49 protein-coding genes (2 of these 49 only partly in view) are annotated in these 57,671 nt (G+C 39.1%); 13 read left to right on the top strand and 36 right to left on the bottom strand.

Annotated elements, in window-relative coordinates; translation table 11 throughout:
- Window positions 1-310, top strand: partial view of a glycosyltransferase family 2 protein gene (locus AC2TFD_RS10655; protein WP_484675609.1) — the end only. The gene continues 392 nt to the left of window position 1, outside the view; only the last 310 of its 702 coding nucleotides appear in the window; its start codon lies beyond the left edge, outside the window; it ends in the stop codon at window positions 308-310.
- A gap of 101 nt (window positions 311-411) precedes the next feature.
- Here AC2TFD_RS10655 and AC2TFD_RS10650 read toward each other — a convergent pair whose 3' ends face one another.
- The 7 genes from AC2TFD_RS10650 to AC2TFD_RS10620 all read right to left on the bottom strand — a co-directional run bounded on the left by AC2TFD_RS10650 (window position 412) and on the right by AC2TFD_RS10620 (window position 8,582).
- Window positions 412-1,956 (bottom strand): acyl-CoA carboxylase subunit beta, encoded by a 1,545-nt coding sequence (locus tag AC2TFD_RS10650; protein ID WP_335515084.1) that lies wholly within the window; start codon window positions 1,954-1,956, stop codon window positions 412-414.
- Window positions 1,957-1,980: 24 nt separating this feature from the next.
- A complete protein-coding gene (locus AC2TFD_RS10645; RefSeq protein ID WP_335515086.1) occupies window positions 1,981-2,763 on the bottom strand; it encodes an enoyl-CoA hydratase in 783 nt (260 codons plus the stop codon).
- A gap of 13 nt (window positions 2,764-2,776) precedes the next feature.
- On the bottom strand, window positions 2,777-3,691 hold the full coding sequence (locus AC2TFD_RS10640; protein ID WP_335515089.1) for a hydroxymethylglutaryl-CoA lyase: 915 nt from the start codon (window positions 3,689-3,691) through the stop codon (window positions 2,777-2,779).
- A gap of 31 nt (window positions 3,692-3,722) precedes the next feature.
- Window positions 3,723-3,938 carry an acetyl-CoA carboxylase biotin carboxyl carrier protein subunit gene (locus tag AC2TFD_RS10635; RefSeq protein ID WP_335568332.1) on the bottom strand — a complete coding sequence of 72 codons (216 nt, stop codon included), beginning with the start codon at window positions 3,936-3,938 and terminating at the stop codon, window positions 3,723-3,725.
- Window positions 3,939-3,956: 18 nt separating this feature from the next.
- Complete coding sequence (locus AC2TFD_RS10630) at window positions 3,957-5,306, bottom strand: acetyl-CoA carboxylase biotin carboxylase subunit (RefSeq protein WP_335518113.1); 1,350 nt, start codon at window positions 5,304-5,306, stop codon at window positions 3,957-3,959.
- Window positions 5,307-5,431: 125 nt separating this feature from the next.
- Window positions 5,432-7,399, bottom strand: a complete 1,968-nt coding sequence (locus tag AC2TFD_RS10625) for an acetate--CoA ligase (RefSeq protein ID WP_335518110.1) — start codon at window positions 7,397-7,399, stop codon at window positions 5,432-5,434.
- 43 nt (window positions 7,400-7,442) lie between these two features.
- Window positions 7,443-8,582 (bottom strand): acyl-CoA dehydrogenase, encoded by a 1,140-nt coding sequence (locus tag AC2TFD_RS10620; protein ID WP_335518107.1) that lies wholly within the window; start codon window positions 8,580-8,582, stop codon window positions 7,443-7,445.
- Window positions 8,583-8,863: 281 nt separating this feature from the next.
- Here AC2TFD_RS10620 and AC2TFD_RS10615 point away from each other — a divergent pair, with 281 nt between their 5' ends.
- Window positions 8,864-10,681, top strand: a complete 1,818-nt coding sequence (locus AC2TFD_RS10615) for a helix-turn-helix domain-containing protein (protein WP_484675608.1) — start codon at window positions 8,864-8,866, stop codon at window positions 10,679-10,681.
- Window positions 10,682-10,800: 119 nt separating this feature from the next.
- Here the strand turns inward: AC2TFD_RS10615 and AC2TFD_RS10610 are convergent, their stop codons facing one another.
- Both AC2TFD_RS10610 and AC2TFD_RS10605 read right to left on the bottom strand, forming a co-directional pair.
- The gene (locus AC2TFD_RS10610) at window positions 10,801-11,619 is read right to left on the bottom strand and encodes a CPBP family glutamic-type intramembrane protease (RefSeq protein ID WP_484675607.1); all 819 of its coding nucleotides are present in this window, start codon (window positions 11,617-11,619) and stop codon (window positions 10,801-10,803) included.
- A 57-nt stretch (window positions 11,620-11,676) separates the two neighbouring features.
- A complete protein-coding gene (locus AC2TFD_RS10605) occupies window positions 11,677-12,072 on the bottom strand; it encodes a hypothetical protein (RefSeq protein WP_484675606.1) in 396 nt (131 codons plus the stop codon).
- A gap of 167 nt (window positions 12,073-12,239) precedes the next feature.
- Between AC2TFD_RS10605 and AC2TFD_RS10600 the strand changes: the two genes are divergently transcribed.
- From AC2TFD_RS10600 to AC2TFD_RS10585, 4 genes are all read left to right on the top strand, one after another.
- On the top strand, window positions 12,240-14,288 hold the full coding sequence (locus AC2TFD_RS10600) for an AAA family ATPase (protein ID WP_484675605.1): 2,049 nt from the start codon (window positions 12,240-12,242) through the stop codon (window positions 14,286-14,288).
- A 103-nt stretch (window positions 14,289-14,391) separates the two neighbouring features.
- Window positions 14,392-14,892 (top strand): redoxin domain-containing protein, encoded by a 501-nt coding sequence (locus tag AC2TFD_RS10595; RefSeq protein ID WP_335568335.1) that lies wholly within the window; start codon window positions 14,392-14,394, stop codon window positions 14,890-14,892.
- A 37-nt stretch (window positions 14,893-14,929) separates the two neighbouring features.
- Window positions 14,930-15,364, top strand: coding sequence for a glycine/sarcosine/betaine reductase selenoprotein B family protein (locus tag AC2TFD_RS10590; RefSeq protein ID WP_335518086.1), 435 nt, complete (start codon window positions 14,930-14,932; stop codon window positions 15,362-15,364).
- 27 nt (window positions 15,365-15,391) lie between these two features.
- Window positions 15,392-15,631: a hypothetical protein gene (locus AC2TFD_RS10585; protein WP_335518083.1), complete on the top strand. Its 240-nt coding sequence runs from the start codon at window positions 15,392-15,394 to the stop codon at window positions 15,629-15,631.
- Window positions 15,632-16,288: 657 nt separating this feature from the next.
- On the opposite strand, the gene AC2TFD_RS10580 is transcribed toward AC2TFD_RS10585, so the two are convergent.
- On the bottom strand, window positions 16,289-16,942 hold the full coding sequence (locus tag AC2TFD_RS10580; RefSeq protein WP_335519237.1) for a DsbA family oxidoreductase: 654 nt from the start codon (window positions 16,940-16,942) through the stop codon (window positions 16,289-16,291).
- A gap of 135 nt (window positions 16,943-17,077) precedes the next feature.
- Window positions 17,078-18,448, bottom strand: coding sequence for an MmgE/PrpD family protein (locus tag AC2TFD_RS10575; protein WP_484675604.1), 1,371 nt, complete (start codon window positions 18,446-18,448; stop codon window positions 17,078-17,080).
- Between the two features lie 309 nt (window positions 18,449-18,757).
- Between AC2TFD_RS10575 and AC2TFD_RS10570 the strand changes: the two genes are divergently transcribed.
- On the top strand, window positions 18,758-19,600 hold the full coding sequence (locus tag AC2TFD_RS10570; protein ID WP_484675603.1) for an aldo/keto reductase: 843 nt from the start codon (window positions 18,758-18,760) through the stop codon (window positions 19,598-19,600).
- Between the two features lie 150 nt (window positions 19,601-19,750).
- On the opposite strand, the gene AC2TFD_RS10565 is transcribed toward AC2TFD_RS10570, so the two are convergent.
- Window positions 19,751-20,647, bottom strand: coding sequence for a LysR family transcriptional regulator (locus tag AC2TFD_RS10565; RefSeq protein WP_484675602.1), 897 nt, complete (start codon window positions 20,645-20,647; stop codon window positions 19,751-19,753).
- A gap of 121 nt (window positions 20,648-20,768) precedes the next feature.
- On the opposite strand from AC2TFD_RS10565, the gene AC2TFD_RS10560 reads away from it, so the two are divergent.
- From AC2TFD_RS10560 to AC2TFD_RS10540, 5 genes are all read left to right on the top strand, one after another.
- On the top strand, window positions 20,769-21,470 hold the full coding sequence (locus AC2TFD_RS10560) for a CoA transferase subunit A (protein ID WP_335519225.1): 702 nt from the start codon (window positions 20,769-20,771) through the stop codon (window positions 21,468-21,470).
- Window positions 21,471-21,492: 22 nt separating this feature from the next.
- Window positions 21,493-22,143 carry a CoA transferase subunit B gene (locus AC2TFD_RS10555; RefSeq protein WP_335519222.1) on the top strand — a complete coding sequence of 217 codons (651 nt, stop codon included), beginning with the start codon at window positions 21,493-21,495 and terminating at the stop codon, window positions 22,141-22,143.
- Between the two features lie 312 nt (window positions 22,144-22,455).
- Window positions 22,456-22,659, top strand: coding sequence for a hypothetical protein (locus AC2TFD_RS10550; RefSeq protein ID WP_335519219.1), 204 nt, complete (start codon window positions 22,456-22,458; stop codon window positions 22,657-22,659).
- Window positions 22,660-22,806: 147 nt separating this feature from the next.
- Window positions 22,807-23,418: a tetratricopeptide repeat protein gene (locus AC2TFD_RS10545; RefSeq protein ID WP_335519216.1), complete on the top strand. Its 612-nt coding sequence runs from the start codon at window positions 22,807-22,809 to the stop codon at window positions 23,416-23,418.
- A 246-nt stretch (window positions 23,419-23,664) separates the two neighbouring features.
- A complete protein-coding gene (locus AC2TFD_RS10540; protein WP_335519214.1) occupies window positions 23,665-24,657 on the top strand; it encodes an aldo/keto reductase in 993 nt (330 codons plus the stop codon).
- A gap of 305 nt (window positions 24,658-24,962) precedes the next feature.
- On the opposite strand, the gene AC2TFD_RS10535 is transcribed toward AC2TFD_RS10540, so the two are convergent.
- From AC2TFD_RS10535 to AC2TFD_RS10515, 5 genes are all read right to left on the bottom strand, one after another.
- Complete coding sequence (locus AC2TFD_RS10535; RefSeq protein ID WP_484675601.1) at window positions 24,963-25,520, bottom strand: alpha-1,2-fucosyltransferase; 558 nt, start codon at window positions 25,518-25,520, stop codon at window positions 24,963-24,965.
- 160 nt (window positions 25,521-25,680) lie between these two features.
- Window positions 25,681-26,640 carry a GDP-mannose 4,6-dehydratase gene (gene gmd, locus AC2TFD_RS10530; RefSeq protein ID WP_335519209.1) on the bottom strand — a complete coding sequence of 320 codons (960 nt, stop codon included), beginning with the start codon at window positions 26,638-26,640 and terminating at the stop codon, window positions 25,681-25,683.
- On the bottom strand, window positions 26,637-27,572 hold the full coding sequence (fcl, locus tag AC2TFD_RS10525; protein ID WP_484675600.1) for a GDP-L-fucose synthase: 936 nt from the start codon (window positions 27,570-27,572) through the stop codon (window positions 26,637-26,639). The genes gmd and fcl overlap by 4 nt, the downstream gene beginning before the upstream one ends.
- A gap of 13 nt (window positions 27,573-27,585) precedes the next feature.
- On the bottom strand, window positions 27,586-28,959 hold the full coding sequence (locus AC2TFD_RS10520) for a sugar phosphate nucleotidyltransferase (protein WP_484675599.1): 1,374 nt from the start codon (window positions 28,957-28,959) through the stop codon (window positions 27,586-27,588).
- A gap of 297 nt (window positions 28,960-29,256) precedes the next feature.
- Window positions 29,257-29,445 (bottom strand): hypothetical protein, encoded by a 189-nt coding sequence (locus tag AC2TFD_RS10515; protein WP_335512300.1) that lies wholly within the window; start codon window positions 29,443-29,445, stop codon window positions 29,257-29,259.
- Window positions 29,446-29,953: 508 nt separating this feature from the next.
- Between AC2TFD_RS10515 and AC2TFD_RS10510 the strand changes: the two genes are divergently transcribed.
- Window positions 29,954-30,058: an IS3 family transposase gene (locus tag AC2TFD_RS10510; protein WP_420489044.1), complete on the top strand. Its 105-nt coding sequence runs from the start codon at window positions 29,954-29,956 to the stop codon at window positions 30,056-30,058.
- 85 nt (window positions 30,059-30,143) lie between these two features.
- Here the strand turns inward: AC2TFD_RS10510 and AC2TFD_RS10505 are convergent, their stop codons facing one another.
- From AC2TFD_RS10505 to AC2TFD_RS10415, 19 genes are all read right to left on the bottom strand, one after another.
- A complete protein-coding gene (locus tag AC2TFD_RS10505; protein ID WP_484675598.1) occupies window positions 30,144-33,035 on the bottom strand; it encodes a glycosyl hydrolase 115 family protein in 2,892 nt (963 codons plus the stop codon).
- 59 nt (window positions 33,036-33,094) lie between these two features.
- Window positions 33,095-34,840 (bottom strand): SGNH/GDSL hydrolase family protein, encoded by a 1,746-nt coding sequence (locus AC2TFD_RS10500; protein ID WP_484675597.1) that lies wholly within the window; start codon window positions 34,838-34,840, stop codon window positions 33,095-33,097.
- 392 nt (window positions 34,841-35,232) lie between these two features.
- Window positions 35,233-36,666, bottom strand: coding sequence for an alkaline phosphatase PhoX (locus AC2TFD_RS10495; RefSeq protein WP_335512297.1), 1,434 nt, complete (start codon window positions 36,664-36,666; stop codon window positions 35,233-35,235).
- Between the two features lie 177 nt (window positions 36,667-36,843).
- Window positions 36,844-37,539 carry an SDR family oxidoreductase gene (locus AC2TFD_RS10490; RefSeq protein WP_335512296.1) on the bottom strand — a complete coding sequence of 232 codons (696 nt, stop codon included), beginning with the start codon at window positions 37,537-37,539 and terminating at the stop codon, window positions 36,844-36,846.
- Window positions 37,540-37,730: 191 nt separating this feature from the next.
- Window positions 37,731-38,579: an MBL fold metallo-hydrolase gene (locus tag AC2TFD_RS10485; RefSeq protein ID WP_484675596.1), complete on the bottom strand. Its 849-nt coding sequence runs from the start codon at window positions 38,577-38,579 to the stop codon at window positions 37,731-37,733.
- 225 nt (window positions 38,580-38,804) lie between these two features.
- Window positions 38,805-40,802 (bottom strand): YjhG/YagF family D-xylonate dehydratase, encoded by a 1,998-nt coding sequence (locus AC2TFD_RS10480; RefSeq protein WP_484675595.1) that lies wholly within the window; start codon window positions 40,800-40,802, stop codon window positions 38,805-38,807.
- A gap of 144 nt (window positions 40,803-40,946) precedes the next feature.
- On the bottom strand, window positions 40,947-42,410 hold the full coding sequence (gene gucD, locus AC2TFD_RS10475; RefSeq protein ID WP_335512294.1) for an alpha-ketoglutaric semialdehyde dehydrogenase GucD: 1,464 nt from the start codon (window positions 42,408-42,410) through the stop codon (window positions 40,947-40,949).
- A 13-nt stretch (window positions 42,411-42,423) separates the two neighbouring features.
- Entirely contained in the window at window positions 42,424-43,317 is an 894-nt protein-coding gene (locus AC2TFD_RS10470; protein ID WP_484675594.1) for a fumarylacetoacetate hydrolase family protein, read from the bottom strand.
- Window positions 43,318-43,736: 419 nt separating this feature from the next.
- A complete protein-coding gene (locus tag AC2TFD_RS10465) occupies window positions 43,737-44,969 on the bottom strand; it encodes an endo-1,4-beta-xylanase (protein WP_484675593.1) in 1,233 nt (410 codons plus the stop codon).
- Between the two features lie 56 nt (window positions 44,970-45,025).
- Complete coding sequence (locus AC2TFD_RS10460; RefSeq protein ID WP_484675592.1) at window positions 45,026-45,679, bottom strand: YesL family protein; 654 nt, start codon at window positions 45,677-45,679, stop codon at window positions 45,026-45,028.
- Window positions 45,680-45,847: 168 nt separating this feature from the next.
- The gene (locus AC2TFD_RS10455) at window positions 45,848-47,461 is read right to left on the bottom strand and encodes an extracellular solute-binding protein (RefSeq protein ID WP_335512290.1); all 1,614 of its coding nucleotides are present in this window, start codon (window positions 47,459-47,461) and stop codon (window positions 45,848-45,850) included.
- Window positions 47,462-47,542: 81 nt separating this feature from the next.
- Window positions 47,543-48,403 carry a carbohydrate ABC transporter permease gene (locus AC2TFD_RS10450; protein ID WP_484675591.1) on the bottom strand — a complete coding sequence of 287 codons (861 nt, stop codon included), beginning with the start codon at window positions 48,401-48,403 and terminating at the stop codon, window positions 47,543-47,545.
- 13 nt (window positions 48,404-48,416) lie between these two features.
- Complete coding sequence (locus AC2TFD_RS10445; RefSeq protein ID WP_484675590.1) at window positions 48,417-49,385, bottom strand: ABC transporter permease; 969 nt, start codon at window positions 49,383-49,385, stop codon at window positions 48,417-48,419.
- Window positions 49,386-49,466: 81 nt separating this feature from the next.
- A complete protein-coding gene (locus AC2TFD_RS10440; RefSeq protein ID WP_335512287.1) occupies window positions 49,467-50,570 on the bottom strand; it encodes a Gfo/Idh/MocA family protein in 1,104 nt (367 codons plus the stop codon).
- A gap of 65 nt (window positions 50,571-50,635) precedes the next feature.
- On the bottom strand, window positions 50,636-51,775 hold the full coding sequence (locus AC2TFD_RS10435; RefSeq protein WP_335512286.1) for a Gfo/Idh/MocA family protein: 1,140 nt from the start codon (window positions 51,773-51,775) through the stop codon (window positions 50,636-50,638).
- A gap of 51 nt (window positions 51,776-51,826) precedes the next feature.
- Window positions 51,827-52,513 (bottom strand): GntR family transcriptional regulator, encoded by a 687-nt coding sequence (locus AC2TFD_RS10430; protein ID WP_335512285.1) that lies wholly within the window; start codon window positions 52,511-52,513, stop codon window positions 51,827-51,829.
- Window positions 52,514-53,376: 863 nt separating this feature from the next.
- Window positions 53,377-54,084 (bottom strand): hypothetical protein, encoded by a 708-nt coding sequence (locus AC2TFD_RS10425; RefSeq protein ID WP_484675589.1) that lies wholly within the window; start codon window positions 54,082-54,084, stop codon window positions 53,377-53,379.
- 17 nt (window positions 54,085-54,101) lie between these two features.
- Complete coding sequence (locus tag AC2TFD_RS10420; protein ID WP_484675588.1) at window positions 54,102-55,256, bottom strand: Alp7A family actin-like protein; 1,155 nt, start codon at window positions 55,254-55,256, stop codon at window positions 54,102-54,104.
- 1,173 nt (window positions 55,257-56,429) lie between these two features.
- Window positions 56,430-57,671, bottom strand: the 3' portion of a protein-coding gene (locus AC2TFD_RS10415) for a long-chain-fatty-acid--CoA ligase (RefSeq protein WP_484675587.1). The gene runs 348 nt beyond the window's last position; the window shows 1,242 of its 1,590 coding nt (coding positions 349-1,590); the start codon falls outside the window, past its right edge — the gene reads right to left on this strand; its stop codon occupies window positions 56,430-56,432.

Below are 57,671 nucleotides of genomic sequence, written 5' to 3'. Positions count from 1 at the left end.
TTTATTTTCGTCATTCTTCGATTACAAAAATGGGAAATTTATTGGCTTACGTCGTCCTGTAAGGTGGATTAAATTCAATGAAGAAATTTATAAAGTTTATAAAAATGGAGGACATTGCATTTGCCATGGGACAACTCTTTTTCGGGGATCTGTTTTTGACCGACTTGGCGGCTTTACTAGAAGATTAGGTAAAGAAGCAGATTTTGAATTCCTTCAAAAATGTATAACAAATGGTGTGAAGGCAAACAACCTCCCAGAAGTGCTTTATTACTATAGAAGACATCCTGAACAAATGTCAAAACAAAAATGATCAATAGTATGCTAAAAGGCACCCTCCTGTCCGAAAGGTGCCTCACTTTTTTATAATTGAAAATATTATACTTCTAATCCAACCTTAAATTTTGCTTCCAATTAAACCGGATATACTGAATGCTTTCGTTCAGAGAAAATCACATATTTTGAGGAATATGCTTCGAATCTATTCACAAGCTCGTTACGTAAAGAATTTGCAGGAATAATACCGTCAATTACCATTTCAGAAGCTAATCGGTAAATATCAATATCTTCTTTATATTCATCGCGTTTTTCCTCGATAAAAGCAGAACGCTCTTCTTCCGGCAATTCGGCAATTTTCTTTGCATACACTGCATTTACTGCGGCCTCTGGGCCCATTACAGCAATTTGAGCAGAAGGCAAGGCAAGACAAGCATCCGGTTCAAATGCCGGGCCAGCCATAGCATATAACCCTGCACCATACGCCTTACGAACAATAACTGAGATTTTTGGAACAGTCGCTTCGGACATGGCGGAAATCATTTTCGCACCGTGGCGGATAATCCCTGCCCGCTCTACCTTTGTACCAATCATAAATCCTGGGACATCCACTAAGAACAAGAGCGGAATATGGAAGGCATCACAAAGATTAATAAATTTAGCTGCTTTATCTGCAGTGTCATGGAACAAGACCCCGCCTTTTACACGCGGCTGATTAGCAATGATTCCAACAGGCTTTCCGTTTAGGCGTGCAAGACCTGTGATAAGTTCAGCTGCAAATAGCTTTTTGATTTCAAAGAAAGAACCTTCATCGATAATTCCATTAATGAGATCGTGCATATTAAAAGGTGAATTTTGATTGGCTGGAATCAGTTCTTCTAACGTTTTCTTCAATTGTTTAGGAGCCACAGCCTCAAGGACAGGCGGCTTTTCAGAGAAATTAGCTGGGAAGTAAGAAAGATAATCACGAGCAGTCGCAATCGCTTCCTCCTCATTTTTCGCCAAAACGTCTCCACAACCGGATACTGAACAGTGCATCCTGGCGCCACCCATTTCTTCCAGTGTAACTTTTTCTCCGATTACCATTTCGGCCATCCGTGGTGAACCCAGATACATGGAGGCGTTTTTATCTACCATAATCACGATATCGCAAAATGCCGGGATATAAGCTCCGCCTGCAGCAGATGGACCAAACAAGATACAAATTTGTGGAATTTTCCCGGAAAGCTTCACTTGATTGTAAAAAATTCGGCCTGCTCCGCGTCTGCCTGGGAACATTTCAACCTGATCGGTAATGCGGGCACCGGCTGAATCCACAAGGTATAGCAATGGTACACGCATTTTCTCAGCTGTTTCTTGGATCCGAATGATTTTCTCAACCGTCCGTGCACCCCAGGAACCCGCTTTAATCGTGGAATCATTGGCCATTACACATACAATTTGACCATTGATTTTTCCAATTCCAGTATATACACCATCTGCTGGGAGATCCCCTGCAAGACAGTTCGCAAAAAGCGCATCCTCTAATTCAAAACCAGAATCGAATAATAGTTTTAAGCGATCCCTGACAAATAGTTTTCCTTGTTCCTGATTTTTCTCATGATATTTTGGGGGCCCGCCCTTTTTAATTTGTTCTACCCGTTCTTCAAGTGTTTGTTGAAGGTTATTTATTTCAACTGACATATGCTTTCCTCCTTCAGTTTTCTCTTATTCTCCCATATAAACCGGAGGTCTTTTTTCCTTAAAGGCCTGCAGTCCTTCTAAACGGTCCTTCGTCGGAATCGTTACTTCATAGGCATTTTGTTCGATGGCAAGACCGGTGTTAAGATCGACATCATTGCCTTTATCGATAGCAAACTTTGCTTGTGCTATAGCAATTGGACCATTTTTTACGATTTGGCTTGCTATTTCTAATGCTTTTTCAATTAATTGACCACTAGGAACCATATACTCTACTAATCCAATCTCTAAGGCCTCTCTGGCATCGATTCTTCTCGCAGTGAAAATAAGTTCTTTTGCACGTCCCTTACCTACTAATCTCGGTAAACGCTGGGTACCTCCAGCACCTGGAATAATTCCCAAAGAAGTTTCTGTAAGACCAAACTTCGCTGTTTCAGAGGCAATCCGAATATCACAAGCGAGCGCAAGTTCAGTTCCCCCGCCAAGCGCAACACCGTTCACAGCTGCGATCACTGGCTGTGGCAAAGCTTCTAACTCATTATTATTTCCACGGATCAAGGAAACCGTCTTCCGTACCTTAATAGGGTCCATTCCTGCCCGTTCTTTTAAATCTGCGCCCGCACAGAAAGCTTTCTCCCCGGCTCCAGTTATCACGATACAGCGGACTGTCCGATCAAATTTACAGGTAAGAATCGCATCCTGAAGTTCTTCTAACATTTGTACAGATAAAGCATTGGCTGCTTCTGGACGGTTTAATGTAATCAATGTAATTCCGTTTTCCAGCCGGTTCACTACTACTTTTTTATCCATTTGGTCACCTTCCTCATATCTTGCATCCTGATTGGGCGCTTTGTGCTTGGAAGCTTTTGCTCGGTAATGGTTTTCCAATCTTCCCTTGAATGTACGTGGAAGCAGCTAAAATCTTTTTCGGATCCACACCGGTATGAATTCCCATTCCACCAAGCATATAAAGTAAATCATCTGTTGCTACATTCCCCGCTGCACCTGGTGCATACGGGCAGCCGCCTAATCCTCCAATAGAAGAATCAAATGTTGTAATACCCATCTCCAGCGATACTAAGATATTGGCAAGTGCCGTTCCGCGGGTATCGTGGAAGTGCATCGCTAATTTATCTGCTGGAAACCTTTTAAGTAACACTTCTAAAACCTCTTGGACCTGCTTTGGATTTGCTACCCCGATCGTATCCCCAAGTGACAGCTCACCAATTCCCATCTCAAATAAAGTTTCGGATACCCTTATTACCGCGTCTAAATCAACATCCCCTTCATAGGGACAACCGAACACCGTAGACACATAGCCTCTGCTTAATTTCCCTGCGGCCAGAGTTTTTTGGACCAAATCTCTTATGATGGGGAACGTATCACCAATAGATTTATTAATATTTTTTAGATTATGAGTTTCGCTGGCAGACATAAACACAGCTGCTTCATCGATGTCTGCTTTTAATGCCCGCTCTAAACCCTGCTGGTTTGGAACAAGTGCTGTATAGGTTACACCAGGCTGTCTGGTAATATAGGTGGAAACGGCAACCGCGTCCGAAAGTGCTGGAATCCATTTCGGGTTCACAAAAGAGGTAATTTCAATATGTTTCAGGCCGCTGGTTGATAATTGATTAATCCAGGTAATTTTGTCTTCTGTTGAAATAAAAACCTTCTCATTTTGCAAACCATCTCGCGGTCCAACCTCTTTAATGGTTATATTTGCAGGCCACTTCATTGTTTCATCTCCTTCTCCTATTACGCAGGATTTATTCAACTTCTACAATGACGTCTCCTTCATTCACAAAATCGCCTTCGTTCACCTTCACTTCTTTAACGGTTCCATCAAACTCAGCCGCGATTGGAATTTCCATTTTCATCGATTCTAAAATCGCCACATCCTGACCTTCCTCTACTTGATCCCCAGCCTTAACCAGCACCTTCCATACATTTCCTGCCATACTTGCTACTACTTCTTTACTCATGATGTAATTCCTCCTCTATTATTTTTTTAGTGGTTTTAAATATTTTTCAACAAAGTTGGTTGTTGTATCACCTGAATGGAATGCCGGGTGGGATATGACTTCTTTAAGCATAGGAATATTTGTTTTAATTCCTACTATTTGATAATTTTCTAAAGCAGCTTGCAAACGTTGGATCGCTTCGCCGCGGTTACTGCCTTTTACAACCAATTTTGCAATCATAGGATCATAAAAAGGCGTAACAACAGATTGTCCATGAATCGCCAGCTCATGTCGCACACCTATGCCATCTGGGAGCTCTAATTTTGTTATTTTTCCTGGAGACGGGAAGAAGGTTTTCGGATCCTCCGCGTAGACTCTTACTTCAATGGCATGACCATCACGTTTTACCTCTTCTTGCGTAAAAGTTAGTGCTTCACCCGCTGCAATTTGCAATTGCTGTTCAACCAAGTCTAAACCCGTTATTTCTTCTGTCACTGGGTGCTCCACTTGGAGACGTGTATTCATTTCAAGGAAATAGAAATTTTGCTTTTCATCCACGAGGAATTCAATGGTTCCTGCGTTTTTATAACCAATCGATTTTGCTGCCTTTACGGCTGCCTCTCCCATTTTTTTACGTGTTACTTCCGTAATAAAAGAAGATGGAGCTTCCTCAACGACTTTTTGGTGCCTGCGTTGAATCGAACATTCACGTTCCCATAGGTAAACCGTATTTCCAAAACCATCTGCTAAGATTTGAATCTCGATATGCCTCGGACTTTCAACGTATTTTTCAACGTACATGGCCCCGTCGCCAAAGAAATCTGTCGCTCGTTTTTGGTTGCCGGCAAAAGCCTTCCGGATTTCATCACCGTTACGGACTACCTGCATCCCAATTCCGCCTCCGCCAGCGGATGCTTTTAACATCACTGGATATCCGATTCTGTCCGCTACTTCTACTGCCTCCTCGGCATCAGCGAGCGGGTAGGTGATTCCTGGAACAACTGGAACCCCAGCCTCCTCCATTGCTTTACGAGATTCAATCTTGCTTCCCATTTTAGAAATAACCGCAGGAGTTGGTCCGATGAACGTAACTCCTGCTTCCTCACATCTCTTGGCAAATTCAGCATTCTCAGAGAGCAATCCATACCCAGGATGGATGGCATCTGCTTTTGTAACTCGTGCGACTTCTAAGATTTTATCGATATTCAAATAACTTTCTGCCACACGAGGACTTCCAATTAGATGGGCTTCATCCGCTATTTTTACATGTGGGGCCTCACCATCGGCTTCGGAGTAAACGCCAATCGTATGAATCCCTAAAGCCTTACATGTCCGCATGACTCGAACAGCAATTTCACCACGATTAGCGACCAATACCTTTTTGAACATACTTTCCACCCTTTCTGTCTTTTATAAAGGCTCTTTTCTATACACCAACAGCCTTTATTGAAAATAATTGGTGGAACCAGTCATGCAGATTAATGATATGAGCGTATGACTGGCTCAATGATACATTATTTAACTGTTTTATTTTCAAAAACCTTCTCTTTAATCTGGACCACAGTTGACGGATCTTCCAGACCGGTTATATCACCGGCAACACTACCTGTTACAACGATTTCTTTTAACAAACGGCGCATAATTTTGCCGCTGACTGTTTTCGGCAGCATATCTGCAAAGATTATCGTTTTTGGCTGAGCAATCTTACCAATTTGTTGTACGATATTCGTATTTATCTTCTCTTCTAACTCTGGAGTTCCTTCATACCCATCAGCCAGGCGGACAAACACCAACGGTACTTCTCCTTTTATTTCATCAGGAATCCCAATAATGGCACATTCAGATACTCCCGCAACTTCAAGGACTGCACTTTCCATCTCCATGGTACTTAACCGATGTCCCGCAACATTAAAGGCATCATCAGAACGTCCAACTACCCATAAGAATCCATCTTCATCGAATAGTGCAAGATCACTGGCATAATAACTGCCTGCCACTTGGCTATAATAGGAGGCGTAATATCGCTCCGGTTCTTTCCAAAGCGTTCGGCACAGCATAGGAAACGGTTTATTAATAACTAAATTCCCTAACTGAAGAGGTTTCACTGCATTCCCCTCCGCATCCACAACACTAAAAACAGCACCTAAAAATGGATTACCGGCAGAACCCGGTTTCATTGGTGTAAGCCATGCTGCTCCAGCTATAGGAGAACCCGCTGTTTCCGTCTGACCCCATGTATTATTGATATAGACGTTTTTATTCCCTAATACTTCATATGTCCAATGCCATGTTTCCGGATCGAAAGGCTCTCCGACAAGTGAAATGACATCTAGGCAAGATAGATCATATTGTTTAAGTGGTTTATCTCCCATACTTTTTAACATTCGTAAGGCAGTCGGGGCCGTGAATAACTTATTCACGCGGTATTTTTCAATGATTTGATAAAAACGGTCTTTTGTTGGATAATCAATGGCTCCTTCAAACACAACCGTTGTTACACCATTCGCCAGGGCTCCGGCAATCCCCCAAATATGCATAGTTAACCAGCCGATATCTGCTGTACACCAGAAAACATCATCATCACGGTGATCCATATGGTACTTAGCATAGATGTAATTTTGAATGACAAAAGCCATTCCGGAATGCACTACGCCTTTCGGTTTTCCGGTTGTACCACTCGTATAAAAGACAATCCCACTCTCATTTGCTTCCAGTCTTTCAGGTTCACAAATGATACTTGCCTTCTTTGTCAGCTCATGCCACCAGTAGTCGCGGCCTTCTGTCATTTCTACCTCTATACCTAAACGGTTAACAACAATGACAGCTTCTACTGAAGGAATCGTTGGTGCTACATGATTAACTTTTTCTTTTAAATGAATGACCTTCCCTCTGCGAATGGTAGCATCCGCTGTTACCACAACTTTTGGTTCAAAGTTAATGAGACGGTCTGTTAATGATTTTTCGGAATAACCGGAGAAAATAGTGTTGTAAACAGCACCAACACGAAAACAAGCTAAAACCGCAATAAATGCTTCGGCAAGGTTTGGAAGAAAGATCGCGACACCATCACCCTTTTTCACTCCAAATGACCTAAGAACATTCGCAAATCGATTCACTTCTGCCAAAAGCATATTGTATGTGTAAAATTTCGAATCGCCGTTTTCACCCTCCCAAATGAGAGCTGTCCGGTTTCCTGCCCCATTCTCTACGTGACGGTCAAGCAAATTGACGCTTGGGTTACTAATGCCCCCGGTAAAAAAACGAAAATCAGGGAGCTCTCCACTAAGGGTTTTATTCCACGGTTCATACCATTTAAGTTCTTGGGCTGTATTTGCCCAAAAGGATGCTGGATCTTCCTGGGATTGTTTCAAAAGTTGTTGAAATGCTTCCGTACTGCCTATAGAGGTAGAGCGTACTTTTTCTTCACTTGGATAAACGAGTTTGCTATCAGAAACGACTTTTAAAATTCCACTTAAATCCATGTTACAGCTCCTTTTACGTTTTTTATCTATTCTAGTAAACTAGTTAACAACCAAGTTGTTTCGCAATGACCATTCGTTGAACTTCAGATGTTCCTTCGCCAATTTCCAAAAGCTTAGCATCACGGAAAAATCTTTCTACTTGGTATTCCTTCATGTATCCATATCCGCCGTGAATTTGAACGGCTTGGTCACATGTCCGCATACACATTTCAGAAGCAAATAATTTTGCGTATGCTGCTTCTTTTTTAAATGGACGGCCTTGGTCCTTTAACCAGGCTGCTTTGTAAACCATATTTCGTGCTAGTTCAATATTCATAGCCATATCAGCTAACTTAAATTGGATTGCCTGGAAGTTTGACAAGCTTTTTCCAAACTGCTTTCTTTCCTTTGCATACTGAAGGGATTTTTCGAATGCACCTTGTGCAATCCCAACAGCCATTGCTCCAATTCCAATTCTTCCTCCATCAAGAGTAGCTAGAAATTGCTTGTAGCCATTTCCCTCTGTACCAAGTAGATTTTCTTTGGGAACCCTTACATTTTCTAAGATTAATTCAGTTGTATTGGAGGCATGAAGACCCATCTTTTCATAGTTGCTAATAACCGTAAATCCAGGTGCATCCGTTGGAACAATAAATGCACTGATTCCATTTATTCCTTTTGTGCGGTCCGTTATGGCTGTAACAGCTACGTGTTTGGCGTAACTTGCATTTGTAATAAAGCATTTTGATCCATTTAGGACCCATACATCCCCATCTAGAACAGCTGTTGTTTGAGTACCGCCTGCATCGGATCCTGCATTTGGCTCAGTTAAACCAAATGCCCCAAATGACTCTCCCGTACAAATTGGCGTTAAGTATTTTTCCTTTTGTTCATCAGTACCAAACAAATGAAGTGGTGCCCCGCCTAATGAGATATGAGCAGAATAGGTAATCCCTGAAGATGCGCAAACACGGCTTAGCTCTTCAACGACGATAGCAAAACTGGTCGTATCGGCATCAGACCCGCCATATTGTTCAGGAAATGGAAGCCCCATAATCCCTAACTCTGATAGTTTCGAAAAAGCTTCCAAAGGGAATTCCCCTGTACGATCTCTCTCATCTGCTCCAGGAGCAACCTCTGCTTCAGCAAATTCCCGAATTAACTTACGGATCATCTCTTGTTCTTTCGTTAAATCAAAATTCATTGTCTCCACCTTCCTTTTCTTAATATTCCGACATTTACTTACAAAAAACTTCATCTGCCTGCAACTCTGTCTTAAATCGACATATTTAAAAATATTGAAGAATGATAGTAAAACAAGTACGAAATACCCCTTTCAATATTTTCCCAACTTTCTTATAATTATAACTATTAGAATATATAATTCTATGTTCATTTCTCCGAAATTATTTAAGGGAAATTTGTGTGTTTTACACAAATTTACATAGAAATGGAAGCGGTTACGACTAAAAGTGAGGTTGATGAATGATGGAAGATACATTAACACATCGACAATTAAGGTCATTAATTCATGTTTCAAACGTCATTAATTCTTCTTTAGATATTGATACCATTTTTGATTCAATCCTAGATGAGGCAGTTTCTGCCGTAGATGCTTGCGGTGGAGGGTCCATTTGGGTATTTGACAAAAAGCAAAACCGATTAATTGCGCAATCAGCCCAAGGGTTATTTTATCCACATATATTTAAATCCATTAAACTACTTCCCGGTGAGTCCATGACCGGTATGACATTTGCGCAAAAAAAATGTCTTGTTTTTAGGAACGAAGTAGAAATAAAACAAGCCTTAACTACATTAACACCCATAAATAGAGATTTATTGGATCGATCGATACGAAACAACATTCATTTTACTTCTGTCATTTCTTCGCCAATTTTACTTAAGGGTGAATGTATTGGAGTCATTACTTTAGATTCTTTTGAACAATCTTTACATTTCCAGCAAGAGGATATTCATTTATTAGAAGCCATCGGCCATCAAGCTGCCATTGCCCTTGAAAAATCCAGCCTTTACCGTGAAAAGGAAAAAACTGTGCGCAAGCTTTCCCGGTCCATTGAAACACATAGAAACTTAGCCGACCTCGTTGTAAATGGAGAAGGAATTCAATCGATTATGTATTATATTCATCAGAAGATTGGGCAGCATATTTTTCTCTTCGATGATATAGGAGAACTAATGGGCTCAGCCTGCCACTCGTCCTTTACAGAGGATATGACTGATTATTTTAAGCAATACGCGAAGCAAATTATTCCTTCACTCGAAAATTCACGAAAGGTTTCAGAAATAACCTTAGAAAACGAAAATTTTCAATTAGTCGTATTACTCCTTGGCTCTAAACTGAAGTCTCTAGGAGTTTTGATGATCCTATCGAAACAACAAATGAGTGAATTGGACATCTCTGCTCTTGAACATGCCTGTACGATTATCTCCCTGGAGCTTGTTAAGGAACAGGCCATTATCGAAACACAGCAACGATTGAGAGGAGAATTCGTCACCAAACTCTTTACTGGACAGATGGACGAAGCATTAATTTTAAAGGCCAAAAATTTAAATTTCGATCCCAACCGAAACTATGTTGCTTTTATTATTAATTTTGATGATCGAGCAAAAGTGAAAAAGATTCCTGATAGCGCTCTCATAAATATACTCCATATGACCAATAAGTTATTCATAGAAAGAAATTTACAAGGTATGGCGGTAATGAATGAAAATCAAATTGTCGCGCTGCTTTCCTATCACTCAAAATTACCTTCATCCAGCATCGCTACCGAAATTAAAAAACTGGCAAAGGTTTTACAAGATTGGATTCAAATTAAATATGGAGAGTTTGATTTGTCCATTGGCATTGGAAGAATGAAGCCCGGACTGCTTTCTGCTCATGAGTCATTTAAGGAAGCGATAAAATGTATAAAGTTTCTTAAAAACTATCATTTCGAACACCATATCCTTTGTTATACAGACCTTGGTGTTCATAGATTTATTTTGAAAAATTCAGAGGAAGAATTAATTGATTTTATCGAAGAAGTATTAGGCCCCCTTATTCAATACGAGCAATCCCGAAAAGGCGACCTAGTAAGCACGCTTACAGCATATTTTGAACAGAATCAAAATATCAAGAAAACAGCAGATTCTTTGCATATTCATATCAACACCTTAAACTACCGCCTAAAGCGAATCGAGGAAATTCTCTTGATCGACTTTACCGATAACCAACAATTATTCAATATCCAGTTAGCAAGTAATATCTATCAATATATAAAGAAGAAGGAAATATTGGACTAGGCGGGGCCATGGGGACGGTTCTGGGGACCATGGGGACGGTTCTGTCGGTTTTTTTTGTTTTAACTAATGAATTAAAAAGACCATAAGAACCGTCCCTACGGTACCTAAAAAGTATTGTACTAAATCGAAATGTTTCTACTCGGGTTTGGTTTTCTAAAATACCAAAGTGTACTAAAAAGAAGATACAATCCCATGAAAGAAGCAATCACTATCAGGGTGAATTCTGACATATTTTCCATTGCGTCCACCCAGCCGATTTTTTTCATGCCGAACAGACTGGTGTTAAACACAATTCCAATCAGGATAACGGACCATATGGATGAAGTGCGTACATAGATGGAGCCATAAACGAATCCTAGTGCCAACCCAAGAAGTTGCATCCCAATACCGCCTGCCGACTGTAACACCGCAATAATCAAGGAGATGACGAGAATTGGCCAGAAAACGGGGACATTTTTTCTTGTTTCGTTAAACATAATACCGATAAATACAATCAGTTCGAGTGCCGTGGTAATAACGGAAGAAACCATTAAGTAAGCAAATGGAACAGACTGAAAATAACTTTCCGTAAAATCATTTAACGTAGTGATGTTGTAGGATAGTAACAGCTTCATGACAGCAGCATTTAAGAAAGTGAACGCGAGGCCGATTGTGACCATGTGAACGGCACAGCTTATGCTAATCTTCGAAAAGCCGCTAAGTTTCCAAAAACTTTTCGGTGTCTGTTTCAATATCCGGTATTTAATATTATAAACAATCGCCGAAAGACCGATTGTCGCAGCAAGTACCATGAACAACTGAATGGAAATGTTCTTTCCTTCTCCAAATTGCCCCCAGCCTAAGACTGGATTAATGAAAGAATTATAGAGAAAGATAACTAAAATGATAACCGCTAAATAAAGTAAGTAATTTCCCAGCATCGACAAATATCTTCTCAAGTATAATCTTCCCCTTTCACTCTAGACAAATTATCTTTTCACCTTTAAACTAACCCCCTACTGTTCACTAATGCCAACCACTTCATAAATTTCTGCCCCTTGCAAGCGGAAGAGATCCTCCATTCCCACGATAGAAAAGATCTTTGCCAACTTGACTGCCATTTTTTCAAATATCGGTCCTTGTTCGACTGTGTTCAAGTATTTTAACTTGAGATTCCAATTCCTTAATGTTATGGGGTCTACCACTTCAGCAACAATATTGGGAATCTCTTGAAAATTGGGGCTTGCTTTCATAAAAGTCTGAACAGGTAAAGCAATATGTCGTTCATCTACATAGCATACCTGAGATAAAGAAGTATTGGTTGGAATCCCATCCTTTGAAACAACCATAATGTAGCTGGGAAAAACGTCTTCTAGGGCCTGTTTTATTTGTTTTGAAAGGACCTTGTTCATCTCAAACACCACCCTCTTGATATCGTTATCTTACTGTCAATGCGCATTGGCTTTTCTTCAATCAACTATAATCAACAAACACTCTCACAAGCAATATCATTCCACTCTCAAAGAAGGGTATGTGAGATTACATATAGAATATGTAAGTATTTTAAGGGGGTATACGAATGCAAATCCAGTCAAAACTTTATAATACAGAACGAAACTTTTTTGTAGGACGGGAAAAGGAACTAGAATTAGTGCAAAAACATGCTGCTGGACATTCAGACTGCCAGTGGCTGCATATTTATGGACAAAGCGGTATTGGAAAATCAACACTTCTTCAGCAATTTATGGCTGAATTAGAGGATGGCGGTTTTTACTTTTTAGATGGCAGTAAAACCATAAGGACGAAAGAAGATGTTCTAGTTCAATTGGCCATTCAGCTCAGGAATGCGGGCGAAATAGACATGATTGAACATGATCAAGGGGAGATTGTGAACAGAATGATTCGCAAATCGAATCATACAGGGTGTCATATTGTCCTAATACTTGATACTTTTGAAAATTGGCGCTCCGTTGAGGAATGGCTTCCTCACTGGCTGGGTCAGTTTGACGAAACCGTACGAATTATTACTGCTGGAAGGCACCCGCTCACCGGCGGCTGGCTGCGTTCGGGGTGGGCAAGCTTCATTCATACCTTGTCACTGGCCTCTTTGACACCAACGGATGTGGACCAATATGCTCGAAAACGAGGTATTGCAAGCAGCGAGACCAAATCACAGTTATTCCATTTTTCTCGGGGCATTCCTCTAGCCATGACCCTTGTGGCCGAAATGATGTTGAAAGGAAATCAATATAAACCTCTCGCTCGCGTGGAACAGAACCAGCTTATTTCAGTACTAATGGAAGAACTGGTCGATGGACTGGAAGCTCCCGTTCGGCGATTACTCGAGGCAGCATCGGTGTTTTGGAGATTTAATGAAGAGAGGCTTGCTGCGATATTGAATGACGAAATAGACCATGAATCCTTTAGAAGTCTTATTAAAATGCCTTTTATTATTTTGAAAGAAGACGGATGGATGCTTCATGATGCGGTAAGATCATGGGCACTTGAAGATATGGTGCTTCGGAAACCTCAAACCTATGAGCAAATGAGAAGAAATGCGCTAAAACAAATTCGGTTGGAGGAACGCGCTAATCCGCTTATAAGGCAGAAACTGCACTTAGATAAAATGAGCTTACATGAAAATCCTCTTGTTCGGAATATTTGTTTCACCGCTCATTTAGACAATGTTGAAGTGCGTGGATGCCAAGAAATTGATCTTCCCAAAATTGAATCCTTGTACCTGGACTACCATCATTTCGTATTACCCGAAGCTTCTGGGGATATTCTTATGGTGCGTTTAATTCGACCGATTTGGGAGGTTGATCCTTCCTCTTTTATTACGATTTGGCAGGAAGATGAACTCGTTGCTTTTTTTGGAAAGATTCCGCTCCATGCCGATATGCTGAAAGTGTTAGAAACTGACCCAGTCCTTCACCCCTTTTTGAACGGATGGAAACCGGTTCCTAATGCTTATTTGATATGTTTTGTTGGGCTTGAGCCTGAGCTTGCGGCAAAAACACAAACCTATATTATTAATACTCTCATCAATCATTTTTCATTTTCAGAATGGCTTTTTGATTTTACTTGTTTAAAAGAGTGGTTTCCTGTTTTAGAGTTATGCGGATTCGAAGCTGCTCCATGGTCTCAAAGCAAAACACAATCCGGAACAGAATTCCGCGGATTTATCCTAGATCTTACGAAAGAAGACTACCTAACAAAACTAGATAGACTTCTATCAAGTAATTCAATTGGCGAAACGTTGACCGAGGCTCCTTCAACCTTTGATATAAATGAACTTAAAACGCTAATGAAAGGATTTTCAAAATTCCCTGTGAATCCTGAACTGTGCGAGCACTATATTCGTTTGTTTCCCCGTCGTGTCACGTTGGATTTATCTACTGATAACTTAGGGGAATATATTCAAAAAGATATAATTGATGGCGTTAACCAGCTAATCGGTGGTGACGATATGGATGCTACCTTTGGGAAAATATTAAAATATGCTTTTATTCAAGGAATTCGTCCCCATGAACTGGTTGCCAAGAACATTAATCTATCCCTATCAACCTACTACCGATATTTGAATAAAGCACTAGAGCGTATATACCAAGTTTTAGCGCAAAATTAATATATTATTACGATTTCCCGTTAAATAAAGAAGGTTAATTCAAATTGGACTTGGGAATAATAAGCAGTGTTCGTGAATTTTACACTAGAAAGGAGTTAATAACATGCCACAAGGAGCTACTGAAACAAGCACCTTAAAAGTTGGTGATCCGGCACCGGATTTCACTGTGGATGCACATGGCGGACGCAGAGTTACGTTGAGCGAATTCCGCGGATCCAAAAATGTATTTCTTTGTTTTTACCCTTTAGATTGGACCCCAGTTTGAGGCGCGCAGATGCCTTCATACGAGGATGATCTTCCTCGTTTTGAAGATTTTGATACCCAGGTCCTGGGTATTTCAGTAGACAGCGTACACAGTCATGATGCATGGGCTAAATCTATTGGCGGAATATCCTATCCGCTTTGTTCTGATTTCTATCCGCATGGAGAAGTTTCAGAGAAATATGGCGTTCTTCGCACAAACAAAGGCGAACCGGCATATGGAGCCTCAGAGCGTGCTCTCTTTATCATTGATAAAGAAGGAATTGTTCAGTGGATTGATGTTCATCCACTTGATAAGCAGCCTGATAACGAAGAGTTATTTGATGTTTTACGAAAACTATAAAGTCGAATATTGTTAGTAGAATATAAGGAGATTGTGTATGGAACTCTCAAGAAAAGCTATCCCATATACACCTAGCACCAAACCATTACATGAAATGACGATCATGATTGTTTCTACTTCTGGTGTTCATCTAAAGGATCAGGAAGCATTTCACACCGATCCTTCCGTAGGAGATACTACCTTCCGAATTATTCCAGGAGATGTTGATTCAAAGAATTTAACGGTAACCCACGCAGCCCCGAAGGAGCATTATAATACGGATGCTCCGAAAGAAGATATTAACTGCGTCTTCCCTATCGACCGCCTGCGGGAAATGGTAGAGGATGGGGATCTTGGCGGGGTGGCTGAGAAACATATGACCATGATGGGTTATTCCATGCGATTAAATATTATTAATAAAGAAACAATCCCTGCGCTGGTAAAAGAAGTGGTTCGTTCCAAAGCAGACGCTGTTCTTTTAACTGCCGGCTGACCTCTCTGTCATCGCACTGTAGTTACAGTGCAGCGCGGCATTGAATCACAGGGAATTCCAACAGTATTAATTACCTTGGATGTTGAACAATCCAGCTTGATGAGGCCGCCACGGGCTATCCATCCTGTGGGATTCGAATTCGGACATTCGCTAGGAAAGCCTCATGATAAAACAACACAAATGAAAGTATTAATGGCAGCACTGGCAGAACTAAGTGAAAGACAAGAGCCAGGAAACATCCATGATGCTCATTTTCCATCTTATTAAGGAATTAAAAGGGACGGCTTGATGGCCGTCCCTTTTTGTATGTCGAAATTTCTTGGATTGAGGACTAATCATATGTTGCGCAAGATGGATTTGTTCTTTATCCAGGTGATTGAGTCTAATCCACATGAGTTGCGAGCTGGTTTTGTCCTTAATCCGGGGGATTGAGGACTAATCTCCACGAGCCACTAGATGATTTTGTCCTTAATCCGGGGGATTAAGGACTAATCTTCACGAGCCACTAGATGATTTTGTCCTTAATCCGGGGGATTGTGGACTAATCTTCACGAGCCACTAGATGGTTTTGTCCTCAATCCAAGGAATTGTGGACTAATCATCACGAGCCACAGGATGGATTTGTCATTAATCCGGGTGATTGTGGACTAATCTTCACGAGCCACAGGATGGATTTGTCCTTAATCCGGGTGATTGTGGACTAATCTCCACGAGCCACAGGATGGTTTTGTCCTTAATCCGGGGGATTGAGGACTAATCTTCACGAGCCACTAGATGGTTTTGTCCTTAATCCGGGGGATTGAGGACTAATCGTAAGAGCCACCTATATAAAAAACGCTCTGTTAAGTTATAAAAAATAAAGGCTGTCGAGACTTTCTCGACAGCCTGAGAAGGGATGGCTTGGTCGCCGTCCCTTTTTGTATGTTACTTTTCAGGAATTTCACAGCCATCGTCATCACAGATAACTCCGTCTTGGCTGTTTAGTACAGTGATTTTATTTTCTGCAATGACCTTATTCAACGCCTGAACAAACGTCTCCGTTGGCTGGGCACCGGTAAGGGCATATTTTTTATTAATCAAGAAGAATGGCACACCTGTAACCCCATATTGTTTTGCCGTCTGTTCATCGGAACGAACCGCATCTGCCATTCCCCCGCTTGCAAGCATGTTAGCTACATCTTCCCTGTTCAATCCTACTTCTACTGCAAGATCCGTTAAGGTTTCGTGATCGCCAATATGTTTGGATTCGGTAAAATAGGCACGGAGAATTCGCTCTGTCATCTCTTTCATTTTTCCCTGAGTTTTCGCATACAACGTTAAACGGTGTGCATCAAAGGTGTTCGTTTGGATGAGAGTATCCATGTGATAATCCAATCCAACTTCCTTCGCCATTTGTACTACTCTGTCAGTATTTGCCTTCGCCTGCGCAATACTCATGCCATATTTCTTGGCTAGCATTTCGTACATCGTTTCTTTTACATCCCGTCCCATTGTCGGATCCAATTCATAGCTTCGATACGTCACTTCAATGGGGTGGTCAATCTGTTTAAGAGCGTCCTCCAGACGCTTCTTGCCAATATAGCAAAATGGTCAAGCAAAATCCGTCCACATTTCAATTTGCATAATCTTTCCCTCCTATTCCGATGTTCTCGTTTAGTATAGGGGAAATGCGGAAATTTTACACGTTATTGGACTTATACCAATAAAAAACAGTTATTGAATTGAACCTTTAGGATCTAATGAAAAAATTATAGGTAGCCTTTTGAACACCTCAAAATCTAGATTATTTCTTAACCCCTCCCAAAGCATTTCAGGAGCAGCTACTCCTGCATACTGACAACAATCGAAAAATTTCTTTTTAACTTCATCAACAGGTGTTTCAGGAAGAATCCGTTCTATCAGTCGTTTAGTTTCATGGGCGGTTACGACGGTAATATCACCTAAAGGAATTCCTGGTGTATTTGATTGGGTTTTCTCTATTTTTATACGATTAGCAAGTTCTAGAACCTGAGTATCCGCAAGGGCTACCTCCGTCAGATTATTCAAGTGAACGCTCCCGTGAACAAAGGCAAAGGCAACCATAAAAGGAATACTAAATTTAGCATCTTGTAATGTTTTAGGATGACAACGTTCCACGAGTGGCTGACATAACATACCTGCTGTATCATTAACACCTATCACAATTTGGTCAATTTCATTAAGCCCAAAATGGTTTCGAAGAACAAAGGCTGATTTAATAAATGAATGTGAGTAACGGCAACTAGGAAAAAGTTTAATAGATGTATCGGAAAAAGCCCATGTTTCAGTGTCTAATAAGACACTTCGTTGTTTTTCGTTTAAATTTATTCCAAAATAATTGAGAAAAAGACCTGTTTTACCATCCAAACAACTTGCAGGAGCAGTAACCCCTTCTCGCGCTAAAAAAGCTGCTTGAACACCACCCATGGATGAAAAGGCTGGATAAATGGATCTTGCTTGGGAACCAGTTCCCACTCCCGGCTCTTTACCGCCAGCAGCTTGCATATAGGCCAGCCCTAGCGCATGTTCTAACTCCTTATCATTTAACCCCAGTACAAGTCCTGTTGTGATTGCGGCACCTAAATAACCAAATAGTTGACTTAAAAACCATTTGGAATCCGCACCCGTGCCCTTGGGCTCAATTGCATAACCTAGCCGGCACAATAACTCGTTTCCTAGTCCAACAGCTGTAATAAGGTCCGTACTCCTTGTATCACAAGCGTCAGCAGCTGCTAATGCGGCCGCTAATGTAACAGGAGTTGGATGAATTCTAGCCCAATCATTGATATCATCATAGTCTAAGGCATGTGCTAGAGCTGTGTTCGCGAATGCTGCATAAGCGGGAGGTAATCGCCGCTCACTTCCTATTACTCGGCCTGTCCCACCTTTTACACCTATAGATAGACCCGCGATAGATTGTAAAGCGATCGGTGCTCCTTTATAAGCAGCTAAGGAAATGCCAATCGTATCACAAATATGGAGAATCACCTTTCCACGAATTTCCTCTGGTAATCCTCGTTTCTGTCTTAGACGGATAGCTTGGACAATCTCATGGCTTAATGACAAAAGAGCTCCCCTCCTAGAGTTAAATTAGAATTTATAATATTCAAAAAAATATATGTATACTTATTCATACTCTTTTACTAGAATCCGTTATTAGCATTTTATTGGTATACATTTTTTGATTAGTTATATTTTATCATAAAAACTAGGACTAAAAATCGCTAACATCCTAGTTTAGAACTCTTAATGCATGCTGTCCGAACATCCCATTTGACAAGTCTAGTGGACGTCGCCTTTTTTCCAAATCCCCTTAATGAAAACGATACAGAGTTGTGTTAACCTTTAGATATTAAAGGAGAGGAGTGTTAGTTTATGGAAATTAGTATTCCAGAGATTACCTTAAATGATGGATTAACTTTGCCCGTGATTGGTTTTGGTACATACCCCCTTAAAGGAAAGGATGGAGTAAATGCCATCGTAAGTGCGATCAATAATGGCTATCGCCTTATTGACTCAGCTTATAATTACGAAAACGAAGGAACGGTTGGGGAAGCTGTTCGCCGCAGTTCTGTACCAAGACATGAATTACTCATTACCTCCAAACTTCCAGGTCGCTATCAGGAATACGACAAAGCGGTAGCAACCATTCAAGAATCGCTATACCGAGCTAACCAAGATTACTATGATATATACCTCATACACTGGCCGAACCCTAGCCAGGATAAATATGTAGAAGCTTGGCAGGCTTTGATTGACGCTAAAAAATGGGGACTCATTCGTTCAATCGGGGTTTGTAATTTTTTACCTGAACACCTGGATCGTTTGGAAAAAGAAACCGGCGTCAAACCAAGCATTAACCAAATTGAGTTACATCCATTCTTTAACCAGGCTGAACAAAGAAAATATCATGAAGAGAAAAATATTGCGACACAATCTTGGAGCCCTTTCACTCGCGGATTCAAAGACTTAGAAATTGATACACTTCAAACAATTGCTACCCATCATAACAAAACGATTCCACAAATCGTTTTACGTTGGCACTATCAGCTTGGAGCGATTTCAATTCCTAAATCAGCGTCACCAGTTCGCCAATTAGAGAACATTTCCATTTTTGACTTCTCACTAGATGACGCAGAAATGGCTATGATTTCGGCCTTAAGCCGCCCTGATGGAAGGATTGCTGATCAGGATCCAGCGGTTTATGAGGAATTTTAATCAAGTTCGAAGATTTCATCTTCACACTTTGCAAGCAACCAAATTCAATTGTTATGAAAAACCGGTCTTAGACCGGTTTTTCTTTATATTGGGCTTATTAAACTTTCAATAATAAATTTATTTTTCTATTCAAACTTTACTAATTTGTCTTCACTTCTTTAGATCATCCACAATCCCATTTTCAAGTACTTTTAACACTTCTCTCAATGCATAGGAATGATAAGTATCTTTTTTCGTTATAATACCAAGGTTCCAATACAAGGTTGGTTCCGTTATTGGAACGATTCGAAGATTACTATTGTTTTGTTTTTGGTAAATAGACTTTGGCAGTAATGCAATTCCAAATTCAGAAGAAACGAGTTCAAGAATTAGATCCCACTGTGAACTTTGATATGAGATTTCAGGGATAAATCCAGCATCTATGCAAACATCTTTAATATATTCATGGAGTCTAAACTCTTCTGAAAAAAGGATAAACCTCTCATTTTTCAACTCCCGAATGGTAACAGAACTTTGCAATGCAAGTGGATGACTTTTATGTACATAAAGAACAAATTCATCTGTTATAAATGGTCGAATCGTAAACTTTTCATCGTCAACGGGAAGCACTACAATGCCGAGATCAACCTGGCCATTTTCAACAAGCTGGCCAATCAATTTTGCTCCTCTCTCCACTAACTGAAGAGAAACGTTCGGGTATTTTTCCTGGATTCGCTTCGCAAGGATCGGGAAAAACAAAGTACCAATCAGCGGCGGAATCCCAATTTTGATTTCACCAAATGCAACATTCCTTAAATCGTCAAGCAGATTGGTTATCTCAGAGAGGGATGCCAACGCTTTTTGTGCCTGCTCATAAACAATCTGACCGGCATCGGTCAACTCTAAATGACGAGTTGTGCGATTAAACAATTCTACATTCAATTCCAGTTCTAACTTTTTTACCGCCTTACTGAAAGACGGCTGTGAAAGGTAAGAATGTTCAGCAGCTTTTGTAAAGCTTTGGTGATGTACGACTTCAATAAAAGATTTTAAATCACGAAGTTCCACGTTAGTCCCCCATTTATTCCATAATTTCATAAGATTTATTCTATTTATGTATTTTACTTATAAGTTAACAGCATGTAAACTATTTGTTATAGAATATTCTGACTTAGGAGAGGGAAAATAAATGAAAAATAGTAAAATACTAACCTCATTTTCGGAAGCGGTTTCAGATATCCAGGATGGTGCAACGTTAATAGTCGGTGGATTTGGTTTATCCGGCATTCCCGAGAAAGCGATTCAAGCCTTGAAAGAACAAGGAACAAAAAATTTAACAGTTGTAAGTAACAATTGCGGCGTGGATGATTGGGGATTAGGTCTCCTGCTCGCAAATAAGCAAATTAAAAAAATGATTTCTTCCTATGTGGGAGAAAATAAAATTTTTGAACAACAATTTCTTAGCGGAGAATTAGAAGTTGAATTAACTCCACAAGGAACCCTTGCAGAACGCATTCGTGCTGGCGGTGCAGGTATTCCTGGTTTTTATACAGCTACAGGCATTGGAACACCGATTGCAGAAGGAAAAGAAGTAAAAGAATTTGACGGAAAAACCTATCTCCTAGAACGCGGAATTGTTGGGGACTTTGCACTCGTAAAAGCATGGAAAGCCGATACTCTTGGTAACCTTGTCTTCCGTAAAACAGCGAGAAATTTCAATCCTTTGGCAGCAATGGCTGGTAAAATCACGATTGCTGAAGTAGAGGAAATTGTTGAGGCGGGCGAGCTTGATCCAGATGAAATCCATACACCAAGTATTTATGTCCAGAGGATCCTGTTAGGAACCAACTATCAAAAACGCATTGAGCGACGCACTGTTGTCCAAGCGTAATTAATAAAAGGAGCTGATCAATATGAAAGACATACGTTTATCAATCGTAAAAAGAGCAGTACAAGAAATTGAAGATGGGATGAATGTTAACCTTGGCATCGGCTTGCCAACGTTGGTAGCGAATGAAATTCCAAATGATATAAATGTATTATTACAATCAGAAAATGGTCTCCTAGGCATTGGACCCTACCCGTTCGATGGTGAGGAAGATCCAGATTTAATAAATGCAGGAAAAGAAACAATCACCACCGTGCCTGGTGCTTCGATTTTTGACAGCGCTGAATCATTCGCCATGATTCGTGGCGGACATATTGACGTAGCCATCCTCGGCGGTATGGAAGTTTCCGAAAATGGTGACCTTGCGAATTGGATGATTCCAGGTAAGATGGTCAAAGGAATGGGTGGCGCCATGGACCTCGTTAACGGTGCCAAACGGGTTGTCGTGATTATGGAACATGTAAATAAGTATGGTGAGTCCAAGATAAAGAAAGAGTGTACGCTGCCGTTAACCGGAAAGAGTGTTGTCCACCGTTTAATCACAGATTTAGCTGTATTTGATTTTACACCATCAGGCATGGTACTCATTGAAACAGCAAGCGGTGTGACGGTTACAGAAGTACAAGAAAAAACAGAAGCCTCATTTACAGTTTCTCCAGAGCTTTTGGAAGTTTAAGTTTATTGGGGCTTTTGTTCTGTTTGCAGTAACTACAAGCTTTACTCAAAAAAAGTTGTAGCCAGGTACAATGCCTGGCTACAACTTTTTTTATGGCACTTTTTCACTAACCCCTTTAAATCTTCTGCTTAAATTCTAACCACCATTCTAATCAAAATGGGACGCTTGTGGACATCCCTTTCCGAATTATTAAAAAATTCAAAATATGTTCATTATTATCCATAAAATGGAGAAAGATTGGGCGTATAATATAGAAAAGGGATTTTGATCATTTCTAAACCCCTTATCCTATTTGGAAGGAGGTCCTGAATCATGTCATTCGCTGATTTTGAAGATATTTTCCAGATTTGTACAAATTACAACGAAGATGGACATTCAGTAAATATCGGTAGACTAGGAATCGATATGACACCAGGCACACCGGGTTCCGATATTCCTTTAACTAGTTCCGAACGATGGTGGGAGCTTGCAGAGAAGGAAATTCAACATGACAAGAGTGAAAATGTACTTGTATAACGTTTCTTTTGAAAATTCGTTTATTAATTAATTCTAATATCTAATTCTTAAATTTTTGGCATCCCTTGTTTATTCATAACAGAGTAAACAAGGGATGTTTATTTTGCTACATTATTCGAACTAAAAAATAATGGAGGAGGAAAAAATTTGAAAAGTGATGCATTTAAATTAGAAGTTAATCCTAAAGATAATTCTCAGGATCTTTTTCATAAATATAGAAAATTCTATGATTCTGAATGTTTTTTGGAGGCATTAGAGATTCTGAAACATTTACTAAATAAAGGATTTCCCAATGCGGAGTTTGAAATGGGTCAGCACTACTATTACGGAAATGAAAAGTTAGAAGTTCCACAAGATTACTTTAAGGCTTTTCGCTGCTTTTCTTTAGCCGCAGAAAGTGGACATGCGGACGCTCTCTATTTTCAAGGTCAAATGCTTTTATATGGTATTGGTGTTGTTTTAGACATTAATCAAGGATTAGCTTCACTAAATATTGCCGCAAATGAAGGAGAAAACAAAGCTTTAGATATATTGGGTAAAATTTATCACTTCGGATATTCTGATATTTTACCAGATTATAAAAAGGCGGAAGGCTATTATCGGATGGCAGTTAACAAGGGATACCCCTCTTCGATGTTCAACCTTTCATTATTACTGGAAAATCAATTTAGGTTTCAAGAAGCTTATGAATTAATGATCCAATCAGCAAAAAACGGCTTTTTGGATGCTATTTATTACAGTATGACTACATATAAATAATTTTCGCAGAACCGCGTGGGAATCGACCCCACCAAGTCTTGGCACGCATGGCCCAGGGAGTTTTCTAGACTAGATATCCTTTTTGGGCAAGCCAGCACTAGTAAAAAGTACAACTCTTGATATCGAACGTAATAACCTTCCATTGAATCAAAAAAATTGACTTTTAAACTCCTATTTATTTAAATTAAACTAGCATATGTTAACGTTTACAAATCGTCATTAAATCAGCATGGGGAGTAGATAAACATGAAATATCGGCATCTTGGAAACAGTGGATTACGTGTTTCCGCACTGGGACTTGGGGGGAACTCATTTGGCTCACGTGCCGACCAGTCCACATCGAATCGCATCATCCATCAAGCGCTTGATCAGGGTATCAATTTTATTGATACGGCCAATGTCTATTCAGGTACGAAGTCTGAGCAAATCATCGGTGAAGCATTGGCTGACCGCAGACATGATGTGATCATTGCAACAAAAGGAGGATCGCCTATCGGTGAAGGTCCAAATGATAAAGGCGCTTCCAGGCTGCATATTCAACGTGAAGTTGAGAATAGCCTAAAACGCCTCCGTACCGACTATATCGATCTTTACCAGATTCATAGATTTGACCCGAATACACCATTAGAGGAAACACTAAGAACGCTTGATGATCTTGTACGAGCTGGTAAGATCCGCTATATTGGGGCTTCTAACTATGCAGCATGGGAATTAATGAAGGCGCTTGGTATTAGTGAACGGCAAGGGCTTTCTCGATTTATATCCATTCAAAACTCCTACTCCCTAGCGGACCGTACACCCGAACAAGAATTGGTTCCATGCTGTCTGGATCAAGGGGTTGGCATTATTCCATTTTTCCCACTCGCAGGAGGCCTTTTAACTGGTAAGTATGGCGATGGGACTCAAATTCCTGCAGGTTCCAGGTTAGATAAAGATCCCAACTCGATTATCGGCCAACGGCTGGATGCCAAACATCTGCAGCTTGTGAAACAAGTTTCAGCGTTGGCAAATGCACACGACACATCACCTGCAGGATTATCGCTGGCATGGTTATTGAGCCGTCCGATGGTTTCTACCATTATTGTCGGAGCAACACGAGAAGATCAGGTTATTGAAAATTTAAAATGTCTGTCACTACAGTTGGACCCATCAACCACCGAGGCACTTGATCGTGCCAGCATGCCTTTCCTTAATGGGGAACCGTTTGCCTCCTATCGTTTCGAAAAAAAAAGCCAATAAAAAAATGCCTGTCACCACCAGATTTCCGTTGAATTAGAATCTACAAAATCTGAGCAGTGACAGGCACTGTAATATTCCATTGAGAGAAGCAATTTTACCAACCCAATAAATGCCTATTTACTAAAACCTCGCTTGACCATGGATCATATGGCATAATTCCATTGTAATTTATATCTGCCCGGTAAAAATATTTACATTTTTCATTAAGCATGCTCGCTGTGAACGAAAAAGTACTATTAGAAATTGCCAGGACATCACTCTTTGATAATATATAAAAATCTGGGTAAAACATGGCAGGAAGAAAATCAGCAAATAGATCCCTTGATGTAACTGGAAAACTCTTTGAAATCCGGCAATACACTGTCAAGGTCATCACTAGCAATATACAATATAGGATTATCCAATGTTGACCATATATCTTCCAACCATTTTTTATACCATGTAGTTGGTGCAACATAGCAGATTTTTCCTATTCTTCTTTTATCCGCAAGTTCGTTATAGTCACCTCTTCTAATGTGCAGTGCCACTACTGTTTTTCCTTTTCTCCTTAGTTCCATTTCACCATTTTCCATGATATTCTTTACTGTACCTACTGGCTTATACAAGGAACGAAAGTAATCTTTAAATGGAGCATATACCTTGGTGTTATATTGAAAGTATCCCCAAAAATCAATATTTACGAAGGGAGCCTTTTCAAAGGAAAATATATTTTGAAATGCAGGGTGTTTATGCTGACGAATCTTTTTATATTGGCGTTTGGTTGGTTTTTCATTATGTCCAAATAAATACTGCCCAATCCATTTTGGTGTTAGAACCTCTAAATTATATACTTTTGCATAAATCTTTAGAAAACCATATTGCAATAATTGATTACCAAATCGCCCAATTTACGCCAAGTGTGCTCATGGTAATAATGGGCTGTTCATTTACCATAAGTGTTTTCTCCTCTCACATTTTTTCTAATAATTACTTTTCATAGAGTAAAAAGGAAAACATTTTTTGACACTCGGGCTCTTTGAACGCTTATTTTTTTAATTTCTCTAAATCAGCATCCACCATCATTTGAATTAATTCTTTAAAACTCACCTCTGTTTTCCAAGCTAACTTTTCTTTTGCTTTTGTACAATCCCCTAACAGAAGGTCCACTTCAGCAGGACGAATAAGATTCCTATCAATGATTACGTAGTTTCTCCAATCTAATCCTACATACGAAAACGCAATATTAACTAATTCTTCCACAGAATGGGTTTCTCCAGTAGAAATTATATAATCATCTGGAGTATTTTGTTGGAGCATTAGCCACATCGCTTTTACATAGTCACCGGCAAATCCCCAATCGCGCCTTGCATCCAAGTTACCCAGGCGCAGCTCGTCCACTAAACCTAATTTAATCTTTGCTACTGTATTTGTTACTTTTCTGGTAACAAACTCTAATCCGCGGCGAGGTGACTCATGATTAAACAAAATCCCAGAACAAGCAAACATATTGAAACTTTCGCGATAATTAACCGTAATCCAATGTCCGTACACTTTTGAAACTCCATATGGGCTTCGGGGATAGAAGGGCGTTTTCTCATTTTGAGGTGTTTCTACTACTTTACCAAACATTTCTGAACTCGAAGCTTGATAGAAACGTGCATCTGGTTTTACAATACGAACCGCTTCTAACATATTCGTTACCCCTAGAGCTGTAATTTGGCCGGTTGCTATGGGCTGTGGCCAAGAAGTTGCAACAAAAGACTGAGCTGCAAGGTTATAAACCTCATCAGGTTGTGCAATTTGGACTGCTGTTATAAGAGAGGCAAGGTCAGTTAGGTCCCCATCAATCCACTGTAATTTGTCTTTGATATTCTCTACATTTTCGTAGTTTTGTGTACTAGTTCTTCGACGAAGAGCAAATACTTTATATCCCTTTTCTAATAATAGTTCTGCCAAGTATGATCCGTCTTGTCCTGTGACGCCAGTAATAAGCGCTCTTTTCATTTTATCCACCCATATTCTAAAAACCAGCTGTACAATTTTTGTAAGCCTTCTTCTAAAGAAGTAGTTGCTTTCCATCCTAAAGAATGAATACGGGAAACATCTACTAACTTACGGGGTGTTCCATCAGGTTTAGTGGAATCAAAACGAATTTCACCTTTAAACCCTACAATGTGCTTTATTTTTTCAGCTAGCTCTCCAATTGTTAAATCCTCACCTACACCAATATTGACAATTTCATTACTTTCATAGGTATTCATTAAGAATAAGCATGCATCTGCTAAATCATCTGAATATAAGAACTCGCGTTTAGGTATTCCAGTTCCCCATACTTCAACATACTTTAAATTATTTTTATGTGCCTCATGGAATTTGCGGATAAGCGCGGGGATTACGTGAGAAGATTGTAAATTGAAGTTATCATTTTCACCGTATAAGTTTGTGGGCATTACACAAATGTACTTTGTGCCATATTGACGGTTATAGGCTTGGCACAATTTAATACCGGCAATTTTTGCTATTGCATATGGTTCGTTCGTTGGTTCAAGCTCTCCAGTAAGGAGGTACTCTTCTTTCAACGGCTGAGGGGCCATTTTAGGATATACACAAGTGCTTCCCAAAAAAAGAAGCTTTTTCACTCCATACCGATATGAAGCATCAATTACGTTTGTTTGAATCATTAAATTATCTCGGATAAAATCAGCAGGACATTCATTATTTGCAACGATTCCGCCTACTTTTGCAGCAGCAAGAAAAACATACTCAATCATTTCATCCTTAAAGAAAATCTCTACTAGTTGTTGATTACGTAAATCTAATTCTTTACTAGTCTTATATACAAGATTCGTATACCCTTGTTTTTGTAAATTTCTTAAAATTGCAGACCCCACTAATCCGCTATGACCCGCAACATAAATTTTGGAGTCCTTTTTCATCTACATCTCCCTCTTAATTGGACAAATTTTGTTCGATTTCTTCCCAGGTCATAAAAATTCGTACAATATCTTCTTCGATTAAATTACTTCCAAGTTGTACCTCAATAAATTCCAAATCTGTAATTGCCTTTATTGCATGTTTACTTGCAAATGGGATCATAAGATTATCACCTGGTCCTACATGGACGAAATTTCCATCTAACACAAAAATTCCTTCTCCTGCAGTTATTGACCATATTTCTTTTCTTTGTTGATGGAATTGGTAACTTAGATTTTTTCCGGATAAAACCTTAATTTTTTTGGTTAAAACTTCTTCCTTGTTTTCATTAACTGTGTAATCTAATACCTTATAGCTCCCCCAACGACGTTCCTCATACATTGGTCTTTGTTTAATATTTTTCATTACATCTTTTAGTTTCGAACTCATCGCTTTCTCACTAATTAAAATACCATCTGGGCTGCACGCTACAACTATATCTAATAAACCTAAGGCAATAACTGGAATATCCAATTCATTGATTATGTGTGTATTTATCGAATTACTGATAATACCCCTGCCTAATAAATGTAAATCCATCTCCTCGGTTAAGGTATTCCAAGTACCCAGATCCTTCCAGGAACTATTATAACTAAGGACGACAGCACGATTTACGTTTTCTACCACTTCATAGTCGAAACTTATCATAGGTAGTTTATCATACTGCTTGACTAATTCTTCATATTGAATAGGCATGCCCTTTTCTTTTAGGATCGAAATCATATAACCCAGCGTAAATGCAAAAACTCCACAATTCCACAGTGCACTTTCTTGAATCAGTTGTTTCGCCAGTTCTTCGTCTGGCTTCTCAACAAACCTTTTGACTGTCCTAAATAGATTATTCGTTTCTCCTTCTTTATTTTCATTTGGAATAATATATCCATACTTTTCAGATGGATAGCTAGGATGTGTTCCTATTAACGCTAAATCTGCACCAGATTGGGAGAGAGCATTTTCCATTTCTTTTATTTTCAAAAAAAATGAATCTTCCACAAAAGAGTCCACTGGAAGTACACAGATCATCTCATTTAACGGGACCTTCATTATTGAATTTAAATAAACAGCAGCTAAAGCAATAGCTGGAAATGTATCACGCCTAACTGGTTCTACGATAAGCGGTATATTGGAACCTATTTGACTCTGTAATATATCTACTTGTGTGCTAGAAGTGGATATAAACGTGTCATCTGCTAAACCTGACGATTTTATTTGGCTCCATATTCTTTGAACCATAGATTCTACCTGCTTGTCTTTATTTCTTAACACTTTTAAAAATTGCTTTGATCTTGAACTATTAGATAAGGGCCACAACCTGTTTCCAGACCCTCCAGACAATAGAATTAATTTCATCCTGTACCTCCTTTCTAAGAAATTGTTATGTGTCATTTTTTAATTATTTTTAGTTTCCATAAATGAGACAAGCTCTTTTTAAATAGTATGTTGCTGGATTTCATTATGTTAATAAAATGATAAATAAGCGGAGTATTAACTTGGTAAAAGTGAACAAAGGTTACTGAGGCAACACTTATTACGAAAAAACATTACTCTTGGTTCCAACATAAAAAGAGCAAACAGTATTTCGCATTGTTTGCCCTTAAATAAATATTTTTCTAAAATAAACAAAGATAAGAGATGGTCTAGAAATTTCTAAATAACGCGAATTTTTCCAACTCTTCTATTTCGATTGCGATCCTTTATATTTAGTTCTCTTCGGGATTGAGGAATACCTTGAAATGATATGAGGCCAGCCTTAAACAAAACATACCCGATAAAGGCAGCAAAGATCGAACTTCCAATCAGAAACAAGATGAATCTTCTGACGACATAACGTAACATTTTTTCACCTCTTTATCCTCTCATTGCTGATAAATATGATGATATCATCTTATTTATGTCGTCTTATTTAACTTCGCAATCCATCCCTTCCAAGAATTCTAAAGTTATGACGTTAATCTCTTGGTAATATATTTACTTAGGATTGCTTGTGAATCAATACACTATGTTAACCGTTATGAATACTTTCTCTTGTTTTCCAATATCGCTAAACGAATTAGTTTCAGTTTTATTTCTTTGCTTAATGAAAGCCATTCCGGTTTAAAGATTTTCATTTTCCATTCCCCCATTAGAGTATTGTTTGGTCTCAAAAGTTTAGAAACAACTTATTCTGCAACAATATTCAACTGAGATGTATTTGATTTTTACATTCCCGTTCCCTCAAACTCTATAACATTTTTCGTTTTCCATATTTATTCAATTTTCAACATTTTTTTCGCGATTAGAAGATGCTTGAGACCTTTCACGCTAAACAGTTTGTTAACTTATTTCAAAGAATTATTAAACAAGAATTGAAGAATATATCAATTTTTATAATAACAAGGGTATAAAGCAAAAATTGGCAAGCATGAGCCCAGTTCAATACCGGGTCTATACTAGCCAATTAGCTGCTTAAAATAAAACTCAAACTCTTGGGGGTCACATCAATTAGAGTTCCTAGCACTTTTCATTTTCATTATTAATGGATCAATCTGATATCGTTATTTCCCTACATAATAAGTTTCAGTCGGTCCCAGATAGCTATTTGCAGGTTTCTTTCCTTCTGGACTAATGACAAGCTTTTCTAAAACAAATCCTGGGCTCACTGCATAAATCCTAAGGGTATTGAATCCTTCCTTACAATTTATGGTGCTAATATGCCTGCGGATGTTATCAAGCACTCCTGCTGCCCAATTAGAGTCATCAACGCGGTATCCTTCCGGAAGTGTATTTTCAATGTTAATATCATCCTCATTCGCCTGTATTCCACAAAATAGCGTATAATCGGTTGTGACCGGATTCGATGGTTGCATATATAATTCTAACTCATACACTCCAGCTTCCTTTACGACGAATTGATATTCCAGATAAGGTGCGTCTTTACCTGCAGTAAAATATTCGTTTGTAGGAAACGCCTTCATAGCAGATAAAGTCTTGCCGTATCCCTGAAGCACTTCAAATCTATTAACCTCACCATACTGATTACTTACTTCCTTTTTAAGAGAATAATGTTCTGCTTCTATGGAAATATATCCATTCGTTTTGACAAAAGTCATTTCAGGAAATTCACTGTAATCAGTCTTCGATGCGTTTACAATGATTGTACAGGTACCACATGGCATTTCGACTACGATACTGCCTTCTGTCTCATCATTCATCAGACTACGATCAATCTTTACCTTGATTACTTCCATGGTTTTTTCTATGCCATCTAAGCTGCCGCTGAGCATTGAACATGTCAGCCACTGATTTTCGCAGGTAATCTTAAAATCCGCAGCCACATCACTTAAACTGAAAATCGTAAAGGAAGCTTCCTCGCTATCCGGTTGCAGGAAGTTATTCAAATAGACTTTATTATTATGCCATGCTGGACCTTCATTATGTTGTTCCGTCCCATCCACAGTTACCATGAGTCTTGGCTTACTAGTAGGTAATACATTCATTAGAATGGGATACTTGCAACCTTCTTCATTCCAGTTGATAAAACCGATATGCTCAGAAAGCCCCATTCCGTACCACTTACCATCATCAATCGTATGATACTGCTCCACCAGCTCTCTATCTCTTTTCAAGCATTCTCTTATCTGATCCGCCAGTTTGTTTGCTTCCAGTAAACCCAACTTAGCGTAATAATGATTTTTCCCAGTAAGCAGCCACATCTTCTGCAAATTCAGATTTCCTACAGCAGGGTAATAAACGAGTGAAAAATAAGCTGAATAGTTCTCAATATCGACATTCCAATATAGATTCTCAGCAATATCCAAAATGGTATCGATTTGCTGTAATAAATTTTCCGTTTCCTTGTAATTTACCGGATGATATACATCTGCATGCATGTGCTCAGGTCTGCGATTATGAGCAATCTTTGTGTAACCAGTGAGCAGCTCAAACACTTTTTTCATATCATCCCTAGAGAAAACACCCTTGAACTGTTTTTCAATCCATTGCATGGTATAAAGATCCGTCTTATTAATCGCATGAGTTCCCCATTTTTCAAAATCATATGCCAAATCCATGAAATAAGCTAACGGGAATTCCTGTGTAGCAATATCGCCTACATTCACAATCCACAAATCCCGAATGCCAAAGTCATAAGCCATACTCATCTGTTCCCATATCTTCGGAAGGTAAGAACTATTAATCCACTCATACGATATCGGCCCGCCATGATAATCGAAATGATAATACATACCATAACCGCCTTTATGGTTACGCATTTCTTCTGTTGGCAATGTCCGCAGGTTGCCATGATTATCATCACAGAGCATTAGAATGACATCTTCAAGCTCCTCTGAATTCATTAATCCTGGTGTATCCTTATCTCCATAGAAGAAGGGTTCCACTTCTTTATATAAGGCCAGCATTCTTGGTACTTCAGAAAGATTAGGATTGATATTTTCACGAATCAGCTGGTTTTGTGTCTGTAGTACATCTCGTAACAAATTGATATTGTCAGCTAGTGTGGCTTCTTTGCCCATGATTGAAGTATCGGCCTCTCCACGCATACCGACAGTAACGACATTTTCAAATTTGCCGCTGCGCTTCAAACCATCTTCCCAGAACTTGGTAATCCCTTCTCTATTCGTAATAAAATTCCAAGCATCTCCATAAATGGATTCCTTTCCACGCAAATATTTATATTCCTCACCATTACGCAAACAAGGCTCATGATGAGATGCCCCCATAACAATTCCATACTCGTCTGCTAGTTCAGCATTTGCTAAGCCTGGTCCGTCTACACTAAAACGAGCGGACCACATGGCTGGCCAAAGATAATTTCCTTTCAATCTTAGCAGCAGTTCAAATACGTGATCGTACATTTCTGCATTAAAGCCGCCAAAATTCTTCATCGTCCAGTTACCATAGGCAGGCCATTCATCATTGATAAAGAAGCCACGGTAACGAACAGAGGGCTCTTTAGAAATATATTTCAAGTCTCCGCTCAAGGAAATGGACTCTTGTCGCTGCGGCTTCACACCACTCCAATCTACCAACGGAGAAACACCAAGCAGTTCTGATAGATGAAAAAGGCAGTAAATCGTACCGCGTTTATCACTTCCAGCAATGACCAACGCCTTTTCAACGTCCTCAAATGGATTATCAATCACTTGAAATAAATAGACTTCTCTTTTTCCGTTTATTTCTGACAGGTCAATTTTCTTTTTCTCTTCAAGCTCATGAAGCATGGGGCTGTTATCTACCGTTCCATATAAAACAACATTCTTTCCAAGCCTATTTCTGTCCGTGGTTGCTTGCGGGGCATATCCGAAAACCATCTCCACATCATGCATAACCTTTTTGGCGATTTTATTGACACCGCTATATGCCTCTTTTTCCTGATAAAATAATGAAATATAACCTTTTAACATTTCTTGGTTGATTACAAATTCCATAAACAAATCCTTTCTTTATAGCCCAGATTTTTTATTTACTTTGCAGTAAAGTAGGCAAATTACAAGGTATATCCGAATCCCAAAATCGTAAAACATTTATCTTCATGATTGGAAGCCATTTTGATTTCTACCTGGTGTTCCCGGCAGACATTCTCTTGATACACGATTACTGCATTGCAGTGAGTCCAGTTTACTTCATGCGGGTCAGCAGTTATTTTAAGTTTGCCATCCACATAAATCTCTGCAGTTCCAAACTCACTACTTCCTGAATCCTTAAAAACAAGAATGAGACTTTTGCTGTTTATCGTCATTTTGAAACTTTCATTTCCCGATACAGCTGTATGCATCCAGTTATTCGGGAATTGTGGGGTAACAAAAGGGTTCGCATCCATCTCTACCATCTGCAAATCGACATCTGTTTCTCTAAAACTGCCGATATTTATCCTTGCATTAATGGTGTTATCTTTCCTATCAAGTAACTGAACATCCTTATAACCATTACCTATAACCGGTGTTTTATCGATTTCGATGTCAACCCGATCTTTACTAGATTTCTTTGTTTCCGAAAATAAATAGGCAAGGCAATCACCCATTACGGTATGACCGTCATTTGTTGGATGATAGATATCGTAAAAAAATTGCCTCTTGGTAATGATGTTTCCTTCTTCCCTAGTAAGCCTAAACTGCTCTACCACTGCTTCCTTTACACTTACCATTGGAAGTTCATAGTGAGCACCAACGGGAGAAAGCCTATCCTGGAGATTCCAGTCATTTTCAAACACGCTGAATAATAAAATAACTGCTGGTTTGTTTTCCGATGAAAGTATTTTTAAACATAAGCTCTCATAACAAATTCCCTCTGTTTCGTCACCTGCATCATTTACAGCAAACTCAACAATTACTATATCCGGCGCTACTTCTCCATCCCTTAAAATATCCCGTTCATATCGGATCATGCCGAGTTCAGATGGTGTACCACCTACCCCGGCCTTTATAAAATGAACATTCTTCCCATTATCTTTTCCAAACATTTCTCTGAATCTCAAATAAGATTGATAGGCATAGCTATGAGTATGGATTGGTTTTGCTCCAGCACCCTGAGTAATGGAGCCCCCAATATAAGCGATGGTAACATCTTCGCCTCTTTCTGCTTTTTCAATGGCTGCTTTTAATCGGTGATTGTTTCCTTTGCTTAAAAGGGATTTTCTAATCATCGCCTGGTAACCTTCTGAGCCAAATGGAACCGGTGGGTCCAACGTAATCTCAGGTACCTTATAGTCATCATGCAGATAGAATTTAATAGTTGCAGTTGCTAGTCCTCCAGGTTGGTCGAATTCAAAGGCAAATTTACCTGGAACATCATCATCTTGGGACCATTCAAAATCCTCAAGTTCTACCTGCATCTCTGTTCCATCTGTTGGACAGGGTATTCTTAATAGTGTTCCAGTTTCATATTTACTTCGTTTTCCATAATTGTGTACTACAAAATTGATCCACCCGGTATTTTCATTGCCTGTTTTTATAACGAGTCCTATACTGTGAACGAGCTTGCGAAATCCCTTACAATCGTCAAGGAGAGTCAAAATTTCCTCATCACTCACGCCACCGACAACTCTTGCAATACTTTTTAATCGTTCTCCATCTAAATAGACTTCCTGTGAAGGCTTACCTTCATTACGTGGAGATGCCTCAATCACTTTCTCTAACATTACGAAAAAGCTATCTCGTTTTACCACTGGGTCTTTTGGTGCCTTGAAATCAACTTTGGTATCGCCATTTTCTATTAATCTGCTTTTTCCAGTCATTTTTAGCTTTCTCTCCTTTGAATGATCAATTTTTTTATGACACTTCCTAGTGAATCTACATAATTGACACCTGTGGCCAATCCAATGGAGCTTCTTGGTTGATTTAGAGGTAATAACCACCTTGAGTATCCTTGATTCTAGATTCACAAAGTTTATTCAATCAACAAACAAAGTATATATGTATTCATTTTATTATTTTTTTCAGAAAGGTCAATGCATTTTTGAAATCGCTTTATATTATTTTAAATTAGGATGCCCGGCAGTTTTACCCTTAAGTACTGATAAATCAAGATTTATTCTTTACTAATGTTTTCTTGTGATTTGAATATCAAAAAAAGTGGCACCAAGCATGGCACCACTTAGACCTTAATATATAACTTGAAATCCGCAATTTAAATTAATTTTACTCCATGGCGCTCAAATGCCGCCGCTTCTAGTATAGACATACCCTGTTCCTCGGCAGCCTTAGCCACTTTATCCGAAACTTGTGGTGCAAGATTCGCAGGAGCAGCATAGGACATTTCTCTTGCACGAGCAGTGTTTCTGCGTTGGAACGGTCCCCAAATAGCAAAGGTTTGACCCGGTTCTTGAATATTGACAAACAGCGTGTTTCCATCAGGCGAGAAGGTTGGTCCCGCCAATTCAGATCCACTTTGACGGTTGGCTGCAAAAGGATAGACTTTACCTTCTGGGGTAATTCCCATAAGTCGGTCTTGGCCTGAACCGTCTTCTGCATACCAAAGGTCCCCCCATGGAGTCATGCAGATATTATCTGGATATTCCATTTCTCGTGCATCATTTCCCTCATAGAAAAGCTCCAATGTATTCGTGTGTGGAATATAACGGTATAGACGTCCAAGTTTTTTCTCACCGGCAGAAGTGTCATCAAACCAGAAAACTCCCTCTTGGAAGAATGCTCCTTCTAATCTGCTGAACTCAATACAGTTTTGTGCCTTGGCATCTTCGCGGCACAAATGAGGATCTACTTCCTTCCAAACGATTTCAAATTTTTGTCCTGTTTTAAAGGTGCTAGCTGCTGGACGTTGTACTGCTTCAATTGCCGCCGCATAGAGCTTTCCGCCTTTATGTAATGCACCTGGCTCCTGGCTGGTGTCAGTTGGGATAAAACGGTAAAGGTAACTTGGGCTTGCATCCTCAGTTAAGTATACATATCCTGTCGCTGGGTCAATCGCACAGGCTTCGTGTGCAAAGCGGCCCATTTCCTTGATTGGAGTTTTTGACATATCGTTCTCCGGCTGTGACGGATCTACTTCGAATACATAACCGTGTGTTTCGGAACGTGTTTCTTCACAAGTTAACCAAGTACCCCATGGTGTCGCTCCACCGGCACAATTTCGGATTGTACCTGAAGAGGTTACATATTCTTTGATAACTTCTTGATTTGGTCCTACAACTAGAGCCGTTGTACCACCCTTAGCTGCCGCATCAAAAGGATTGCTTCCAAATGCTGCGCCATTCCCCAATTCATGGTTACGAACAAGAATGGTCGTATTGTTAGGTCCCTCAAAAGCTGCCATCCCATCAAAGGCTCCCGGGATTTTTGCCCCGTTTGACATCAGATCTCCCTCTTTAGAGATAATTTTGTAATGAAACCCTTGTGGAAGATCGAGAATTCCATTTGGATCCGGAACCAAAGGACCATAACCGCCAAAACCGCTGGCAGGATTATTAGTCGTATCGGCAAATGCTTTCGAACCGAGTGCTAACACACCAGTTGAGCCAAGAGTAAGAGCAAGTGTACTCATTCCTCCAGCTTTTAAAAAGTCTCTTCTGTTAAAGCCATTTTTAGAAATTTCATTACTCATAGACTATCTCTCCTCAATATGTATATTTTGAATCTAGTAATAGATTAAATGAGAAGTTTTAAGAGAAGGTAGGGTTTATGTAAATATTCAGTAAACTATTGATAAAGGATTGTAAATAGTAGAAAAATACCCTGAATGCGTATGATTCAGGGTACTTTTTTTGTCACAAATTTCTTATTAAATTGGCATTGGGCTTCCTTTATGATCGATAAAAACATATTTACTTTCTATCCGACGTTTATTCTCAATAAGTTCTAGTATTCCATTTGCTGTATCATTAGGATCTCCTGGGGCACTTTCCCCACCCATATCTGTCTTTATCCAGCCAGGATGGACAGCATAAACTTGAATATTATTTCCATTAACGTATTTACTCAATTGCTGGGAAAACATGTTTAGGGCCGTTTTAGATCCAGCATAAGCATAATCGCCGCCATAAGCGTTATCAAAGCTGCCTGCTTCAGAAGAAATATTAATAATCGTGGTACTATCACCCATTAATAATAATGGAAGAAAATACTTAACAACTCTCATTGGACCAAAAAGATTTACATCAAATGATACCTGTACCTGATCTAAATTCAATTCCTCGATTGTTTTATCACGTTCTAATAGAATTCCTGCATTATTAACAATCGCGTCAATCGAACCAAATTGCTCCTTTACAAAATTCGCAGCCCGTATGACAGATTCCTCATTTGTTACATCTAACGGAACGATAGAAACAGACTTTGAGAATTCAAAATCAGATAATTTATTCTCTCCTTGCCGAACATCGCGAACCCCAGCAACAATATGATGTCCTCTTTCTGCCCGCGTTTGGGCAAGTGCTAGTCCTAAACCTCTATTTGCTCCTGTAACTAAAATCCTCATATCCCTCTCACCTACTTAGACAACTCAATTTTATTAATAGAAGAGGAATGAACGACTATATTATTTTTCATTTTCCAGCAACCTCTACCCAATGTTAAACCTTTGACAAAATATTTGCAGGAATGGATATACCACAATTATCGGTAAGCTTGGCACCATCGTTGTAGTGGCATACTTTGTGTCCTTGTTAATTATTTATGATAAATAAATCTTTCACCAGGAACCATCATATGGAATTTCTGGTTAGGATAACGCTGAAATAGGTAATCGACAAAATAAGCTGGATTCTCGCGGTTATTCGGAAACATATCATAATGAATCGGAACTATGAGGTCAACCCCGACCGCTGCAGAAAAGTCTGCCGCTTCTCTGGAATTCATGTTTCCGATAATACCTCGTGAAGTGCGGAAATAGTCCGATCCATTTATTGGCAAAAAAGCAACATGAGGTCTGAACTTTTTTACTTTATTAATCAGTTCAGGTGTAACGATTGTATCCCCGCTGTGAAATAGACGAATGCCGTTTACCTCTATTAAATAGCCTAAAAAAACATGATTGCCTAAAGAATCTGTTTCATAATCCGTATGAGCAGCAGGAATAGGTGTAATCTTAAATCCCTTGATAAAAAACGATTCGCCATCTTTGGCTGAATGTATATTTTTATTATCCACGTGTTCTTGTACTATCGGGACAAGTGATGCTGGGATTCCAAACATAGAGTCAGAGACTCTTGAAACCTCTTTAATACTTGATAAATCTAAATGATCATCGTGTCCGTGTGTAACCAATACACCGTCTAAGTCTCGGAGCATTCCCGGGTCAATAACCGGTGGAAAAGCTCTTATAAATTCAGTCTCAGGGTTCTTTTCCTCAATACTTCGGGTTAAATAAGGATCAATGCAAAGTAGCCCATCCTCTTCTGTTCCTTTTAAGAGGACGCCCGCTTGTCCTAAATTCCAAAACGAAACAGCCTCTCCTAAAATTCTTGTCTGTCTTACCTCATTCATTAATTCTTTCCCACTTTTATAAATAGTCCCCATTGATTCCACCTGTTTCTTTTAATTGAATTATATCATTGGCTTTTGTACCTTCTAACCAGAAAAGCCAAACTAAGAAAAAACCCGCACGAGTGAAGGAATCACAGTGCGGTTATGAGGATAAGAGACCAACCATCGATCCTCTAGGTTTTATCATTTATTGGTTTTGGAAATCAGTTCACATGCTTCAAAAAGCAGAAGATCTGACCATCAAATCATTTAACTCGGTTAGATAAGATAACCGTCCCCATTCTTTATTTTCAAAGCTTCTTCTCCTGCTTTTAATACCTCAATGATGCGGTCGACGTCGTAGATGCTGCCGCTCCATGTACCGCCGCTGACAGCTTGCAACGCTGCCCATAATCTTGTATCATCGGGAAGTTGTGGCGATGGCTTTACATCTGGATTAACTGGTCTCTTGGCAAGGATTACACTTCCTTCTTCAGGTGTAACCTCGTTGTAAGGTGTTCCAAGAAAGTGAAGATGGCCTTCCAATTCTTTCGTATTAATATAAACCTCGATTAAATCACCGGTTCTTAACTTTCCGATTGGTCCATTAGCAAGACCTTCAGGACCGATATGTCCGATACAAGCGCCGGTTGAAACACCTGAAAAACGGGCGTCGGTTAACAATGTTACATGTTTTCCATACGATAAATGCTTTAAAGCAGAGGTCAGTTGATACGTTTCCTCCATACCCGTTCCAAGCGGACCGCATCCAGTGACAACCATGATATCCCCTGCAAAAACTTCGCCATTTTTTATCGCTTTCATTGCTTCGCGTTCACTTGTATACACTTTCGCAGTATTTCTATGATAGAACACGCCATTTTCGTCTATTTTTTCAGGATCGATCGAAGCTGATTTAATAATAGAGCCTTCTGGTGCAATATTTCCAGTTGGGAAAGTCAAGGTAGAGTGCATGCCACGTTCAAGGGCAGCATTTGGGGACATGATAACGTCACTTGCATCAACATTGTCCTGTTCTTTAAGAATTTGTTTCATTCTTTCCCGCCGCTCAGAATTTTCCCACCAATCGAGATTTTCCCGCAGTGTCCTTCCTGTTACCGTCATTACATCCTCATCCAATAAACCCAAGGAACGTAAATGCAGCATCACTTCAGGAACTCCTCCGGCTAAAAAGGCACGGATGGTTGGATGATGGACCGGTCCATTTGGCAGCACACTGACAAGTCGAGGAGTTGTTTTGTTTATTTCAATCCAGTCCTCAACAGTTGGAATAGTACATCCCGCTGCATAGGCAATGGCTGGGATATGTAAAAGCAGATTGGTTGATCCACCAAATGCGGCATGTACTACCATAGCATTTCGAATCGCTGCGTTTGTCACGATGTCTTTTGTCGTAATTCCTTGTTCTTCAAGATGAATGACCGCACGGGCTGATTGTCTTGCCATTTCTCTCCAAATATTCTGACCAGACGGAGCCAGGGCTGAGTGTGGTACAGAAAGTCCTAATGCTTCACTAACAACCTGGGCTGTGGCCGCTGTACCCAAGAATTGACAGCCTCCACCAGGTGTAGCGCAAGCCCGGCAGCCAAGGTCAGCAGCCTCTAAAAGGCTTAATTCATTATTGGAATACCGTGCACTAATGGTCTGGACTTTTCCAGCGTCCTCCCCATAGAAAGGGGGAAGTGTAACCCCCCCTGGAATGACAACCGTTGGCAATTCTTGCATGGATGCCATTGCAATCATCATCGCAGGAAGCCCTTTATCACAAGTAGCGATCCCAATCGCTGCCTGCCTTGTTGGCAGAGAGCGAATTAACCGGCGAAAAACGATGGCCGCGTCGTTTCGGTATGCCAGGGAGTCAAACATTCCGGTCGTTCCCTGGGATCTTCCATCACAAGGATCACTAACATATCCTGCAAATGGAATTCCTCCATGTTCACTTACTTCACGTGCAGCTTCCTTCATTAATAAATCAACTTCCCAGTGACCTGTGTGATAGCCGAGAGCAATTGGATCACCGTTTATATCTTTCATTCCGCCTTGCGTACTCAGAAGGAGGACTTGTTTGCCGTTTAATTTAGTTGGCTTCCATCCCATTCCAACATTTTGCGTCATCCCAAATAAATTACCACTTGGCTCTTCACGCAACATTTGATCTGTTAGCGGAAGCTTTCCTTGCGGACCAAGTGCTTTCGTTTTGATGGAATAAATGTCAGGGTTATTTGAATTCATTAGCTCATCAACTGAGTTAGCCAATAATAGGACCCCTTTCTAATGGAAGTATGAGTCTATTAAACTCAAACTCTTAGCCATTTTGGAATTTCTTTTTCCATGGTTCGGACGAAACAGATAAATACCAATTGGTTGATTTGGAGGGAAGAACACTTTCCCGTGTCTCCCTTAGCCTTTGATAAAAACTGTTTTGGTAGTTGTAAAAAATTCTTTGGCTGCTTCGCCTTGTTCGCGGGAATGCGAGCTGGATGCTTTCATTCCGCCGAATGGAGCTTGCAATTCTACACCGGCCGTTTCATAGTTAACACGGACAAGACCCGCTTCAATATCATCAATGAAAGTAAGGATTTTGCCGATATCTTTTGTAAAAATAGAAGCGCTCAAACCAAATTCGGTATCATTCGCCACTTCAATACCTTCTTCAATCGTTTCTACTTTCATCAGAGCCAGGACTGGACCAAAAATTTCCTCTTTGGCAATCGTCATGCTGGAAGTTACATTGTCAAAAACCGTTGGAAGTACATAGAACCCTTGTTGAAACTCAGGAGAATTCGGAGCTTCACCGCCAATTAATAGATCTGCACCTTCTTCGATCCCTTTTTGAATGTAATATCTTACTGTCTTGTACTGTTCTTCAGAAGCACAAGGTCCCATCCAAGTCTCTGATTCCAATCCGTTCCCGACTTTAATCTTTTTTACTTCGGCAACTAATTTATCTTTAAATTGATTATAAACACCGCTTTGTACAATGACACGGCTGCTGCAGGTACATTTTTGACCAGTAGATTTAAGTCCCCCGCTTAAAACGGCAGCTACAGCCTGATCCAAATCAGCATCATTTGCTATGATAATCGGATTCTTCCCGCCCATTTCAAGCTGATATTTTGCTCCACGGGCAGAAGCTGTTTGACCAATTTGTTTTCCAACTGAGTTTGAACCTGTAAAAGTTACTGCTGCAACATCTGGATGTTCAGCAAGTCCTTGTCCAATAACCGAACCTTTGCCTGTAATTAAGTTAATAACACCTTTTGGGAAACCTGCCTGTTCGAAGCACTCAATCATTTTAGCAGCCGTTACAGCTGCTTCCGTTGCCGGCTTCAAAACCACTGTATTTCCGTAAACTAGAGCTGGGGCTGCTTTCCAAATTGGAATCGCGACTGGGAAATTCCATGGTGTAATCGCACCAACGACACCCAGTGGAACACGTTTGCTAAACTGTAGAGCTCCACTATCTGATGCTGGTATAATATCCCCCATTTTTCTTGCACCTTCACCAGCATAATAGCGTAAAATAGCGACACCCCTGGCGGTTTCTCCCTTTGCCTCAGGCAAAGTTTTTCCCATTTCCTTTGTCATTGTTTCGGCTACTTCATCAAGATTTTTTTCAAGAATATCAGCCGCTTTATACAAGAGATTTCCTCTCTCAATTCCAGATAACTTTTTCCAAGCTTTTTGTGCTTGATTGGCAGCTAGAACCGCTTCATTTAAGTCTTCTCTAGTTGAGCTTTGGACATAACCTACCACTTCCCGGTTGGCTGGATTAATACTTGGCAATGTTTCATTGGAAGAACTAACCTGCCAATGACCATTGATATAGTTTAAAAATGTTTTAGTTTGAGATAAAGTTGCCATGTTCATACTCCTCCTAGTTTGCTATTTTTACACTTTTATTAACTTGAACAGGGTTTCGTAAAACACCAATTCCACTAATCTCAATCTCAATGACATCACCCTCTGCCAGAGTGAAGTCCTCGTCAGGGACAATGCATGTACCGGTTAACAATACTGTTCCATCAAACACCACATTATCACGGCACAAAAAAGAAACTAATTCATCATATTTTCTTTTTAACTGTGATGTATTTGCACTTTCTTCAAAAATTAATTCACTGTTACGATGGATTCTGCACGTAATTAAGAGATTATAAGGATCATCGACCGTCTCCGCTAATCGAATACTAGGGCCAATCGAACATGAGTTTTTCCAAACTTTTGCCTGTGGCAGATATAATGGATTTTCACCCTCAATATCACGACTGCTCATGTCATTTCCTATCGTATATCCAACAATTTCACCCTTACTGCTCAATACCAGGCCAAGTTCTGGTTCCGGGATCTGCCAATTCGAATCAGTCCTTATATAAACAGGCGTATCTGGTCCTATTGTTCTATTTAAAGTTGATTTCAAAAATAACTCCGGCCTCTCAGCTTCATAAACTTTGTCATAGATTGATTGATTCGTTGTCGCTTTTGATTCCAAGTTTCTTGCTTCCCGGCTTTTTAAATAAGTAACTCCAGAAGCCCAAACTTCTTCCGGGCGGATTGGTAACGTCAATTGAAGTTCTTCTAGTTTTTCGTCGATTGGAAGTGAATTCTGAATAACCTGTTGAACTAAAGATAAACATATCTGATTTTTAGTTTCTGCTTCCTCCATAAGATGTTGGAAACTATTATAAGGTAATACATAAATTTGACCGCTTTCCGTTAGGGCAGCCAGTTGGTCTGATTTTTGTTCAGACTTATAACATATAATTCTCATAAAACATTTCCCCTTCAATTTAAAATATGAAACTATTTTGAAATTACTCTAAATGAATATTACCTAAAATAAGGTCACACCAATGGAAAATACTCTCAGTAATCCAATTAGAACTTCTCCGTTTCATGTCATGCTTAGTAATATAATTTTTCTATTAAGCGTTTTCAAAAATGGAATCATGAAAGAATTTAAACCGTTTTACAAAGCAATTCACATGTTTTAATTTTTCAAAAAATAAAAGTATTGCAAATAAATTATAACATCGAAATCTTAGTTTGTACATTAAATAAACTAAGTTCTGTTCATCTAGTATATATTATCATTTATGGAAAAATAAAACCTGTCGCAGATTAGCCTCATTAGAGAACCTTTTGCGTCAACCCCTCTTACACCAATATTTTCAGTACATATGTATTTGATTAGATTACCAACCGTACTGATTCAGCATCTTTATCTAAAATGAAGCTTACTTTTTTATCTCCACAAACCAAATCATATTCACCAAGGAATCCTTCAAATGAAACCATTCCGTTGTCATCTGTCTTACATGTTACATTTGTATACCAGTCACCTTTGATCAGTTTCTTTAAAACTTCATAAGCAGGTTTTGGACTATTATCTCTTCTGATAAATCCAGCAGGAGCACCAAGCCATGCACCATCATCGCTGAAGGACCAGGATGTAATGGCTTCTACCTGAGGATGTTTAAACAGAATCGAATACATTTCTTCTACTTCTTTTGCCTGACGTTCTTCGAATTCTGGTGTAGATGGCCATTCTGGAATCTGATAATCATTCAGATCTTCAATTTCAGTTGGCATAAGATGTCCAGATGTCAATGTGTTTTCTGTAAAGTGAATGGGAAGACCAAAGTGTGAGAAACGGTCTAATACTTCTTCTAATTTCTCACGTCCCCAATATCCCTGATGCTGATGTGATTGAATACCAATAGCATCAATTGGAATACCAGCATTTAGACATCCATCAATTAAGATTTCATAATTAATAGATGTATTAAAGTCATTTAATAATAGGGTCGCACCAGGATTAAATTCACGTGTTTTTGCAAACATTTCTTTAATGATTCCAACTCGGCCAAGGTCTTTACTAATCATTGTAACCCCATTGTCATACTTATCAAAGATTGGCATAATGACAACTTCATTGATCACATCCCACATATTTATTAATCCTTTAAAGTCTGATACTTCACGCTCGATTCTAGCAAACTGTGCTTTCAGGATTTCTTCATTACTCATATCCAAAAGCCATGGTGCAGTTACTGTGTGCCAGCAGAGTGGATGTCCTTTCACAGCTACGTTTCTTTCTTTTAACCACTGTGCAGCAGCCTTTAATTCTTTTGTCTTTGGTTTACCTTTTTCAGGCTCGAATGTTCCCCAATAGAAGGGCAAGGTTGCAAAGTTAAATAAATCTAAGAACTTATCAAGTTTCTGTTCCAAAAATAGAAGTCTGTCAGCTGATACACTTTTGTTAGCAACTTGGACTGCATCAAATATGCCGCTACCAAATAGGAACTTATGGTTTGTCTGTTTAAGTTCCACTTCCTTTCCCCCAACAGGATAACCTGATGCATCCACAAGTTTGATTGTCTTGCTCGCCATACGGTGTGCAAATTCATTTGTCCCCCCCATTATGATACCTCCATTTTCATTTGAGTTTCTAGACAGACCTGCTGCACTGTTACAGGTTATTTGCTTAAAACGGCCCCTGCCGGCAAATCACGGTTCTCTTTAGACTTACTTCCATTTTCAACGGCAAACTGTGTAAATTTCAGTTCACTAAGCCAATAGGTAATGAAAATAGCTATACTTGAGAAAAAGAAAATAAAGATGACTGGAAATTTTAAAGAAATAAATAATAACCCATAAAGACAAATCATATTGATTAAGGTCAGATGAAATTTATACAAGCCAAATTTCAAGGCATTTATAAGTAACTGTTTGCCTGTATAGTAACCGTTAACCATTAACGGAAACACATGTAAAACAACCATAAAATAGAAAACCGTCATTAAACAGAAAAACATGTATAGAGCGATTTTTATGTTTGAGTCCATTTTTGTGATGATTTGGAAATCTCCATAAAGCAACAAACCCATTATTAAAATACTAACTCCGACAACCATGCTTTGTCTGAAATTTTCTTTCAATAATTGAATGTATGTTGAGACAATCGTCGGTTCTTTCTTTTTTACCCATTGTCTTGCTACTCCAAAAGCAGCTGCCGTCGCGGGAAATATTGTAATAATCGGTATACAGCTAATTAAGAATATAAGGTTTAAAAGGGTAAAATGATAAATCCAAGTACACATCCGATATAACCAACCGTCTATCTGTAACATAGTGAACCACACCGCCCTTCTTAATTACTTATTACCTATAATCGGTCATTACCAACCAGCATTTACTTACGAAACAATATGTATTTGTGTTTTTATTTTTTATAATACAAGTAGATTATTAGGAAACTGCCTCATAATGTGACAGTTTCCTAATTGGTAATCTATTAATTATTTCTTGTTTTGAGCATTATAATTCTTTACATACTCATCCTCAACCGCTTTTCCGCCCTGACCCATGTACTGGTCAACCAATGTTTTGTACAGGCTGTCTACTTCAGATGGCTTAGCAGAAATTAATTTTGCAAGCATCTGAGCAGAAAAATCTTTAAGCGAGGTATTGTATTTGGCGTCAGCAGAATTCGGTGTTGAATAGTAGTAAGGAGCATAGTAATCCACAGACCCAACCTTTAATGCATTCTCTACTTCTTTTTCAAAACCTGGATACCCTGCGGAAACAGCTGCAACGTTCTTTTCTTTATCACCAAGCTCGATACCATTTGAAAGAATATCATAATCGAGGTTGTTTGCAACAGTCATCATCTTTTCGCCTTCATTTGTAGTTCCTGTCTGAACTGGAACACCATTGACCATGTTGTAATCTACACCTTCCTCACCATTCTGTAAGAAGAGCGTTACCTCTTGGTCAGCCATCCAGTTAAGATATTGTATCGCAAGGTCAACATTTTTACTAGCTTTCGGTACAAGAATGAACATGCCATTAGGAGAGTATCCTGCCTTAGGAGTCTTTCCTGCGTCATTTTTCCAAGGATCAATAGGGATCAGATCTGCACCAGGGACGTTATTTTTAAGATTGGTAAGGGTACCAGGAGCTGTTCTGTACGGACCATCCCAGTTCGTGATAAATGCGCCAACTTTTCCATTGGAAATATCTGCATCTAGCTGTTTTGCATCTTTGTCAGTAGCGAAACCTGGGCTAATTAAGCCTGCATTATACATCTTGTTCACATATTGAACACCTTCTTTAAATCCTGGTAAATTCCAGTTGGCCTGGTAACCGGGACTTGTCTGCAGTGTAGCAAAATCTTTTTTAGACAGGTCAGATGGTTTAAAGGCATCCGGTATGTTACCGATTCCTGGATAAGCAGGTTGAAGTGCATATCCAAAAGGGATGACACCGCTTACATTTCCAGGATTCTTCTCTTTGAATACTTCCATCGTTTCATAGAACTCTTCTGGAGTAGTAGGAACAGGAAGACTGAGTTTATCCAGCCAGTCTTTACGGATGAATGTATTCATGCCCAGAAGTACCGTTCTCTTACCAGGTATAGCAAACTGCTTACCGTCAAACTTACCATACTTTAATAAATCATCCCCAAGATATTTTGTGAGCGTAGATCCATGCTCCTTAAGAGCTGAATCAAGATCTGCCAATCCACCCTGCTGTACATAATTATAAACAGTACCCTGGTTGTAGGTGAAGACGATATCAGGTGCCTCACCTGCTGCCATCAATACATTTAACTTGTCTACTTCCTGGGTTCTAGGAACTGGAACAAACTCTACGGTTGCATTGTACTTCTTGCCGAACGTATCGTTGATATACTTTGTCCAGTAGTTATTATTTAAATCTGGCTGACCTGGTTTGCCTCTGTCAAAAACTTCAACCTTTAACGTTCGATGTTCCGTTGTCTTATCTGTTGTCTTTTCTGTTGTACCACTTTGTTTGTCACTTGATGCTGTACTCTGACAACCAACCAAAGCAGTAGCAAGTGCCAGCGCAGTGAAAGAAGCAAAAATAGATTTTAGTGCCTTTACCTTCATAGAAAGCCTCTCCTTTTGTATATATAAATTTTTATATAAATTTGCGAATCGGATTACAATAATCTCTTTCACAAACTCGTCTTAACCTTTCGTTGCACCAAGGGTTATGCCGGATACAAAGTATTTTTGGAGCCACGGGTACACTAGAAGGATCGGAACTGTACCAAACATAATGCTTGCTGCTTTTAATGCCTCTGAAGGAATATTTAAGTTGATATTCTCTCCAGCCATTTGCTGTGAAATATTGATCACATTGTAAAGCTTAAGCTGGATTGTATACAGATTTTCGTCGGTAATATAGAAAAGAGCGTCTTGAAAATAATTCCATCTAAATACCGCATATAGTAAAGCGATTGTGGCTAGTGCCGGCTTGGAAAGAGGCAGCATGATCTTAAGCAGTATTTGCAGGTCATTACATCCATCCAGGTAGGCAGCTTCCTCAAGGCTTTCCGGCAAGTTCTCAAAGAACGATTTCAATATAATCATATTGAATACGCTCATCAAACTCGGTAATACCAGTGCATAAGGGGTGTTCAAAAGATGTAAATCCTTGATTAGCATATAATCCGGGATCAAACCACCGCTAAAATACATGGTAAACACCATTAATAGCATAATTACTTTTCTGCCTTTGACCCTTTTTCTACTCAGTGCGTACGCTGCCAAAACAGTGACAGACAATGCAAGAACCGCATATATAAGGACCAGAATCACGGTGAAAAACAATGAGTACAACATACCTCCGTCACCGAATACTACTTTGTAGGCTTCTATATTAAAGTCTATAGGGTATATCGTAACCAACTGGGATATAATCGCCCTATTGGAACTAAGTGATGCCGAAAGAACATATAGAAAAGGAACCAGGCATATAAAAACCGCTATTAAAACAATAAATGCTGCTGAATAGTCAAAAACTCTATTTCTTAATTTTTGTGACATTGTAAGCACCCCCTTACCATATTCCTTTCCCGCCTAATTTCTTAGTAATAAAATTGGAAGATACCAGAAAGATTAAGCAAATAACGGATTGGAACAGACCAACAGCTGCACCAATTGAAAAATTTGCAGATTGAATACCTACACGGTAAACATAGGTACTGATAACGTCACCATAGTCCATAACAAGGTTGTTTTGCAGGGTGAATGGACGGTCGAAATTTATCGCCATAATATGTCCGAGTTGCAAGATCAATAGAATCGAAATGGTCGGTCTTATACCCGGCAGTGTAATATGCCAAATTTTCCTTAGCCGTCCTGCGCCATCCACGTCAGCAGCCTCATAAAGCTCTTTGTCAATTCCCGTCATAGCAGCAAGATACAAAATTGTCCCCCACCCTGCACTCTGCCATACTCCAACTAAAGAATAAGTTCCAACCCATGCCAATTTGTCCGTTAGAAACGGTAATGCATCTCCACCCATACGGGTAATTAATGAGTTTACCATTCCTGTAGGGGCAAGCAACTGAGTAACAATTCCGCCGATAATAACCCAGGAAAGGAAATGCGGCATATACAGAATTGTCTGACTAATTTTCTTGAACTTTTTAAATGCCAGTTCATTTATTAGGATAGCTAAAACGATTGGTGCCGGAAATCCCACAATTAAATCCAAGCCATTGAGCATCAATGTGTTTCTAACAACCTGATAGAATTGTGGATTCGCAAATATTTCCTTGAATGTTGCAAAATTATTCCATGTACTCTCGCTCAAACCCGTAAACATGTTGTAATCCTTAAAGGCTATCTGTATGCCATACATGGAACCATATTTAAATGTCAATATGTATGCCACCGGGATGACCAACATAAGGTAGATGATAAAATCACGCTTTAGATAATAAAGGAAGCCCTTCTTCTGTATCAGTGACGTTTCAATGCTAGTCTTTTTATTCAGAGCAAGATCACTATCTATTACTTTCATAAACTACGACCTCCGTTTTACTAATGAGATAGACGATGGCATCGAAGAATCGCCCCTGCTATTATTATCAAGTTAAAAATTTTATAAGTTCAGTCTCACTTTTTGATTTGCTGTTTCAATAAATTCAGCCTTTTCTTGAGCTACAATGCACAACTCTGCCGCCTTGAATGCATGAGCTTGCGGCATGGAATTTTCTGTTCCATTTAAACAATCGAGAATAAATTCACCAAAGAACGGAAATCCTACCTTCCCTGTCACCTGTATATGCTTTTCACCTTCATGGTTTACTAGATATACGTGATTAGAGGTGCTCTCTCTGCCGATATCAATATATTTCCGAACCTCTATATATCCTTCCGTTCCTAAAATCACTACTCGTCCATCTCCCCATGTCCCAAGACCATCAGGTGTCAGCCAGTCTACGCGAAAATAAAAGGTTGCTCCATTATCTGCGACCAGCGTGGCATCACCAAAGTCTTGGAAGAATGGGTAGTCTTTAAATTTGTAGTTCGCCACCTTACTATGAAGGACTTGTGCATCTTTAGCACCTGAATAATACAAGAATTGCTCGATTTGATGGCTTCCAATATCACATAAAATACCACCGAATGATTCTGGATCAAAAAACCAATCTGGACGGTTGTTCACATTTGCACGATGAGGACCTGTTCCAATTACTTGGACCACTCTGCCTATAGCCCCTTCCTCAATAAGCTGTCCCGCAAACACAGCACTTTCGACATGGAGACGTTCACTATAGTAGATTCCCCATTTCAGTCCCGTCTCAGCTGTTTTTTGCTGAGCTTTTCTTATTTGTTCTATTTTGGTAAATGCAGGTTTGTCGGCAAAGTAGTGTTTACCATGGTCCAGTACTTTCAAGCCTAAAGGACCTCGGTCCGAAGGAATACATGCACTCGCCACCAACTTAATTTGAGGATTCTCAAGGATTTCTTCTCCTGATGATACTGCCTTTACCCCAGGATATTTTTCACAAAAGGCTTTTACCTGCTGAGGATCTGGATCATATACATGGGTTAATTCCCCGCCTGCTTCCATTAATCCATTACACATTCCATAAATATGACCATGATCCAAGCCAATAACTGCGAAAGGAAATTCCCCCTCTTTCACTACTTTCGAAACATGACCTTTTGGAGCATAATTCATTCCATCCATTTTATCCATTTGGTTCTCCTCTCCATCTCTTCAAAGGGATAATGACTTATCCCTTCTTCAATATAAAACCATTTTTATAAAGTAATAGAGCTAGTGCCGAAGTTTTCAATGACCTTAGTTTTTTCATAGAACTTAACGGAATGTTTTAACAATCCCTCTCTAGTATAAAAAGGAGTTTCTTCATTTAATGGAAGTTTTACCGTTTTTCCAAAGCTTGCCGACTCATAAATCGCTGTGATTAATTCAAGCGTTTTTCTGCCTTCATTCCCATCGATCAAAACTTCTGAATTAGTTTCGATTGCTGTTAACACATTGTGAATCTGACCTGGATGTCCTTCATATGGAATATCCGGAAGGGCATCATAAGCACTTTGAATTTCTTCTTCTAATTGAGTATCTTCTACTGGGAATCCATTTTCTTTTGATTTAGATGCTTTTAATTTCCAAGGTGATGAAATCCGGGCATTTTTGCCTTGGAAAATTAATTGCTGTTCTTGACCATGATGGACGACAGAACTTGTAATTTGTGCCAAACACCCGCTATTGTATCTTCCAATTGCAATCGAGATGTCTTCTACTTCCGCATTATCATGAGAGGTATTACTCATCACAGCGGTTATTTCCGATGGCATTCCATTCATCCATTGGAATATATCAATATGATGAACAGCATGATTCAACGTAGGTCCGCCACCTTCTTTTTCCCAAGTTCCGCGCCACCATAAATCATAATAGCAGTGACCTCTCCACCAGTAGGAATCAACCTGAACGTGGACAATTGGACCAATTAAATCTTGTTCCAGTATGTTTTTTAACTTCATCATCGGGTTAAGGAAACGATTCTGAGCCACAACCGATAAAGTTTTACCGCTTCTTTGGGCGGCCGCATTCATAGCATCACATTCTTCTAACGAAGACGCCATTGGTTTTTCAACCAAAACATGTTTACCAGCATTTAAGAAATCAATAGCTATTTGAGCATGAGTATATGGAGGTGTACAAACTGAAATTAAATCAATATCTCTTCGGTTTAGCAGTTCTTTGTAATCTTTTACCGTGATAGCTTCGAGATTATACTCGTTAACAAGTTTGTCTGCCTTTTCCTGATAAATATCTGATATGGCTACAATTCTACATTTGTCCGAAAAATCCAAATATCCTTTAACATGTGCGGGTGATATAGCTCCTGCTCCAATAATTGCTACATTAATCATTTTCTGCCTCCCCAAGATATTTTTTGCAAAGGTCGAAGAAGTCTACGAATCTTAATTAAAATAATTTGGATACTTTTCCTTTAATAAGGCTTTTTCAATTACCACTAACTGTAAATGCTCAGTTATTACCTTCTCTACAGAATTTGCGTCCTTGCTTTTTATAAGGTTAAAAATCTGTTCATGCTGATGAATAATAAAATCCCATTTCATACCTGAGGATGTACGTAAAGCTCTTACTCTATTAAAGTGGGTGTTCATCTGCTGCAAAATGACCCAAGTTCTGCTTTTCTTACAACCTTCAAAAAGAATTTGATGAAATTGATCGTCTAATTCATATAGCCTCGTAAAATTTTTCTTTTCATTAAATAATTTCTGCATGGCAATATTGGTTTCTAATTGGATGAAATAATCCTCTGGAAACTGTTCACATGCCAGCCGTACTATTCCTCTTTCAATATTTTCTCTCATGAACCTTGCTTCTTCTACTTGATCTAAATTTATCCTTGAAACAAAGGTTCCTCTTTGAGGATAGATATCCAAAAGCTCTTCTTGTGCTAGTTTTAGAAAAGCTTCCCTTATCGGTGTTCTGCTGACTTGTAATGTTTCACCTATTTCCTTTTCAGAAATCTTACTTCCAGGTTCAAGTTCTAATTTTAAAATTTGGGTCTTTATTGCAGTATAAACATGTTCCCTAATAGACCCTTTATTATCTACTTTTGTTTCCGCTAATAATTTCATACTCCACCTCTAATTGACCATCCATTCATAATCAGTAATGCCTATACCAAAATCTTCCTTTTAGTTCCTGAGTAACAATTCTCTCTAATAAATATACTAAAGCCTCTCTAATAGCTAGTATCGCGTCCCTTATCACCCCTAACGATTGATAACGCTTACAGATACTAGTTGAAAAAATACATATGTAAAGAATTTAAATCACACTAGTATAACTAATATACTAGTACACCTAGGATTATATATTTTTTTCATACCAATTTCAACAATTTTTTTGAATATTTAATTTAGCCTGAAAATTACATATAATTAGTTAGTGTTTTCGAAAATTTGACAATTTTTTATTTTAAAAGATTACAAAAAACGCAAAAAAATCTCCGTCGCTAGATTCGAAGGGACTCTGCGATACGTGAAAAGGAGTGTTAGCCAGAAATGTTGCAGAACTCCACCAAAACAACAAAAGTTGAAATGCTTATATGGGCTAATGGCCATTTATTTTCGAACGTTTTAGGCACTTGACAATTGGCAGCAAGATGGACATACATACTCAAGTGTTAGCAAATATACAAAAAAAAGCCGCCCTTCAATTCGAGCAGCTAATTTAAAAATAACCCATGTAAATGATTTAAAATTCAATGTTACCAAATAACTTCTAAAACACCGTCCTAAACCCTTCTATATATGTTTGGCGGGACTACGTGGGAATCGAACCCACCAGACCTTACACGCAGATCTCAAGCAGTTTTTTAGTTAGAGGGAAAGTATCTTCTTTGGTTCCATCTAATATTGTATAATCGTGTAAAGTCTTTGTTTTACTGCACTTTTTAACTATTTATATATCATTTAATTTTATTCTACTTCATATTTTAAAAATCCATATCTATAACTTCTTTAATAGTCCCTGTAACTCGATCACTTTCAAGCAATTGCCCTTCTTTCAAATCGTTCACTTTATTAGTTTGTTCCACAGCAGGCTTTGTGTTACTTGGATTAGCAGGATCAACTGGACGACCAGTAAGTTCATTTTTAAGTAAGTTAATCTCACTTAATAACTCGCTGCGAAGGGATTTTAACAACGTTTGGAATTGATCCTTATCTAACTTTTGCTCACCGAGCTTCGTTACAAAATCCCGTAACTCGTTTGTTTGAACGGACCCCACCCCAATACGCTCAACATCGAAACGGGAGGCAAAATCTTGTTTAAGTAGGTTGATCTTAGCTAAAAACTCTTCACGAAGTGTATCGATTGTCTCTTCTTTTTCAAATTTATCCATATCCTGCTCAACAAGCTTCGTTATATAATCCTCCAGTTCATTTGCTTTTGCTTTTTCCTCAAGAAATGAATACACCTTTGGAGAGATTTTCGAAGTATTTAAAGTCAACCCTACATGTTCGTTTTTACTTCCTGATCCCATATTCATTATTCTAAACACATCCGTTTGGAGATTAGCAGCCGATAAAAAAAAGTTTGATAGAGCGTAAAATGGTGCAAACATCTGTGCACTTAGATGTGAATCCATATTGTTCACTCCGAAAGCGGACTTATCACCATGAAGATAATCTTTGTTGCTCATACGTTCTTCTCCCCTTCTTATGCAAAAGCAGCGTTCGTTTCATGTCTGCTTAAAATTTCTAGTCCATACAAATTTAACTTTCTTGAATCAGGTAGGAATAGATGATTTTGCTCTCTAATTTCGACGCCATATCTTGTATCTAGTGATTCCTCGATGAAGCGTTTAAGAATCCAAGAAATTCCACCAATATAAACATATTTATAAACCTTATCTTTAGGAGATGGGAAAGTGCTTTCAATTTTCGTTAATAAAATTTGCGTGTACTCCCTTAATGAATCATGGATTGGCTCAGTAAGATCAACTTTTTTACCACTATTTCCATCCCGTTGCTCCATTTTCGCTTTCTCGATTGTTTTAATAATGAATTCTTCTAGTGAGCGAACATCCAAAAAGTACTCAAGTAACTTTTCAACTCTCAGTTTATCTATATGCTTTAAGTACGAAATGTCTGCAAAGCAGTTCAATGAATCCCTGCTCTTAGGAGCTTGAAGTCCTGCTTGGAGCAAGGCAAGATCAACAGTCCCTCCCCCTAAATCTACAATTAGGGTTTCATAGTTTTTAAATGAATTGGCTTCCTCACGATCCTGTAAATCAAAATCTTTTTTTATAGCCCAACGAGCAACTTCGCTTTCAATCCGGCATTTGCTTGTTTCGACGTGAATGGAAATAACTCTTTCAAATCCTGGAGTTAAAATCGCTACCTGGTGCTCCCCTTCAAATCGGCTGGCCATTTTATTTTGCATATCACTGAACTTGTTCGTTTTCTTGAGTAACCAAATAGGAAGCATGGTTGAAAAATAATTAATGTTCACTTTGTTATCTTCTTTGCCGTTTCCTTTTAAAACATTGTAATAAGCCACTGAAGCCAGGAACATCACATAAGGAATCTCAGATTCTGTTTTATCATGAAGCTTGTTGATATGAATATTTCCTAACACCTGTTTTTCCGCTGAGTCGCCCACCAGATAATATTTCTCTACACCGTCTATCTTAGTTGAAATGAGCATATTTTGAAGAAGGTATTGGGGATCATTAAAAGTAGACGGATAGTGGCCGTCTGCCTTTTCCTTTGTTATTTCTACTACATTTGTAGGAACCTCAAAATAATAACCATCCACAAGGGTTTGAAAGATCGAATTACCAAAATCGACATTTTGACGCGTTATATCCATTTTTTTCTCCTCTTTTCATGCTTTTTCCTAATAATAAGTATATATTCTTCTCTTCTATTTGTCTAAATATGTTGATATTTTTTAAAGTTTTGATAATTTAATATTCCACATTATGTTGAACTTCAAACTTAGTAAACTCAGTTTCTAAGCATAAACGTAACTAATACATAAAATCAGTAAATTATTAATAAAAAAGTCCTTCCAAGGAAATTTCCGCATTTTTTCACGCTGGAAGTGCTTAAGTTTTTTTAAATCCATGAGCTTATCAAACATTTCATCCAGTGTTAAATCATCTAATACCTTTTTGGCACTCCTTCCACTACCTTGACCACGCTTATACTTGCGTGACAGTTTTTTGCATAAAAAATAGCCCCCTATAAATTTTTATAGGTGACTAAGAGTAAATGTTATGTACAGTCTCACTGAACAGTCTGCCACAGTCTAGTCAGAATCACCATTTAGACCGTGTAGGAGACATTTTATTAAAAACGTAGAAAAGTCAGTATTGGCGGGACTGCGTGGGAATCGAACCCACAAGACCTGGCACGCAGGTCTCAAGCAGTTTTGAGGTTCGCTAGCACCTGTTTTTCTAGTATACTGATGTGTCTTCAAGTACTGATAAATCAAGAACGGTTGGGTGATGATGTATATCAAAATCCAATTCCAGTAGATGTTATGCCTGGCGGTGCCTCTAAAAAGTAGATTGTAAAAGGGCATTCTCGGTTTTTCCATAAAAGATTTGATTTTAGGTCTGTTATATATAGTTAAACCATAAGAAAATTTTGATAAATAGAATTCAAAGCAAATTGCTTTAATACCTAGAACAGTCATAAATTTTGTGACCGTTCTTTCTTTTTGCCTACTCCCTTTTTAGAGGTTATAGGTATTTTCCAATAAACGAACCAACATCCCTAATTAAACTGCCTCTTAGTAAAAAGCGTTTATATTATTGATACAGCAAGGCACCCTATATAAAAAGAAAGGCGCAATTCATACTAAAGATATGCGCCCTTTAAAGGAACAACAAGAGAGTTTCTATTAGCCGGTTTACATGTTTTTAATCCAATGTTCTCTAAACGTACGTTATTTGTGAAAATCGCTTGCGGTACCCCTGATTATTGGGATATTGGCTTTTTGAGGTGCATTCTATTAGGATGTTACTGATTTTTCTTATTAGTTTACAGATCTTCCAACTTTGCCTTTAGCTTCCCAGTAATCATTTCGCAGATGTACCTTTTGGATTTTTCCTGAGGCGGTTTTCGGGAGCTCTTTAACAAAGGTTACGCCGGTAACGGCTTTAAAGTGGGCTAGTTTTTCCTTTGAAAAAGTGATAACTTCCTCTTCAGTTAACTGGTGCCCCTCTTTTAATACAACAAACGCATGTGGAGTTTCTCCCCATTTCTCATGCGGTGCAGCAATAACTGCTGCTTCAAGAATGGAAGGATGATCATATAAAACACCCTCCACTTCTATCGATGAGATGTTTTCTCCGCCGCTAATAATGACATCTTTCTTGCGGTCAACGATGTCAATGTAACCATATTCATCAACGGTACCCATGTCGCCGGTATACAGGAAGCCGTCCCGGATCGCTTCCATGGTAGCAGCCTCATTCTTCCAAAAGCCTTTCATCACACCGTTGCTTCTTATTACAACCTCACCAATATCTTCCCCGTTATGTGCAACTTCTTCGCCGAATTCGTCTACTACTTTTACCTCACAGCCAATCATTGAAAAGCCCGCTTTGGCTTTTAAGCGGTATTGGTCTTTTACTGGCATGTTGAGATGAGAGCGGATCGTTGATACAGTGCTTAACGGAGATGATTCAGTCATCCCGTAAACTTGAATAAACTCCCAGCCAAGCTCCTTTTCAACCCGTGTAACAAATGCGGGCGGCGGGGCAGAACCAGCAATGACAACCCTTACATTTTGTTCGATTTCAGGTACATATTTTTCATAATACTGCATTAAGAAATTTAATACAGTCGGCGCCATGTGCATAATGGTTACTTTATGTTTCTCTAATGCCTCAAAAATTTGCTCAGGTGTGGTCTTTCTTAAGCAGACCTGGCTGGCACCATTAGCTGTATAATAAAACGGCGAACCCCAGCCGTTCACATGGAACATAGGCAGAACATGTACCATGACGTCTTGATCAGAAACACGTAAGTGGTGCATGGAGCTCATGGCGTGCAGGTAGTTATTGCGGTGGGTAAGCATGACTCCTTTTGGATTTCCTGTCGTTCCACTTGTGTATAAGAGACTGCAAACATCATTTTCATCAAGCTGTTCCCTGTCAAATGGCTTATTGCTTTGGCCTGCCAGCCATTCGTCATAGCTTGTCTCATCTGTTAGTCCGTTATGGTAGTGAATAATGATTTTTTCGACAGATTCCAGTTTATCTTTGATTGGAAC

This window comes from Neobacillus sp. plas4 (assembly GCF_057221695.1).
This window is presented reverse-complemented; position numbering and strand designations above follow the sequence as displayed.

Coding starts and splice junctions, on each gene's coding strand:
- AC2TFD_RS10515 (WP_335512300.1), bottom strand. CDS start 29,445: ATGTTACGTTATGTCGTCAGAAGATTCATCTTGTTTCTGATTGGAAGT.
- AC2TFD_RS10465 (WP_484675593.1), bottom strand. CDS start 44,969: ATGGGGGGGACAAATGAATTTGCACACCGTATGGCGAGCAAGACAATC.
- AC2TFD_RS10460 (WP_484675592.1), bottom strand. CDS start 45,679: ATGTTACAGATAGACGGTTGGTTATATCGGATGTGTACTTGGATTTAT.
- gucD (WP_335512294.1), bottom strand. CDS start 42,410: ATGGCAACTTTATCTCAAACTAAAACATTTTTAAACTATATCAATGGT.
- AC2TFD_RS10550 (WP_335519219.1), top strand. CDS start 22,456: ATGTCATTCGCTGATTTTGAAGATATTTTCCAGATTTGTACAAATTAC.
- AC2TFD_RS10425 (WP_484675589.1), bottom strand. CDS start 54,084: ATGAGCAACAAAGATTATCTTCATGGTGATAAGTCCGCTTTCGGAGTG.
- AC2TFD_RS10445 (WP_484675590.1), bottom strand. CDS start 49,385: ATGAAAGTAATAGATAGTGATCTTGCTCTGAATAAAAAGACTAGCATT.
- AC2TFD_RS10650 (WP_335515084.1), bottom strand. CDS start 1,956: ATGTCAGTTGAAATAAATAACCTTCAACAAACACTTGAAGAACGGGTA.
- AC2TFD_RS10590 (WP_335518086.1), top strand. CDS start 14,930: ATGGAACTCTCAAGAAAAGCTATCCCATATACACCTAGCACCAAACCA.
- AC2TFD_RS10605 (WP_484675606.1), bottom strand. CDS start 12,072: ATGAACAAGGTCCTTTCAAAACAAATAAAACAGGCCCTAGAAGACGTT.
- fcl (WP_484675600.1), bottom strand. CDS start 27,572: ATGAAAAAGGACTCCAAAATTTATGTTGCGGGTCATAGCGGATTAGTG.
- AC2TFD_RS10615 (WP_484675608.1), top strand. CDS start 8,864: ATGATGGAAGATACATTAACACATCGACAATTAAGGTCATTAATTCAT.
- AC2TFD_RS10600 (WP_484675605.1), top strand. CDS start 12,240: ATGCAAATCCAGTCAAAACTTTATAATACAGAACGAAACTTTTTTGTA.
- AC2TFD_RS10470 (WP_484675594.1), bottom strand. CDS start 43,317: ATGAGAATTATATGTTATAAGTCTGAACAAAAATCAGACCAACTGGCT.
- AC2TFD_RS10570 (WP_484675603.1), top strand. CDS start 18,758: ATGGAAATTAGTATTCCAGAGATTACCTTAAATGATGGATTAACTTTG.
- AC2TFD_RS10505 (WP_484675598.1), bottom strand. CDS start 33,035: ATGGAATTTGTAATCAACCAAGAAATGTTAAAAGGTTATATTTCATTA.
- AC2TFD_RS10640 (WP_335515089.1), bottom strand. CDS start 3,691: ATGAAGTGGCCTGCAAATATAACCATTAAAGAGGTTGGACCGCGAGAT.
- AC2TFD_RS10455 (WP_335512290.1), bottom strand. CDS start 47,461: ATGAAGGTAAAGGCACTAAAATCTATTTTTGCTTCTTTCACTGCGCTG.
- AC2TFD_RS10520 (WP_484675599.1), bottom strand. CDS start 28,959: ATGAAATTAATTCTATTGTCTGGAGGGTCTGGAAACAGGTTGTGGCCC.
- AC2TFD_RS10495 (WP_335512297.1), bottom strand. CDS start 36,666: ATGAGTAATGAAATTTCTAAAAATGGCTTTAACAGAAGAGACTTTTTA.
- AC2TFD_RS10625 (WP_335518110.1), bottom strand. CDS start 7,399: ATGGATTTAAGTGGAATTTTAAAAGTCGTTTCTGATAGCAAACTCGTT.
- AC2TFD_RS10560 (WP_335519225.1), top strand. CDS start 20,769: ATGAAAAATAGTAAAATACTAACCTCATTTTCGGAAGCGGTTTCAGAT.
- AC2TFD_RS10430 (WP_335512285.1), bottom strand. CDS start 52,513: ATGAAATTATTAGCGGAAACAAAAGTAGATAATAAAGGGTCTATTAGG.
- gmd (WP_335519209.1), bottom strand. CDS start 26,640: ATGAAAAGAGCGCTTATTACTGGCGTCACAGGACAAGACGGATCATAC.
- AC2TFD_RS10540 (WP_335519214.1), top strand. CDS start 23,665: ATGAAATATCGGCATCTTGGAAACAGTGGATTACGTGTTTCCGCACTG.
- AC2TFD_RS10485 (WP_484675596.1), bottom strand. CDS start 38,579: ATGGGGACTATTTATAAAAGTGGGAAAGAATTAATGAATGAGGTAAGA.
- AC2TFD_RS10620 (WP_335518107.1), bottom strand. CDS start 8,582: ATGAATTTTGATTTAACGAAAGAACAAGAGATGATCCGTAAGTTAATT.
- AC2TFD_RS10635 (WP_335568332.1), bottom strand. CDS start 3,938: ATGAGTAAAGAAGTAGTAGCAAGTATGGCAGGAAATGTATGGAAGGTG.
- AC2TFD_RS10500 (WP_484675597.1), bottom strand. CDS start 34,840: ATGACTGGAAAAAGCAGATTAATAGAAAATGGCGATACCAAAGTTGAT.
- AC2TFD_RS10420 (WP_484675588.1), bottom strand. CDS start 55,256: ATGGATATAACGCGTCAAAATGTCGATTTTGGTAATTCGATCTTTCAA.
- AC2TFD_RS10645 (WP_335515086.1), bottom strand. CDS start 2,763: ATGGATAAAAAAGTAGTAGTGAACCGGCTGGAAAACGGAATTACATTG.
- AC2TFD_RS10440 (WP_335512287.1), bottom strand. CDS start 50,570: ATGGATAAAATGGATGGAATGAATTATGCTCCAAAAGGTCATGTTTCG.
- AC2TFD_RS10435 (WP_335512286.1), bottom strand. CDS start 51,775: ATGATTAATGTAGCAATTATTGGAGCAGGAGCTATATCACCCGCACAT.
- AC2TFD_RS10630 (WP_335518113.1), bottom strand. CDS start 5,306: ATGTTCAAAAAGGTATTGGTCGCTAATCGTGGTGAAATTGCTGTTCGA.
- AC2TFD_RS10490 (WP_335512296.1), bottom strand. CDS start 37,539: ATGAGGATTTTAGTTACAGGAGCAAATAGAGGTTTAGGACTAGCACTT.
- AC2TFD_RS10555 (WP_335519222.1), top strand. CDS start 21,493: ATGAAAGACATACGTTTATCAATCGTAAAAAGAGCAGTACAAGAAATT.
- AC2TFD_RS10450 (WP_484675591.1), bottom strand. CDS start 48,403: ATGTCACAAAAATTAAGAAATAGAGTTTTTGACTATTCAGCAGCATTT.